This is a genomic window from Lysinibacillus sp. ZYM-1 (assembly GCF_001308875.1).
Taxonomy (GTDB): domain Bacteria; phylum Bacillota; class Bacilli; order Bacillales_A; family Planococcaceae; genus Lysinibacillus.
The window spans coordinates 1-44,697 of sequence record NZ_KQ465137.1; the positions used below are offsets into that span (position 1 = coordinate 1).

Annotated in this window: 45 protein-coding genes and 1 other RNA gene; 23 read left to right on the forward strand and 23 right to left on the reverse strand. The window is 36.0% G+C overall.

Features of this window, described 5'->3' with window-relative positions; all coding sequences use genetic code 11:
• Positions 1-65: 65 nt before the first annotated feature.
• The 5 genes from AO843_RS19575 to AO843_RS19595 all read right to left on the reverse strand — a co-directional run bounded on the left by AO843_RS19575 (position 66) and on the right by AO843_RS19595 (position 5,555).
• Entirely contained in the window at positions 66-773 is a 708-nt protein-coding gene (locus AO843_RS19575) for an ABC transporter permease (protein WP_054612754.1), read from the reverse strand.
• Positions 770-1,618, reverse strand: a complete 849-nt coding sequence (locus AO843_RS19580; RefSeq protein ID WP_054612755.1) for an ABC transporter ATP-binding protein — start codon at positions 1,616-1,618, stop codon at positions 770-772. The genes AO843_RS19575 and AO843_RS19580 overlap by 4 nt, the downstream gene beginning before the upstream one ends.
• Before the next feature lie 146 nt (positions 1,619-1,764).
• Positions 1,765-2,721 (reverse strand): LytTR family transcriptional regulator DNA-binding domain-containing protein, encoded by a 957-nt coding sequence (locus tag AO843_RS19585; protein WP_054612756.1) that lies wholly within the window; start codon positions 2,719-2,721, stop codon positions 1,765-1,767.
• A 12-nt stretch (positions 2,722-2,733) separates the two neighbouring features.
• Complete coding sequence (locus AO843_RS19590) at positions 2,734-3,348, reverse strand: dienelactone hydrolase family protein (protein WP_082389544.1); 615 nt, start codon at positions 3,346-3,348, stop codon at positions 2,734-2,736.
• 95 nt (positions 3,349-3,443) lie between these two features.
• Positions 3,444-5,555, reverse strand: a complete 2,112-nt coding sequence (locus AO843_RS19595; RefSeq protein ID WP_054612758.1) for a choice-of-anchor I family protein — start codon at positions 5,553-5,555, stop codon at positions 3,444-3,446.
• A gap of 269 nt (positions 5,556-5,824) precedes the next feature.
• Here AO843_RS19595 and AO843_RS19600 point away from each other — a divergent pair, with 269 nt between their 5' ends.
• The 4 genes from AO843_RS19600 (at position 5,825) to AO843_RS19615 (ending at position 10,177) form a co-directional block, all read left to right on the forward strand.
• Complete coding sequence (locus AO843_RS19600; protein ID WP_054612759.1) at positions 5,825-6,871, forward strand: NAD(P)/FAD-dependent oxidoreductase; 1,047 nt, start codon at positions 5,825-5,827, stop codon at positions 6,869-6,871.
• A gap of 113 nt (positions 6,872-6,984) precedes the next feature.
• Positions 6,985-7,761, forward strand: coding sequence for a helix-turn-helix domain-containing protein (locus AO843_RS19605; RefSeq protein ID WP_156313998.1), 777 nt, complete (start codon positions 6,985-6,987; stop codon positions 7,759-7,761).
• 105 nt (positions 7,762-7,866) lie between these two features.
• Entirely contained in the window at positions 7,867-9,381 is a 1,515-nt protein-coding gene (locus AO843_RS19610) for a DEAD/DEAH box helicase (RefSeq protein WP_054612761.1), read from the forward strand.
• A 16-nt stretch (positions 9,382-9,397) separates the two neighbouring features.
• Positions 9,398-10,177, forward strand: coding sequence for a YqhG family protein (locus tag AO843_RS19615; protein WP_054612762.1), 780 nt, complete (start codon positions 9,398-9,400; stop codon positions 10,175-10,177).
• A gap of 34 nt (positions 10,178-10,211) precedes the next feature.
• On the opposite strand, the gene AO843_RS19620 is transcribed toward AO843_RS19615, so the two are convergent.
• Both AO843_RS19620 and AO843_RS19625 read right to left on the reverse strand, forming a co-directional pair.
• The gene (locus AO843_RS19620; protein ID WP_054612763.1) at positions 10,212-10,532 is read right to left on the reverse strand and encodes an ArsR/SmtB family transcription factor; all 321 of its coding nucleotides are present in this window, start codon (positions 10,530-10,532) and stop codon (positions 10,212-10,214) included.
• On the reverse strand, positions 10,532-10,954 hold the full coding sequence (locus AO843_RS19625; protein ID WP_054612764.1) for an SRPBCC family protein: 423 nt from the start codon (positions 10,952-10,954) through the stop codon (positions 10,532-10,534). Before AO843_RS19625 ends, AO843_RS19620 begins: the two co-directional genes overlap by 1 nt.
• A 165-nt stretch (positions 10,955-11,119) precedes the next feature.
• On the opposite strand from AO843_RS19625, the gene AO843_RS19630 reads away from it, so the two are divergent.
• The 6 genes from AO843_RS19630 to ytxJ all read left to right on the forward strand — a co-directional run bounded on the left by AO843_RS19630 (position 11,120) and on the right by ytxJ (position 15,366).
• Positions 11,120-11,758: a LysE family translocator gene (locus AO843_RS19630; RefSeq protein ID WP_054612765.1), complete on the forward strand. Its 639-nt coding sequence runs from the start codon at positions 11,120-11,122 to the stop codon at positions 11,756-11,758.
• A 359-nt stretch (positions 11,759-12,117) separates the two neighbouring features.
• Positions 12,118-13,002, forward strand: coding sequence for a LysR family transcriptional regulator (locus tag AO843_RS19635; protein ID WP_054612766.1), 885 nt, complete (start codon positions 12,118-12,120; stop codon positions 13,000-13,002).
• Between the two features lie 107 nt (positions 13,003-13,109).
• The gene (locus AO843_RS19640) at positions 13,110-13,817 is read left to right on the forward strand and encodes a CoA transferase subunit A (RefSeq protein ID WP_054612767.1); all 708 of its coding nucleotides are present in this window, start codon (positions 13,110-13,112) and stop codon (positions 13,815-13,817) included.
• A complete protein-coding gene (locus AO843_RS19645; protein ID WP_054612768.1) occupies positions 13,817-14,458 on the forward strand; it encodes a 3-oxoacid CoA-transferase subunit B in 642 nt (213 codons plus the stop codon). The genes AO843_RS19640 and AO843_RS19645 overlap by 1 nt, the downstream gene beginning before the upstream one ends.
• A 69-nt stretch (positions 14,459-14,527) precedes the next feature.
• Positions 14,528-14,941: a VOC family protein gene (locus tag AO843_RS19650; RefSeq protein WP_054612769.1), complete on the forward strand. Its 414-nt coding sequence runs from the start codon at positions 14,528-14,530 to the stop codon at positions 14,939-14,941.
• Between the two features lie 95 nt (positions 14,942-15,036).
• Positions 15,037-15,366 (forward strand): bacillithiol system redox-active protein YtxJ, encoded by a 330-nt coding sequence (ytxJ, locus tag AO843_RS19655; protein WP_054612770.1) that lies wholly within the window; start codon positions 15,037-15,039, stop codon positions 15,364-15,366.
• Between the two features lie 56 nt (positions 15,367-15,422).
• Here ytxJ and AO843_RS19660 read toward each other — a convergent pair whose 3' ends face one another.
• Together AO843_RS19660 and ssrS are read right to left on the reverse strand one after the other, a co-directional pair.
• On the reverse strand, positions 15,423-15,884 hold the full coding sequence (locus tag AO843_RS19660) for a hypothetical protein (protein ID WP_231630209.1): 462 nt from the start codon (positions 15,882-15,884) through the stop codon (positions 15,423-15,425).
• A 312-nt stretch (positions 15,885-16,196) separates the two neighbouring features.
• Positions 16,197-16,389: non-coding RNA, 6S RNA (gene ssrS, locus AO843_RS24225), on the reverse strand.
• 247 nt (positions 16,390-16,636) lie between these two features.
• Between ssrS and AO843_RS19665 the strand changes: the two genes are divergently transcribed.
• On the forward strand, positions 16,637-16,975 hold the full coding sequence (locus AO843_RS19665) for a zinc ribbon domain-containing protein YjdM (protein WP_054612772.1): 339 nt from the start codon (positions 16,637-16,639) through the stop codon (positions 16,973-16,975).
• A 127-nt stretch (positions 16,976-17,102) separates the two neighbouring features.
• On the opposite strand, the gene AO843_RS19670 is transcribed toward AO843_RS19665, so the two are convergent.
• Positions 17,103-17,630, reverse strand: a complete 528-nt coding sequence (locus AO843_RS19670) for a zf-HC2 domain-containing protein (RefSeq protein ID WP_054612773.1) — start codon at positions 17,628-17,630, stop codon at positions 17,103-17,105.
• A gap of 102 nt (positions 17,631-17,732) precedes the next feature.
• On the reverse strand, positions 17,733-18,371 hold the full coding sequence (locus AO843_RS19675; RefSeq protein WP_082389545.1) for a YfbR-like 5'-deoxynucleotidase: 639 nt from the start codon (positions 18,369-18,371) through the stop codon (positions 17,733-17,735).
• 172 nt (positions 18,372-18,543) lie between these two features.
• Here AO843_RS19675 and AO843_RS19680 point away from each other — a divergent pair, with 172 nt between their 5' ends.
• A complete protein-coding gene (locus tag AO843_RS19680; RefSeq protein ID WP_054612774.1) occupies positions 18,544-18,984 on the forward strand; it encodes a DUF2269 family protein in 441 nt (146 codons plus the stop codon).
• A 48-nt stretch (positions 18,985-19,032) separates the two neighbouring features.
• Here the strand turns inward: AO843_RS19680 and AO843_RS19685 are convergent, their stop codons facing one another.
• The 4 genes from AO843_RS19685 to AO843_RS19700 form a co-directional block, all read right to left on the reverse strand.
• On the reverse strand, positions 19,033-20,874 hold the full coding sequence (locus AO843_RS19685) for an FtsX-like permease family protein (RefSeq protein WP_054612775.1): 1,842 nt from the start codon (positions 20,872-20,874) through the stop codon (positions 19,033-19,035).
• Entirely contained in the window at positions 20,864-21,625 is a 762-nt protein-coding gene (locus AO843_RS19690; RefSeq protein WP_054612776.1) for an ABC transporter ATP-binding protein, read from the reverse strand. The genes AO843_RS19685 and AO843_RS19690 overlap by 11 nt, the downstream gene beginning before the upstream one ends.
• Positions 21,626-21,728: 103 nt before the next feature.
• Entirely contained in the window at positions 21,729-22,715 is a 987-nt protein-coding gene (locus AO843_RS19695; RefSeq protein WP_054612777.1) for a sensor histidine kinase, read from the reverse strand.
• On the reverse strand, positions 22,712-23,401 hold the full coding sequence (locus AO843_RS19700) for a response regulator transcription factor (RefSeq protein WP_054612778.1): 690 nt from the start codon (positions 23,399-23,401) through the stop codon (positions 22,712-22,714). The genes AO843_RS19695 and AO843_RS19700 overlap by 4 nt, the downstream gene beginning before the upstream one ends.
• Positions 23,402-23,767: 366 nt before the next feature.
• Between AO843_RS19700 and AO843_RS19705 the strand changes: the two genes are divergently transcribed.
• The gene (locus AO843_RS19705; RefSeq protein WP_054612779.1) at positions 23,768-24,787 is read left to right on the forward strand and encodes a GGDEF domain-containing protein; all 1,020 of its coding nucleotides are present in this window, start codon (positions 23,768-23,770) and stop codon (positions 24,785-24,787) included.
• Between the two features lie 11 nt (positions 24,788-24,798).
• Here the strand turns inward: AO843_RS19705 and AO843_RS19710 are convergent, their stop codons facing one another.
• Positions 24,799-25,971, reverse strand: coding sequence for a response regulator (locus AO843_RS19710; RefSeq protein ID WP_054612780.1), 1,173 nt, complete (start codon positions 25,969-25,971; stop codon positions 24,799-24,801).
• A gap of 496 nt (positions 25,972-26,467) precedes the next feature.
• Between AO843_RS19710 and AO843_RS19720 the strand changes: the two genes are divergently transcribed.
• The 5 genes from AO843_RS19720 (at position 26,468) to nhaC (ending at position 31,277) form a co-directional block, all read left to right on the forward strand.
• Positions 26,468-27,223: a 3D domain-containing protein gene (locus AO843_RS19720; protein ID WP_054612781.1), complete on the forward strand. Its 756-nt coding sequence runs from the start codon at positions 26,468-26,470 to the stop codon at positions 27,221-27,223.
• 123 nt (positions 27,224-27,346) lie between these two features.
• On the forward strand, positions 27,347-27,898 hold the full coding sequence (locus tag AO843_RS19725; RefSeq protein ID WP_054612782.1) for a superoxide dismutase family protein: 552 nt from the start codon (positions 27,347-27,349) through the stop codon (positions 27,896-27,898).
• Positions 27,899-28,099: 201 nt separating this feature from the next.
• Positions 28,100-28,243, forward strand: a complete 144-nt coding sequence (locus AO843_RS24930) for a hypothetical protein (protein ID WP_197278964.1) — start codon at positions 28,100-28,102, stop codon at positions 28,241-28,243.
• 194 nt (positions 28,244-28,437) lie between these two features.
• Positions 28,438-29,547: an amidohydrolase gene (locus tag AO843_RS19730; protein ID WP_054612783.1), complete on the forward strand. Its 1,110-nt coding sequence runs from the start codon at positions 28,438-28,440 to the stop codon at positions 29,545-29,547.
• Between the two features lie 281 nt (positions 29,548-29,828).
• The gene (nhaC, locus tag AO843_RS19735) at positions 29,829-31,277 is read left to right on the forward strand and encodes a Na+/H+ antiporter NhaC (RefSeq protein WP_054612784.1); all 1,449 of its coding nucleotides are present in this window, start codon (positions 29,829-29,831) and stop codon (positions 31,275-31,277) included.
• 57 nt (positions 31,278-31,334) lie between these two features.
• Here the strand turns inward: nhaC and AO843_RS19740 are convergent, their stop codons facing one another.
• Entirely contained in the window at positions 31,335-32,576 is a 1,242-nt protein-coding gene (locus AO843_RS19740; RefSeq protein ID WP_054612785.1) for a hypothetical protein, read from the reverse strand.
• A gap of 80 nt (positions 32,577-32,656) precedes the next feature.
• Here AO843_RS19740 and AO843_RS19745 point away from each other — a divergent pair, with 80 nt between their 5' ends.
• Complete coding sequence (locus AO843_RS19745; RefSeq protein WP_054612786.1) at positions 32,657-33,769, forward strand: mandelate racemase/muconate lactonizing enzyme family protein; 1,113 nt, start codon at positions 32,657-32,659, stop codon at positions 33,767-33,769.
• A gap of 11 nt (positions 33,770-33,780) precedes the next feature.
• Entirely contained in the window at positions 33,781-34,461 is a 681-nt protein-coding gene (locus AO843_RS19750; RefSeq protein ID WP_054612787.1) for a hypothetical protein, read from the forward strand.
• 60 nt (positions 34,462-34,521) lie between these two features.
• Here the strand turns inward: AO843_RS19750 and AO843_RS19755 are convergent, their stop codons facing one another.
• The gene (locus tag AO843_RS19755) at positions 34,522-35,232 is read right to left on the reverse strand and encodes a hypothetical protein (RefSeq protein ID WP_054612788.1); all 711 of its coding nucleotides are present in this window, start codon (positions 35,230-35,232) and stop codon (positions 34,522-34,524) included.
• A gap of 119 nt (positions 35,233-35,351) precedes the next feature.
• On the opposite strand from AO843_RS19755, the gene AO843_RS19760 reads away from it, so the two are divergent.
• The gene (locus tag AO843_RS19760; protein ID WP_054612789.1) at positions 35,352-35,783 is read left to right on the forward strand and encodes a DUF4395 domain-containing protein; all 432 of its coding nucleotides are present in this window, start codon (positions 35,352-35,354) and stop codon (positions 35,781-35,783) included.
• 313 nt (positions 35,784-36,096) lie between these two features.
• Here the strand turns inward: AO843_RS19760 and AO843_RS19765 are convergent, their stop codons facing one another.
• The 3 genes from AO843_RS19765 to AO843_RS19775 form a co-directional block, all read right to left on the reverse strand.
• Positions 36,097-37,059 carry a DMT family transporter gene (locus AO843_RS19765; protein ID WP_054612790.1) on the reverse strand — a complete coding sequence of 321 codons (963 nt, stop codon included), beginning with the start codon at positions 37,057-37,059 and terminating at the stop codon, positions 36,097-36,099.
• Positions 37,060-37,220: 161 nt separating this feature from the next.
• Entirely contained in the window at positions 37,221-38,450 is a 1,230-nt protein-coding gene (gene pepT, locus AO843_RS19770; protein WP_054612791.1) for a peptidase T, read from the reverse strand.
• Between the two features lie 29 nt (positions 38,451-38,479).
• Positions 38,480-39,130 carry a lysoplasmalogenase gene (locus AO843_RS19775; RefSeq protein WP_054612792.1) on the reverse strand — a complete coding sequence of 217 codons (651 nt, stop codon included), beginning with the start codon at positions 39,128-39,130 and terminating at the stop codon, positions 38,480-38,482.
• Positions 39,131-39,583: 453 nt separating this feature from the next.
• On the opposite strand from AO843_RS19775, the gene AO843_RS19780 reads away from it, so the two are divergent.
• Complete coding sequence (locus tag AO843_RS19780) at positions 39,584-41,263, forward strand: hypothetical protein (protein ID WP_054612793.1); 1,680 nt, start codon at positions 39,584-39,586, stop codon at positions 41,261-41,263.
• Positions 41,264-41,307: 44 nt separating this feature from the next.
• Here AO843_RS19780 and AO843_RS19785 read toward each other — a convergent pair whose 3' ends face one another.
• Positions 41,308-41,736: a hypothetical protein gene (locus AO843_RS19785; RefSeq protein ID WP_054612794.1), complete on the reverse strand. Its 429-nt coding sequence runs from the start codon at positions 41,734-41,736 to the stop codon at positions 41,308-41,310.
• A gap of 210 nt (positions 41,737-41,946) precedes the next feature.
• Positions 41,947-42,678 carry a class II chromate reductase ChrR gene (gene chrR, locus AO843_RS19790; RefSeq protein ID WP_054612795.1) on the reverse strand — a complete coding sequence of 244 codons (732 nt, stop codon included), beginning with the start codon at positions 42,676-42,678 and terminating at the stop codon, positions 41,947-41,949.
• Positions 42,679-43,045: 367 nt separating this feature from the next.
• Between chrR and AO843_RS19795 the strand changes: the two genes are divergently transcribed.
• The gene (locus AO843_RS19795) at positions 43,046-44,566 is read left to right on the forward strand and encodes a succinate CoA transferase (protein ID WP_054612796.1); all 1,521 of its coding nucleotides are present in this window, start codon (positions 43,046-43,048) and stop codon (positions 44,564-44,566) included.
• Positions 44,567-44,697: the final 131 nt, after the last annotated feature.

Below are 44,697 nucleotides of genomic sequence, written 5' to 3' on the forward strand. Positions count from 1 at the left end.
ATACATTACCCTAAATTCAATTGAAGATGCTTTTTTGTTTTGTCTAACCCGAAGGGGTCAGTTCACTAATCGACCATTCTTTTTTTATAGATAATTGCTGCGAAAAACCAAGAAAGAAGAGACCAGACAATAATTGTAATCACAGGAATGATCACATCTGTTATCGAATATTTACCTTCTAAAGCTTCCGCTAACAGTAATAATTGTGAGCTTGGTAACCACTCCGCAATCTTTAAGATTGGGTAAGTAGAAGCTAAAGTTGCAGCAAGTGGACCAAGGGAGAAGATAATGATAACTGGTAAAACAATTATTGAACCTTCCATAATTGACTTGGCAAATAATCCACATATTGTTCCAAGTGCAATATAGAATACGGCAGAAAGAATTAATACAATAGCTAAAATGAGAACATTAGATGGATTATATCCAACAAGAAAAATAGACATCGCTACTACGATAATTGTCACGATAAGAACAAATAAACTTTTACCAATAAGAATATCTCCTAGTGAGGCAGGGGAAAGCATAAGGCTGCGTAATGTATTTTTTTCTTTCTCCTCCGCAATCAAGCAGCATTGTATGTAGGTCGTTACCATTGAAAATGTAATATTTATTGGTAGGAAATAGGCGTTCATTGAAGATGCACCAGATTGGTTGTATAAAAATGCGAAAATTAGCGGAAAAAGTACCATCGTTGATACGGCATAGTTACGTGAAAATTCCTTATAATCTTTCATTAATATAGCTTGAATTCGTGTCATTGAAATATTCATACTAAATCACTCCCTGTTATTTGCATAAAAATATCACCTAATGTTGGCTCGTTTGTATGGATTCGAGTAACATCGTTGGCTTGCATCCATCGATACAGCTTTTCGGCATCCTGCGCACCGTTTTGGATAATTTCCTGTGTACCATTTTTAAGCTCAACAGTCATAGAATCTGTGCCAAATTCTTGCTTCAAATCGTTTGGTGCACCAATTGCACGAATCTTTCCTTTATGCAGAAACGCAACTTGGTCACAAAGTATTTCTGCCTCGCTCATATCATGTGTTGTTAAAAATATCGTTGTACCCAAGTCATTTAATTTTCGTAAACCGTTATAAATATGTTCTGTATTTACAGGATCAAGCGCAGAAGTAGGCTCATCTAAAAATAATAATTCGGGCTTATGCATAATAGCTCGAGCAAGGGTAACACGTTGAATCATTCCCTTTGAAAGCTGACTAATCTTTTTTTTGCGATCGGCATATAGGTTTACAAAATCAAGTGCTTCTTTTACGGCAGAGATGGGTAGGTCATATAACTTACTATAGAGTAATAAATTCTCCTCGATTGATAATCTAGTATACAAACCACTATTATCTGTTAAAATCCCAAAGCGTTTACGATTTTGACTTTGTTTCATATCAGCTGCTGGTTGCCCAAATAATAGAACATTTCCATCAGTTTTATCAGTTTGTGCAGTTAATATTTTAATAGTGGTTGTCTTTCCAGAACCACTTGGACCAAGAAATCCAAATATTTCACCTTTTTGTATAGTGAAGGAAACATCTTGTAATGCGGTTTCTTTATTAAACGTTTTTTTCAAATGCTGTACTTCAATTACTGCGTTCATGTGTAAGCCTCCTGTTTGTTGTTGATGTCTACACTATAAACAACTAGTGAAAGGTAAACAGTAAAAAACGGATGAAAGGCGGAAAAGTGAACCTAAATGGAACGATATTGAAGATGACAGGAGTCGATTATTTCCTGGGAAATCTACTAAATTCCGAGTATTTCCTTTAAATCTGCCAACTTATTTTTCGACAAGGGGACAACCGTTTTATCTGTGCTGTTGAGTGCAAGGCTATAGCTATTACGTGTCCATGTAATGATTTCTCGAACCTTTTGTAAGTTAACAATGTATGAACGGTGGCTTCTAAAAAAGCCGAATGCTGTCAATTTTTGCTCGAGCTCATTAAGCGATAGTGTACAAGGATATGCTTCATTTGCAACATATACAGAAACGACACCTTCAACACTTTCAATATAATCAATTTCTGGCGGATTAAATAAAATAATCTTGTCATTTTTTTTTGTTGGAATCTTATCAAGACGAATCGGGGTATTTCCAAGTTGTGGAGGTGTTTGCTCTTGATCTTCCTCTTTAACATCTAAGGCATGTAAGCCAGCCCCATCTAGTCTATGTATAACAGTACTCGAAATTATTAAGTCTTCTAGATTATTGGAAAGTACAATAATGCTCTTTTGCTTTTCGAGAAGTTTTTTTAGTATTTGGTGGACATTTTGTTTAGAAAATTCATCGATATTTTGAAATGGTTCTTCCAATACCAGAACAGTCACTTCTTGAAGGTATGTATTCAATAACTTTAATCGCTGTTTTTCACTAGAAGAAAGCTTACTAATTCTAGTGTTTTTTTGTTCGGTTAGACTAAATAGCTTTAATAAATTCTCTGTCTCGTCAGTTGTACGCTTGAAAAGCTTTAAACAAAACCGGATATACTCACGAACAGTGAGTCGCTCATAGAGAACATTTTCGCGAAAATGCGTAAATGTATCTTCTTGTTTCATAAACCATTGCATTAAAGTATGTATTTTAGAAACATCTGTGTAGATGCCAAGAATCATGCCAGGTTGTAGAGAAAGATGAATGCTTGGATAAATTACGTTACCTCCCTCTATATATGGATCAACCAGAATATCTATATTTTGTTCCATTGTTCGTTCCTCCTAAAGTTGTTCTGCTCGTAAAAAATTTACGATATCAGCGTGTGCTTGAAAGTAGCTATCTGGGCAAAAATTCCAATTAAGGGTATCCATAAAACCGTGATGACCTTGATATTGTTTAACCTGAACATTTGAAATACGTTCAAGTGCCTTCTTTAGTGCACTAACATCAAAACTACTTTCATGACTAGGTAAAATTATCAAAGTTGGACACGATGGTCGGACATCTAGGAATTGGCGAATGCGTGAGCCATAAACACAAATGACTCGATGTAAGGGGAGTGTTGATAATCTCCAGGCTAGTGTTGCACCTACACTATATCCAATCAGCACTACCTCATCATATGTTTCACATGCTTCTAGTAGTTTTTGTGATAGTATCTCAAGAGGTGCATCGAAGCCGACTGTACGTAAAAAAAAATCATAAGCTTGTTGTTCCTGTTTATAGGGAAAGGATTTTCCTTCTGGATAGAGCGAAATATACGAAACGGAAGTGTGCTCATCACAGTAGGTTTGGGCCTGTTCTTTTATAAAGTGATTAACTCCATAAATTTCATGTAAAATCAATATTTTTCTTTTCATGACGACCTCTTTTGGCTTTTTCCAATAGTGTATCAAAAAGTAACGTTTACGTATATTTTAGGAATTTTTGGATTGAGATTTATTTTATTAGAATATTAAAAGCTGTCCGACGAATCGAACAGCTTTGCGTATTATTTTTGGATCAATAATTTATGGAGTATAGATGCTGTAGCAGCGCGAGATAATGTGCTTTGGGGTTGGAACATGTGCTGTTCGTTGCCTGTGAAAATTCCTGCTTGCTGTAAAATATAAATGGCTTCCTTTGCAGGAGAAGAAATGGCAGCATCATCTTTGAATAATTGTTGAGGTTGATGTTTTGGCAATTCCATTTCTGTTAGTCTTGTAAATTGATATAAAATTATGGCAGCATCCTCTCTTGTAATAGGCTCATGAGGGTTAAACATTCCATTTGTTGAATCTACAAGTTTCTTTTCATAAGCCCAAGCAACAGCATCCTCAAAATAATCACCCGTTTTTACATCTGAAAAGGGGGCTTTTGATGTTGGGCTAATTTTCTGTGCCCGACTAAGAACCGTAATAAATTGTGCTCTCGTCAGTTGTGCGTTTGGATTAAATTGATCTTTAGTTACACCATTAAATAAATGATTATTAGTTAGTTCCTCAATGGCTGCTTGCGCCCAATGACCTTGTATATCTGAAAATAACTTTTTATTTTGATTGCCAACTGTAAAAGCAGTAACAGTACCGCTAACCTCGTGTGCAGCAAGTAATGTTGGAAGCCCTGTAGTACTAGCGGAAGCAGGCACAAATGCTAAACCTTCTGGTGATACATCTTCCTTGATGTCTTCACTAAAATCCCGTTTATTTATATATTGAATGAATGATGGAGCATAAGGATTTGTAATATCATACATCATGATGCCACCAACTCGTTCTATACCGATAAAGGCATAAATACGATCACCAATTTGGCCGATTTTTACATCCTCAGGCTCAGGCCCTTTTTTACCACTGCGATTATCAAGCTTTGTATTATTATTGGAAGCATTGAAGTATTCAGGTAATGACTCAGCAATGATTTTTTCAAAATCACTACCGCTATCGAAGACTTGTGTCATTGTATCTGCTTCATAGATAGAGAAAGATCGACCTCCAAAGCTATACATCTTTTCTGGTTGTAAACCATCGTAGTCAGATGTATCAAAAAGAACAACTTCATTTCCTTTTAATTCTGTTTCGAGTTCGTTTAAGTAGCCATTCCAATCACGCGAATCGCCTTCATTTGCTGTCACTAAATAGGTTTTACCGTTTACTTCATAGCTAGAAATTCCATCAGGCATATAGATGCCGAAAAGGTCTTCAGGAATAATGCCAATTTTTTTATCTTTCATGAAATCAAGAGCATTTTCTTCCTTACTATGATCCTTAAAACCTAGTGATTGAACATTTATCCATTTACCGGATGTAAGATCTAGCGTAGCGATTGCATTTGCTTCCTGTAAGGTCACATAGGCTGTATCGCTTTTACGATTAACAGCAATATACTCTGGTTCGAAATCTACAGAAGGATTTGTTTTTTTCTTTAAGATTACACCTTTCGCTACAAGCTCCTCACGACGAGAGTCTAAAGCATTAAAAGTAATGGTTTTTGCTTTTGCTTTTGTAATATCAGTTGGTAGTTCAATGATACTGACGCTACCTTCCGGATCAACGGCTTTTTCATAACCCTCGCGAGGTTCTCCTTCATTTGCAACTAGTACCTTTTTTCCGTCAGGTGTAAAGGTGGTCATATCAGGCTGTTTACCAGCTTCAACAACATGAAGAATTTTACCATTGTAATCTAAAAATACAGCTAGTCCATTGTCATTATAGTTCGCTGCTTGAACAGCGGCAGCTATGATATCGGAATCAGTGTTAATACTTATACTTGTCACGTCCCCATAGGAGAAGTTTGGGTAGATTTCTTTTAATGCTTTTTCTAGATATATTGTTTTCTCTGCCTTTATAGCAGAATAGGAAGAGCTTTTTGGTAAAGGGACAACTTCAATTTGTTTAGTCGTTCCATTGATCACATAATACTTGTGATTATCTGCATTGTAGGCAACAATTTCTGTTGCGCCTCCATCTTCATTTTTCACGCCAGAATCATATCGAGAGGAGACATTTATAGTAAGCTCAGGTGGTAATTTTTCTGCAGCATAGGATTGATTTCCTCCCACTAAAAAGGTAGTCGCAGCTAGTGAGCAACCGGCAGCTATTGCCGCTAATTTTTGATATTTCATAGATGTAAAACCTCCAATTAAAGTTAGTTTAATCGTACATGTTCAATGTAAAGCCCATATAAAGATTAATTAAAGAGTAATAAGAATTGACATAATAGTTCTGAAAAGGGGATTTTACTTGATAATGATTATCATTATCGTATAATGGAGTAGGAAGTATTAAGCAATTTTTTGTATGACGAAAGGTACACAGTGAGGGGTGTAGTAAAGCTGATGCTACAGCCCGATTGTTGAGATAGGGAATAACATAATGAAAGGTGTGTTAAATATTGTTTGAACAAGAATTGTATGATGTAACGATCATTGGTGGAGGACCAGCAGGTTTATATTCTAGCTTTTACTGTGGTTTAAGGGAAATGAAGACTAAGTTAATCGAATCACAGCCACAGCTTGGTGGTAAAATCCACGTTTACCCGGAGAAAATGATTTGGGATGTTGGGGGCGTTACGCCGATATCGGGAGGTCAACTGATCAAACAGTTAGTGGAGCAAGCATTAACATTCAATCCGTCTATTTATACAAATGAAAAGGTACTATCAATTGCCAAAAATGAAGAGGGAATTTTCGTCATTACAGCCGAGTCTGGAAATATTCATTATTCAAAGACGGTCATTGTTGCTATTGGTGGGGGTATCCTTAATCCTCAAAAAATTGAGATTGAGGGCGCTGAACGCTTTGAGGTATCTAATTTAAACTACACCATCAAATCCTATGAAAAATTCAAAAATAAAGCAGTCATTATTTCTGGCGGCGGTAATACAGCTGTAGACTGGGCATTAGAGCTAATGGAAGTGGCATCAAAAGTATACTTAACCTATCGAAAGGATAAATTGTCTGCACATGAGGCTCAAATTACGGAGCTTACGAATAGCACCATTGAATGTCATTATAATTCTGAAATTACGAAATTGATTGCAGACGACCAAGCAGGGATTAAAGCGATTGCCTTAACGAATTATGAAACAGGTACTGTAAAGGAAATATCTATCGATGAAGTTGTCATCAGCCATGGTTATGTACGTGATAAGGAACTACTAGATAGTAGTCCACTAGCAATTGAACGTAAAAACGATTATTTCATTGCTGGTTCTATAAATAGCGAATCATCCATCCCTGGTCTTTATGCGGCAGGAGATATTTTGCACCATGATGGCAAAATCCATTTAATTGCTGCAACTTTCCATGATGCACTACATGCAGTGAATAGTGCAAAGAAGTATATTCAGCCTGATGCTTCTGAGGGCGGTATTGTTTCCTCACATAATGATATTTTCAAGAAACGTAATCGCAAGCTATTACAGGAAAGTTTAAAATGATCGATCTTAGGAGCACTAATGCACGTTAGGTGTTCCTTTCTTTTTGTTTTAAAACGTATAAAGGAAGGGAGGCATTCAGCATAGATACACAAGAAATCATAGAACTCTATACATTGGCACCGTTAACATTTATACATAGTATTACTGACCAGATTTCTTCTGAAATGATCGCTAAGAATGCCAAGACAATGGCAAATGCAGCTGGACTTATTTTCCCAATCAATGGTATGGGTGACGTTAAAATTATAAATACTAATTATCGCTTAAAGAAAGGACGAATAATCCATGTAGGTCCGAACTTTCCGATACAATGCATTGCAACAAATGATACCCAATTTGAATATGCTGTGATTTACTTTCAACTATCCGATGGAGAACACGAAAAATCCGCTCTTTATCAAAGTCATTTTGCCTTACAATTAGCAGAACACATGAAATTAATGAACATGGTACAGCAATTAATCGAATTGAATAACAAGGGCAGTCATTTATCATTCCTGCAATCCAAAGCTCTCTTTCTAAATATACTAGAGGAAATTATTTTATTGATGAAGGTGAAAGACGATCCTATAAAAGAAAACATAGCGTTAATTCTGACGTATATACAAGAAAACTTTACAAAGAATATTACTGTTAGCGATATAGCTCTTCGATTTAATTGGGAACGTAGAAAATTTAGCTATGTATTTGAAAAAAGAATGGGTATAAGTCCTAATGTCTATTTAACAGATTTACGTATTCAAAAATCGAAGATGCTATTGAGGTCATCTGATTTTTCCATAAAAGAAATTGCTAAGCGCGTAGGCTACACAGATTATTTTTATTTTAGTCGCGTATTTAAAAAAGTGACAGGTTTATCACCGAGCAACTTCCGTAAACATATGAATTAACAAACACCTGATGCGAAAATAACATGCATTGGGTGTTTTTCGTATAGAAAGAACATAGCTTTTTCTTTTTTGGACAACCTAAGTAAGAAATAATGACATGGGGTGATGATCATGAAAATAGAAAGGTCGTCAGAATGGCAAGAAGGTTTTATCAGTCGCGTAAATCATCTTGAAAAATGGCATAGCTGGTCCTTATATAAGATGAACTATGATATTGTAAAAATGAAATTAATCCCTGATTTTACAGGACTACAGGCTACAAATTATTTACCAAATTTAAAGCCTCTTGCGCATCAGCTAGATGCAGCTGAAACAGTCATTGAACGCATGAATGGTAAAGCCATACTCGCCGATGAAGTAGGTCTTGGTAAAACGATTGAAGCGGGCTTGATTTTAAAGGAATATCTTTTACGAGGTCTTGTAAAAAGGGCGTTAATATTAGCACCAGCCTCTCTTATCAATCAGTGGATCGAAGAGTTAAATATAAAATTTCATATACCTGCTATTGCTTATAAAAAAAATTGTCCGATAGAGCGCTATGATGTATTGATCATGAGTATGGATACGGCAAAAAAGAGTCCACATAGGGAGCGTATTTATGAGCAGGATTACGACATGATTATTATTGATGAGGCCCATAAATTAAAAAATAATAAAACACAAATTTATGAGTTTGTACAAGGACTCAAGAAAAAGTTTTGCTTATTACTAACAGCCACTCCTATACAAAATGATGTTTTCGAATTGTATTATTTAATCTCCTTATTAAAACCAGGACATCTAGGGAACTATGATACCTTCCAATCAGCTTTTTCAGCAAGTAAGCATCATTTAGAGCATAATGATTATTTGAAAGAATTGGTAAATCAGGTGATGGTGAGGAATCGGAGAGAAGATACAGGTATCGAATGGACAAATCGTTGCGTTCAAATTGTGCCGATTACATTTACGGCGGAGGAAAGAGAAGTTTACGATATGATAGGATCCCTTGAAAATACAGGGTCATTTGCATTAATTACCTTACAAAAGGAAATGTGTAGTAGCAAGGAAGCCACAGCATTAACGCTAACAAATATGCTAGATGAGCATGGACAATCACAAGAAATTGAAGCCATTTTAGCAAAATTAATGACCTTAGAAGTGAATTCTAAGGCAGAAAAGGCGCTTGAAATCGTTGAACAGGCGAAGGATAAGGTTATTATTTTTACAGAATATCGGGCTACTCAAATTTATTTACAATGGTACTTACATTCTAAAGGTATAACGAGTGTGCTGTTTAACGGTAAGTTTAATAAAAGTAAACGAGATTATATGAAGCACTTATTCAAAGAAAGGGCACAAGTACTCATCGCCACAGAGGCTGGTGGAGAGGGGATAAACCTTCAATTTTGTCATCATGTAATCAATTATGATTTACCATGGAATCCTATGAAGCTAGAGCAACGGATTGGACGTGTCCACCGTTTGGGACAAGAGCACGATGTTCACATATATAATCTTGCTATTGAAAATACCATTGAAGAAAAAATCTTAGCGTTACTTCATACAAAAATTGATGTGTTTGAGAAAGTCGTTGGCGATTTAGATGCTATTTTAACAAACTTTAAAGAATCAGTATGAGGTAAGGAGAGAAGCTATGTATCCGCAGCAAGTTCATCAGTATTTAAAGGGATTTTTCGCCGAAAATGAATGCCCTATTATAGGAGAAGAGAATCATTCTTTGACAGTACAGTTAACGGTAGATATTGATAAAAGGATCATGAATAGACCATTTTATTGGCAATATGTAGAGGCTACTAATAGTGAACCAAACCCAGCTCAGGTGACCTTTATTACAGATCAAACAGCTATGGCTGGCAATTTGTTTGGTGAAGTTATTCATTATGGCTCCCCTCGGTTAAATCAGCTATTTCATGCGACAGGAGAACTAGGCGCCTATGTCCAACTGTTTGAAAAAGTTGATCATGCAATGGGGCAGGTTATCCTTACACCTTGGCTAGGTGTTAACTTTAAAGTCTCTTATTGCTGTGATCGGACAAAAGAAATGTTGTATTCATTCGGTATTAATTTATTAACTGGTGTCATCAAGGAGGATTTTCATGAATCTATTTATGCCTCAGATTTTGATACGGTACCAGCAGATAATGTATTTCATGTGCAATATATTATTAAGCCAGTACGTGCACTTGAAAGATTAAATGCAGCAGTGGAATCAATCATTGAACAGGATGATCATACATGGGCCATGGAAGCACAAAAAAGATGGCAACGAGATCAACGAGTCTTAGATTATTTTTATGAGGATGTAGAGGATAAGCCGGAATGTTATGAAATTGAAAGAAAAGCATTAGAGGAGCAATACGAATCCAAAATTAAAATTGATATTATTAATGGTGGATTATTTTATCTCTTTTAAATAAGGAGCTGTCCATAAAAAGACAGCTCCTTTTCTAATTGTCTTCAACAAGGTTTTGTAGCTGAGCCAATTTATTGTCCCAAAATAAATGAAAGTATTGGACCCAATCCTCAATTTCTTTTAAACGCTCACTATGCAAAGTATATATCTTTTCTCTACCCTTTTTCTGAGCAGAAACAAGCTCAGCCTGTTCTAATATTTTTAAATGCTTCACGACAGCTGTTCGACTTATCGCAAAATGCTCTGAAATATTAGAGATAGGTCTATCACTGGACGCAAGTAGTTTTAAAACATTTCTTCTTGTAGGATCTGCTATTGCTTGAAAAACATCATATTTAACTGCTTCTTGGATCATTAGGCTTCTGCAATTTCTTTTAATTTATGATGGATAATCATTGTCCAGCCTCCATCCATTTTTGTGCGAATGGCTTCAGTGGCAGCGTTTGCTTTTGGAATAATATGTGAAGCTTTCTTCCATCCACCGTGTGTTAATGTAAATTCTGTTTGTTCTCCGACTTCTTTTAGTTCAAAAGTAACGAACCAATCATCCTGATCCCATGCAAATCGTAGAAAATGCGGTGCATCTACACGTTCTACTTTACAGGGTGAAGGACCAAATGGTGATTGAATAGTGAATTCATGTCCTTCAATAGGCAGAAAATCATTGGGCATAAACCAAGAAGCAATTTTTTCAGCCGTTGCTACTGTGTCCCATACTTTTTCGATAGGTGCATTCAATGTAATTGTTTTGACAATATCCTGTAATTTTTCAGTCATGTTTAATTCTCCTTTGTAGATGACATATAACCATTAGGTGTTATGAATATATAACACCTAATGGTTATATGTCAATGTGAAAGAAAAAAATTAGTACCTTTCTGAAGGGCGATGCGTATGCTACAATTATTTTTATAATTTTCTGACAGGAAGTGAGGGAGAGCTATGGTGAACATCTCTGTTTTCTTAGTTATGTGCATTTTACTTATAATATTACCTGGTCCAGATACAGCAATCGCAACAAAAAACACCTTGACTGTAAATAGAAAAGGAGGCTTGCAGACTATCTTAGGTTCTTGCTGTGGTTTATTGATTCATACATGTGCAGCGGTAATTGGGCTTTCTGCCATTATTGTGAAATCAGCCTATATATTTGCCATTTTAAAGTATATTGGTGCCGTTTACTTATGTTATTTAGGTATCAAAACATTGTGGACATTACGTTCAATTCGCACACAATCACCCGTAGTGCAGGATGAAGTTAATATGGATCATAAATACTCCCACCAATCTTGCTTTAAGCAAGGGTTTCTCACAAATGTAACCAATCCGAAGGTTGCGGTGTTTTTCCTAACATTTCTTCCTCAATTTGTGGATGGAACGAGTGGAACATTTCTACCGTTTCTAGTAATGGGATTAATTTATACAGCTTTAACGGTGTTATGGTTTGTATTCTATGTATATCTGTTAGATCGCATTAGTGCATTTATGAAAAGGCCAGCTACTAAGGCAGTAGTTGAAGGTTTGACTGGTGCGGTGTTAATTGGTTTTGGCATTAAATTAGCATTGGAAAAGGCACACTAATGTAAAATACACCACTATTTTTAGACATAAAATCTAATCATAGTCGGTGTATTTTTATGGCTAAATAGATGATGAAACTAACACGTTGCAATACTTCAGTCAGAGAGGAAATCGAACCTTCTCATGACTAAATAGCTGTCTATTTGATTAGAAGTAGAAATGTTTTCATTCAAGAATCCCGTCCTTTTTTGCATCTCCTTCTTATAGTTTTACATGGAGATTTTAGCAAATAACAGCTATAGGATGCAGTTGTACTATTTTTTAGTAGAAGGATTAGCAGAGATGAAGCAGAATTTATTACTATAAGCGAACCTTTCTGAAATTTTCATAACAAAATAGAATAAATGAGGAAGATGTTTATGGAATTACGAGATTTAAAGGCATTTATGGCTGTTGTTGAACATGGTAGCTTTACGAAAGCTGCAAATGAATCATTTGTATCTCAGCCTTCATTAAGCAAAAGCATAAAAAAATTAGAAGATACATTGCACGTTGAATTATTGAACAGATCTACACGCAATGTAGAACTAACAGATGCAGGCAGTATCGTCTTTAAACAAGGACAAAAGATTATGCGTTCTGTTCAAGATTTGCACATTTTACTAGACGATTTATTAAATATAAAAACAGGTTCAATCAAGTTAGGGATTCCGCCTTTAATCGGTACATTATTTTTTCCGAAAATTGCTAGGGAATTTCATCAACAATATCCTGAAGTACATTTAGATCTTGTTGAACGAGGTGCGAAAATGGTGGGTACGTTAGTAGAAAACGGTGATGTTGACATGGGTATTGTCGTATTGCCCACGGATGAAAAGAAGTTTTCAGTTCAGCCATTTGTAGAGGATCAATTTTATGTATTTATGAATGAATTACACCCATTTGCTCAGTTCAACGAAATAGAATTGCAGGATTTAAAAAACGAAACCTTTATTATCTTTGCTGAGGAGTTTACTTTACATGATTATGTCATTAAATCTTGTAAAAGTGTTGGATTTTCACCAAATATAGGCTACAAAAGTTCACAATGGGATTTGATTGTTGAACTGGTATCTTCAAATTTAGGGGTGACGCTGCTACCATATTCCATTGCAGCTAAACAAACAAATAATAATGTCAAAATTATTCCTCTAGCTAATTTTGATATGCCATGGCGTTTGGGAATTATCACAAAGAAAAATACATATCAATCGTATGCCTTAAAGCAGTTACTTAAAACGATACGTAAGTATGAAGAGTGGTGATTTATTCCATTTTGGAATAAGTGATATTCGAATTAATTCCTTTACTTGTAAAATGTTAATGATGTAGAATTTTTCTTAATAAACGAGCAATTTTAGGGGGTTTCGAGATGAACGATGGGAAAGTATGGAATTCATTTGAAGAGGCAGTTGCTGATATTAAGGATGGGGATACGCTAGCGGTAGGAGGCTTTGGGTTATGTGGTATACCTGAAAAGTCTATTGCAGCGTTAGTACAAAAGGGTACAAACGATTTAACTGTTGTTAGTAATAACTGCGGTGTAGATGACTGGGGATTAGGCTTGCTATTAGCAAATAAGCAGATAAAAAAAATGGTTGCTTCCTATGTGGGCGAGAATAAAATTTTTGAGCAGCAATTTTTAAGTGGTGAGCTAGAGGTAGAGTTAACACCTCAAGGAACACTTGCTGAGCGTCTACGTGCAGGTGGAGCAGGAATCCCAGGTTTTTATACAGCTACAGGGGTTGGAACACCAATTGCTGAAGGCAAAGAAGTAAAGACTTTTGATGGGAAAGACTATATCTTAGAAGAAGGAATTGCTGCTGATTTTGCACTTGTTAAAGCATGGAAGGCAGATAAGCTAGGAAATTTAGTATACAGAAAAACTTCACGTAACTTTAATCCATTAGCTGCAATGGCAGGTAAAATTACCATTGCTGAGGTTGAAGAAATTGTAGAAGTTGGCGAGTTAGACCCAGATCATATCCATACACCAGGGGTTTTCATACAACGTGTTTTATTGGGTGGAAATTATGAGAAGCGTATCGAGCGTTTGACGGTGAAAAAGGGGGAAGCGTGATGGCTGATACAAGACAAAGAATCGTAAATAGAGCGGTAAAAGAAATCCAAAATGGCATGAATGTAAATTTAGGTATTGGCATTCCGACACTAGTTGCTAATGCTATTCCAGCTGATTATGAAGTACTTTTACAATCAGAGAACGGATTACTTGGTATTGGTCCTTATCCAGTTGAGGGAGATGTAGACCCCGATTTAATCAATGCTGGAAAGGAAACGGTAACGGCTATGCCAGGTGCTTCCTTCTTCGATAGTGCAGAATCATTTGCCATGATTCGTGGTGGCCATATTGACCTTGCCATTTTAGGTGGTATGGAAGTATCTGAGAACGGGGATCTTGCAAATTGGATGATTCCAGGGAAAATGGTCAAAGGCATGGGTGGCGCCATGGACCTTGTTGTAGGAGCGAAAAGAGTCATCGTTGTCATGGAGCATGTTAATAAAAATGGCGAATCCAAAATAAAAAAGCAATGCGAGCTTCCATTAACAGGTAAAGGCGTTGTACACCGATTAATTACAGACCTAGCTGTATTTGATTTTACTGAAAAAGGGATGCAGCTTATAGAATTAGCAGATGGTGTCACTTTAGAAGAAGTTAAAATGAAGACTGCAGCTTCATTTAGTGTAGCTTTAGTACAATAATTTAAGACCTAGGACTGTTCCCAGAGCTATTGTATCATCCTACAATAGTTTAAAAAGGGAGAATTCAAGATGGAACAACAATGGACAAATGAATTAGCTGTTGCACAGGTCAGAGTAGCGAGGCCAACAGATCAATTAAAGGAAATTGAACAATTTTATTGTGAGGGCATTGGATTAAAGAAAATAGGCTCTTTTTCAGGACATCGTGGCTACGATGGAATAATGATTGGTCTTCCGAATGCAAACTATCATTTGGAGTTTACAGAACATGTTGAAGGAAGTCCTTGTCCTGCTCCAAGTAAGGACAATCTTTTAGTACTCTATATTCCAAACATAGAAATGATTCGTAATATTGCCAAACGCCTGTTACATATGGGTTACCCTGAAGTGGAACCTGAAAATCCATATTGGAGACAGAAGGGTATCACCATTGAGGATCCTGACGGCTGGCGCATTGTATTAATGAATACAGAAGGCATTTAGATAAAGGAAAGAATACACGAGCTACGACTGTAGTCTCGTGTTTTTTTGAAACAATAAATACCCTATGTGGTATAATTCGCAAAGGGGGAATACAAATGCAACGAATAAGAACTTTAGACGGTTGGAGAGATATCCTAGAACAATCCTGCGAAAAACCTTGCCTTGTCTTAAAAATTAGCATGACATGTCTAAGTAGTATTTCGGCTTTAAAAGAGGTAAAGTTATTCGTAACAGAATTACCTAAATATCTTGTCATTGTGCAAAAGGAAAGAGAGGTTTCCGACGCTATAGCGCGTGATCTTCGGGTAAAACACGAATCACCCCAATTATTAATTTTGCGGGATGGTAAAGGAATTTGGCAAGCAACACACTACAAGATAAAACAGCCTCTTTTAGCGGAGGGACTAAAGCAGTATGTAAGATGAAGAATATAAAAAAGATACCCCGATATACTTTGTGGGGTATCTATCGTTTTAAATGATTAATCCTCTAAAGCTTCACCTTCATGATAGTTGGTAGCAGTTGATTCAATATCAACCTGTAGATAATTGGCCCAATCTACTTTATGATAATCCTCTTCACTAAAATAAATATTCAATACCTCTGTCATCGTTTTATCTCCATCAGGCTCAGTGAGCGGAGCATACCAGGTAATAGCGGGTGTCTTCACACCTTTCAGCTTCGACAATTCAGCAAAAATTTTAGTGGAATCTTTTAGCATCTGACTTTTCGAACCCTCTGTCACATCCGTGTCTTGAATCGATATCGTAACAACACCTTTGGATTCTTCAACAGTGAATTCATTCTTAACAATTGCTCCTACAATATCTTCAACGGAAGTATTTTGATCTACCGCTACTTCTTTGGGATCCTCATTCTTGCCGCAAGCTGTTAATAGTAGTGAAGCAAATACCATGAGATAAATTAACTTTTTCAATATCATAACCTCCCTTGTTACTCCATATATGCGCAAAATGGAAGGGAATTATACAGAAAAGAAAAAGATTGTATGCAATTTTTTAAACTTAGATTTCAAAACGTAAAATAAAGAACTAAATTTTAAAGGAGATGGTCATGTCCTCTTGAGGAACTTATAAGGAATAGGGTGAATTTTCAAGTTAAAGATACAAAAGGAACTTATTATTTTAGAATATAACAATTAATGAAACTTGGGGGAGATTTGGTATTAAAATTGTTTTAGCATAAAAAAGCACCTCAACCAAGTTGGTTAAGGTGCTGTATAGGTAATGTAATGTAAAAAGCCGCGTATGCCGTAGTTATTATAGAAAGTTTTAAACCACCACTCCTCAAAGTGGGTGTTCGCAGAAGTTTTCCTGCTTATCCTCATGCACCGAAGTGTGAGACCCGTCATTCCAACTCCAATAATAAAACTCCCTTTTACAGCTTAAAGGTTAAAACTTAATATTATACGAACAATGCAGCCTTTATGGATATAATAAAGCATGATCGACAAACATGCAAGTAAGATGATTGCTTGAAATAAGTCAATGGACAGGTGTTCCAGATCATGCAATACGTAACTAGAAATGCACGAAGAAAAGTTTTAGAGCTTCATACTATTTTCACAAATACGAACGATAAATACGAACAACCTTTGCTTATTATGGTTGACTATGTAAAGATAAGAGCATATAGAGGATTTATCTAGCAAAAAAGTAAAGGGAGGAAGCGGAAATGGCAGCTTATCCAAATTGTCCGAAATGTAATTCGGAATACACATATGAGGATGGAACAAACTATGTGTGTCCAGAATGTGCGCATGAGTGGAGCATGGATGCAACTGAACAAGAATCAGATGCACTTATTGTAAAAGATGCAAATGGTAACCTATTAGCTGATGGTGATTCAGTTACGGTTATTAAGGATCTAAAGGTAAAGGGGAGTTCTTCCACTTTAAAAATAGGAACGAAGGTAAAAAGTATTCGTCTTGTAGAAGGTGACCACAATATTGACTGTAAAATTGATGGCTTTGGCGCTATGAAATTAAAGTCAGAATTCGTGAAAAAAGCATAAAATCAAATAAAAAGGAGTCGACAGAGGAAAGTTTCCAGATAGATGTTTGAATACTTCTTAAAATCGACTCTTTTATTTTTTAATTTAAAAAAAGGAGTTGTCTCAAATATTTGAGACAACTCCTTTTTCATGACTTAATGAAAACCCATCGTAAACTGCGTAATAGAATGGCAAAGGCTGCACCCAATAGGGCAAAAATTGTATGTAAAAGAGCGATGTAGCCAGCCCCCATCACAAGTGCTCCCAATTCTGTAAAGGAGTAGTTAGTAATATAGAGCTCATTATTAAGGTTGTTGATGATGGCCCAAACGAATACAGGCACAGAGCTAATGATAAAAACAATCCAGATGTTTTTATAAAAAAGGTAAGAGAGACAACCGAAAATGGCATACGAGATGACAAAGCCCAATTGATTGCCAAGTAAAGATGAGTTAATGGCAAACATAAAAGAAAGTACAATAAATATAATATGAAAAAAAGATAACGTTTTTTTCATGGGTATGTATTCCTTTAGAACTTGCTTTGAACTAGCGAGCTGCTGACAGTGTGAACAATTTGCTAAATGTTGTTCAACAAATAGTATTGTCGGTGCTTGGAGCATTTGTTTCTTATATAGGGGTAATAAATCTTCTACAATCGGGCATTCTTCTGACAAAACTCTCCCTCCAATCAATCACCCTCCATTATACGATTTTTTAGAGCAAATAAAAAAAGCCTTCCTGAATTTTTCATTCGGAAAACTTGTACATGCACCTGACTATTTGGCTGTAAGTACTTCATTTGTTAATGCTTGAATGTCAATATGAGTTTTTTCCTTTACTGCATCTTTTAAAATTTCAGTGCGGAAATATTGGACGGTTGCCTCAAGTGGAATCGCTAAAAGCTTAGATAGAGCATTTTGATACATATAGACAAATTCTTTATCAGTATTGCCACGCTTTAATTCTGCAAAAGCTTCGTAAAATTGATCTAGTTTATCCGAAAATTCAAGTAGTCGCCCTTCTATTGTACTATCCTTGCCTTCTTTCATGCGCTCAAAGAAAATTGCCTGAAATTCTTCTGGAATCTCATTAATAATAAACTTTTCCATCATCTTTTCTTCCACATGTGCTAGCATTTGCTTCAGCTCTGGACTAGCATGTTTTACTGGTGTTTTAATGTCACCAATAAAAACTTCAGCAAAGTCATGATTGATCGTTTTTTCATATAAAGATTTCCAATCAACCTTTACGCCATTCATTTCTTCTAATGTAGCGAAGAACATCGCATATTGTGATACTTTCCAAGAATGGGCTGCTACATTATGTTCTTCAAATTTGAAACGCCCAGGGCAACGAATAATTCGTTCTAAATCATTGAGGCTTGTAAAAAATTGATGAATTCCTATGAAAATCACTCCTTTATGTTCTATAAGTGCATGTTACTATAAACAATACCCTCTTTGTGAGGTTTTCAAACAATTTAACAATGATTCAATCTGTGTTTACAAAGGATTCACAATTGCCGAATAAGCAGACAGAGGTTGAATGCTATAATGTAGGGGACTGATGAAAAGGGGAGTACACATCATGTTTTCCATTTATACGCTTCTTCTTTATATACATATTTTAAGTGCTGTTCTTTCGATTGGGCCATTGTTCGTTGTGTTAACGATTGTAAAAAAAATGCGTACAGCTTCTAATGATGAAATGCCACCATATATAGAAACTTTTAAAGGTGCTATTGCCATTGTCAAACATTCTGGGCATGTGCTTGTAGTATCGGGTATTCTGCTAATGTGGCATGCGGGTTACCGCTGGAGTACTTCGTGGATTGTACTGACTTTCCTCGTGATGTTTGCATCCATTGTATTTTTAGCAAGAGCTTTTAAACCAACATTACGTACTTTTAATACACCTGTTTATAATCAACAACAATTTGTTTCTCTGTTAAAGCGCAAAACCTGGATGTACATTTTGCTATTGCTCATCATGCTGTGGCTAATGGTTGCAAAGCCAATTATTTGGTGAAAAATTTTTTTGTTTTTGAAAAATCGCACCCCAAGGAGTGCGATTTTTTTAACTTACCAAACGTTTGAAATAGCTTTTTCGTATAAATAAATAACTGATGAGGAACAGAACAAAGAAGCAACAAGAGCTGGCTATTGAAACTTGTAAAAATGCTGTAGAAACCATTGTACGTATAGCTAATAATGTAGTAAATAATAGCAAAATTGCTATAGCGAACGGTACAAATATAAGAATCGCCAATTCTTTTGTAATAACGGAGGCTAATTCTTTTTTTGAGAGTCCCAGCTTACGAATGCCTATATATTTTTCTTTTTCCTGCAATAACGTTGTTTGTAAATAGAAGTAAAGTATACTCATGGCTGCGCTTAAGAAAATTAAACTTAACATAGAGCCAATGAAGAACATAACGCTTTTAATAAACATTTCTGTGACATATAAATCAATTTTGGATGTTACGTATCGTTCTCCAGGTAAGGATGGAATGTCATTGGTAATTGTATTTGCCAACTCGGTATGTGCTGTCCAATTGTCTAACTCGTAGATAAAGGTTTTATAAATAGGGTAGTCAATCGACTGATAAATTTGATCAGGCACAATGAAATAAGTTTGCTGGAACCCAGTAGAAAGCAGGTTTTGTTCGTTAATTTTAGCTAGTTTGAGTGACTTAATATAACGGTCACTAGCATTGTTGGTTATCGGTGCTACACCTTGATTCCCTGCAACGGCAATAAATTCATTTTCGCTAAGACTGATTTCCTGTTGCTGTAACAGGTTATAATCAGATAATGCCATATAACTGAGGCGCTGATCCTCATTTGATTTAAATTCAATGAAATATTTGTTAGCTTTTACTGCTGCTAGCTTCGATTGAAGATAGTCTAAATCTGCCTTTACCATACTGTCTTCAGCATTTGGATCCGCAATATACTGGAAGCTATATGGATAATTTTCTTCACTATCCTTTTTCACATTGTAATAAGAGCTAAACAAAATGCTTGTACATAGAAAAACGCCACTTAATAAAATTGTGATTAGAAATAGCATATTTGCATGAGATTTCATTTTTGCATTTAAATTTGACGCTAAAAGCATATTTGTATGGCGAAAATAGGCAGATGATTTCTCGAACATTTTCAAAAACAGTCGTAATCCTTGAGCAATGACTAAATAAATCGTACAAAGGATGCTAACAAAAAATAAAAAATAAAAGAGAACACCTAGGGACGCTACAATGGCATGCTCGATTTTTAGTAAATATGCTAAAAAGGCTGTCATCATACTGCTCGTAGCTAATAAAACGTAGTGTGGTCGAATCGATTTTTCGATAACGGTATCACTTTTTAAGAGCTGTATGGAGGCTTCTTTATTAATAAATGTAGTGACAACTTTGGAAATCACTATAAATAAGATTAGAAACAAACCAATGGTTAAACTGATGGCTTCTAGAGGCATATACATACTAAACGTTTCTGCTTTTAAAACAACTTTGGCTCCCATTAAGAAAAGGGGAGTAATGACAAGCCCAAGAACAATAGCTGCCATAATCGCCAACATTCCGATTAACAGGTTTTCACGGAATACCAGCTTTCTAACTTGCTTCATGGAAGCCCCTGTAATCATAAAAATACCAAGAGTTTTTGTCTTTTTACGTAAAAAGGCCTTAATCGAATAGGTAATGTAAATAAACGAAAATAAATAAACAAGCAAACTGGCCAACATCAATGAAATGCCAAGTGTTGAGTCTGGATCTAAGCTTTTTAAGCTGGGATGAAAGACGATTACTGAGAATAGAAAGAAAATAATAATGGAAAACATACTGCTTAGAAAGTAAGACACATATGTCCATTTATCTCGTAGGATATTTTGGATAACGATATGGTTAAAGCTCATGATGCCCACCACCTAAAAAAGCAAGCGTGTCCATAATTTCTTGATAAAATTGCTTACGATTGTTGCCTTGATGTATTTCGTTATATAATTTGCCATCCTTTATAAATATAATACGATTGGCAAAGCTTGCTACATAAGGATCATGTGTCACCATGAGAATTGCAGTTTGTAGTTCTTGATTGATGGAGGTAAATAAGTTCATCACATCATTGACAGCTTTTGAATCCAGATTCCCAGTAGGTTCATCTGCTAACAATAAACTAGGTTCATGGATAACTGCACGAGCGATAGCTACCCGTTGCTTTTGTCCACCTGAAATTTCATAAATACGTTTAGGTAATAGCTCCTCAATATCAAGAAATTGCACGACATGCTTTAAACGTTGGAGCATTTTAGTGCTAGGTAAGCTATCTAATGTCAGCGGCAATAAAATATTTTCTTTTACCGTCAAGGTATGAACAAGATTAAAATCTTGAAAAACAAAGCCTAATTCAGAACGTCTAAACTTTGCAAGTTCCTCGTCATTTAAAACATAGGGATTTCTATTGTTAATAACAATATTCCCAGCAGTGGGGCGATCAATAGTGGATACACTATTTAAAAATGTTGTTTTGCCACTTCCAGAAGGCCCCATGACCGCTACAAACTCCTGTTGCTTTAACTGAAAATCAATGCCATTTAATGCCTTGTAGGTAACTTCTCCGATAAATTCTTTTTGCAAATTGGTCACTTGAAGAATGATGCTTCCCAACTCGGAACAACTCCTTTAAATTGTTTTAATAGCTTTAGTATAGAAAAGGAGCGATCAATAACCTATTTCGCTTGATGACATGAATATGACAAAGTTGTCATATTCATTTTTTTAGACTGTTTGAAAAATTGATGGAAAACGTAGTGATATGGTCCGAGGAATCTAAGGTGAAGGGATGGCCTAATACAGATAAAATCTTCTTCACTAAAAATAAGCCTATGCCTGTTGCTTCTCCATTTGTTCGTCCCTTTACTCCCGTATAAAATAAATCAAAGACACGTGAAATTTCGTTCGGAGGGATCGTTTCTCCATGATTTTCCAATCTTAAAGTATCGTTGTCATAATGGACATAGATAGTACTTGTTGCATCACTGTATTTGACGGCATTATTTAATATCTGATAAAGGACAATTCTTAACCATTTTCGATCGGAATAAATAATTTGGTTTTCAGCGAGCATCAATTTTGGGAAAACTTCTTTTGAAATAAAGTAATCTTTCAAATCATTAACAACTTCTTTTACAAGCCCTTTTAAAACAATGGGTTCAATTTTTAAATCAGCTACTAAATTTGAGCTACGTTCATACGTTAATAGTTGATTGAGTGTAAACGTCAGCTTATCACACTCTTTACTGACTGTTTGCCATTGCTGTAATTCATCAAAAGTTTTGTTGGGCGTTGATTGTGTGATTAATTGAATAACAGATAACGGTGTTTTCATTTGATGTGCAAAATGTGATAGTACAAGCTGTTTTTCCTGTGCTTGCTCCTCTAATCGTTGTTGTTGTGTTAAAAATAAATACTGCATTTGTCTCAGTTTTTCGCTATAGGCTTGTTCAATTGATGCTTGTGGCTCATACAGATGAAGTTCGTCATCTGTTAGTTCATTTTTTTCTAAGTGAGCATAGAGTCGTCTTCGTCTATAAAAGCGGCCTATTAGCCAGAGGATAAACAGAAAGCTGACTAGAAAGATAAAATAGAAATAATGTGATGATAAATCATCCAATGCTTGAATCATCCAAGGTAAGAGTAGAAAGCTTATACTATAAAGAATAATAATGCTTAGATGATCTCGAAAAAACAGCCTCATTTTTCTTCCTCCACTAGTTGATAACCAAGACCTCGAATGGTTTTGATCTCAAGCTGAGAATGGATAGCTTCCAATTTTCTACGTAGTCGACCAATATTCACAGATAATGTGTTTTCTTCAACAAAAGTTTCATCATCCCAAATAGCACTTAATAGTTGTTGGCGAGCCACAACATTTGGATAGGCTTCGAATAATAATTTACTGAGTTGCATTTCTTTTAATGTTAGCAGGCTTTCGTTGCTTTCTGTTTGGAGACGGACCGTATCTGGATTTAATGTAGTATTGGCTATTGTAATGGTATTTGTGTCTGGGGAAGCATACTCACCATATGCACGCCGAAGTAATCCATTTATTTTTGCCATAAATACATCTAGCGAAAATGGTTTTGTAATAAAGTCGTCAGCACCATTTTCAATACCGTATACTTGATCGATATCATTCACTCTAGCTGAGACAATGATGATTGGGCAAGTTGACAACTGACGGATTTTCCGTGACCAAAAGTATCCATCAAAGGTAGGGAGATTGATATCCATAATGACTAGATGTGGTTGGATAGTATTAAATTCTTCTACGATGTGCTGAAACTGTTGGACGGTATGGCATTCAAACTGATATTTTGTTAAATGTTCGACAATCAGTGAAGCTATATTTGCATCGTCCTCTATTATGTATATCTTGTACATATCTATCGACCCTTCCTTCGTCCTTTACTTTATAATGTACCCTGATTCCATAAATCTATAGAAGAATTGTACCTTGAAACATGAAAGAAGAGCCACCACAAACTTGCTGAAGATACTTCGAGATACGTATTAAATTAGATCTAAAGGATTATAAAAGAATACTTTAAGTCTGTATAAAAAGAACTAATTAGTATCTATACTTTCTTTGAACATAACCACTTTTCTGAATAAAGTAAAAAGTACCTAGCTGTTAAGTTTTCTTTAAGAAGTATGACGTATGATGATTGAATAAATATATTAAAGTTTGAGTTGAAACATAGATAAGATTTAACGAAAAAATCATCTCAATGGGAGAATTGATCTATTGTGGGTAAATTCAAGTTAAAGTTATCGTTTCTTATTGTTAGTATGACGATAATGGTTGTACTCGCGACAGCTAGTGTAAGCATTTGGAGTAGCTATCAAAATTTTAATGAAATTTTGGTGGAAAATAAACAAGTTATGCAAGATACATATGTAAAGGAAGTTACAGCAATTACGGAAGGTTATCTAAAGGGTTCGATGAAAGAAGATGATGCATTAGAACCTTATATGGAGCAGGTAGTTGAAACTTCACTTGATGAAAGGGTTGTTCCTTTTAGCCTGTTTTTTACGAAAACCATCGTCCCTATCATTTTAATCATAGCTGTAGTTTTGGTGCTCGCTATATGGTTAGCATTAAAAATAGCACGGCCTCTAAATGAACTTTCAAAAATGATAGAAGCTGGAGAAGACGGGCAGGGGAAGGAAAATATTGCTGATTGGTATCATGAAGCAAAGTTGTTGAAAAAAAATGTACAAAATATGATGATTTGCGCAGAAAGTAAAATTACTGATTTAACTGATCAATTGAATTTAGACTCATTAACAGGTATTCCTAATCGCAGAAGAATGGATCAAACTCTACATGAATTAATTATTAATAAAGTTCCGCATGCTATCATCTTAATTGATTTAGATGATTTTAAAAGTATAAATGATACCTATGGTCATACTGTAGGGGATGAAGTATTAAAAGCTTTTGCTAATCATATGCAGAACAGTATGGAGGAACAAAGTACGTGCTTCAGATATGGTGGAGAAGAGTTTATGATTATTTTGCCTTTAAGAAGTATAGATGAAGCGGTAGAGCTGGCAGAAAATTTGCGGGTTAAACAAGCCTTACAAGAAACTGCGTGTGGTAGACCCGTTACAATGTCTGCTGGAATTACTGCTTTTACACCAAACGTTCAGAGTCCAAATCAATTGATAGAAATTGCAGATCATGCTTTGTATAAAGCTAAACAATCAGGAAGAAATTGTTTATGTGTGGTAAGGAATATGAGACAAATGATTATTAAATCTTGAGTGAAAGCATGCTATCGTTCTGCATTAGCATGCTTTTTATGTCCTAATCCTTTTTCTTCTTCTTGTAAAATTGCTTGGAAAAGATTTGTTGTTTCCTGAGTAGGTAAAACATTTAATTCAGACAATAGAGTACTTTTAAAAGAGTGGTAAATCTTTATAGCCTCTGCTCGGTTCCCAATGTTAGTATAGTGCTTGATTAATTGCTGGGTAGTTTGATCGGAATATGGGTTTAACTCTACAGCTAAAAGTAACGAACGTTCTTGGTTTTTGACATCCTGTACTTGTGAGTAATAATGGGCTAATTCATTCAGTAACTGAGTAAACAATTTGTTCATTAAATTTGCTTTACTGGTAGTCCATGGATAGGTCAACGTAGCCATGAATTCTCCGCGATAATTTTGAAGGAGCTTTTCAGCCCTTTCAATATCCAATCTTCCGGTTTCTGCCTTTTTATTCAAAATTATCTCCAGGTCGTGGGCGTCACATTGAATATGGTCTAGTTTTAAAATATAGCACCCGTTCCTATATTCGATCACATCTAAAAAGCCATATGTTGAAAGGGATGTGCGAAGGTATGAAACGGTAGTATGAAGTTGAACCCTTGCCTTTTTAAAATCGGTATTACTCCAAAGCATATCGATGATAGTGTCACGAGGTACAGGGATATTGAGATGTAAGAACAGTAATGCAAACAATTCTTTCGTTTTTATAGTTCGCCAATGAAGAGGTTTTCCTTCATGGGAAACAACAAATTCTCCGAAGCATTTTATTTCGAGCAACGGTTCTGAATGAGGTAGTGCTGCTAACGATGTTATTTTTGGCTGGAAGAGTTCTTCAATTCTAAGAATAGTCATCGTTAGGCGAGATTTTGAAACAGGTTTTAAAAGGTAATCAAGAGACTGAAGTTCAAAGGCTTGAACAGCATAGTCTCGATAAGCAGTGACAAAAACAATACAGATGCTTTTACTCCATGATTTTAATAATTCCGCAATATCTATTCCGTTCATACCTGGCATTTCAACATCAAGAAATGCTACTTGAAAGTCCAAGTTGGGTCCCTCACTAAGGAGATCTTTTACAGTTGTAAAAGTTTTAATGACCTCAATACTATCAAATTCCTCCAAATGTCTTTTCATATGAACAAGTGCTAAAGGCTCATCGTCCATCACTATCACCCGAATCACAATAAAAACACCACCTTTCATTCAGTCTAGAGGTTATTAGATTGGATATCTATCATAGCCACTCTGTAAGGTTGTGAAGGGGCTTGTTGCTGTTTAGCAATTCAATGGCAGCAGACGTATTTAGGTTCAATGCATTTTGCATCAAATTCAGTTGTACAGTTTGCTGATGCACCATCAACTGTGAAGACATTAGTGATTTAATTTCCATTTTCACATACCCTCTTTTTCTTCTTTTATTGTCCTTAAATAGCAATATCTAATATAAAGAATACTAGTCTAAGCATAGGTTTTTTTCCATCTAATTGGACAATTTACTAAAAAAATAAGCGAAATTGTATATTTTTCCGTTTTTATAGTAATAATTCCTAATATCAGGCAGACAGTCCTGAGTTATTAATTTGCAATCTTATTGTTGCTTGCATACTAGAATATTTGACTCTAGCGTGCTAACAGCAGACTTGCAAAAAATAATAAAATATTGGAGGTATTACTAAACATGAAGAAGAAAGCATTAGCTTTAGCAGTAACGTTGGCCGTAGGTTTGAGTCTATATGCCAGTCCTTCCTCTGCGAAAGACAATTCAGGCAATATACTATGGACACTTCCTCAAATCTATAATTTAACTGTTGGAGAGTTCCAACAATTCGCGGAAATGGATTCGATTTGGTTTTATCCAGAGCAAGACTTAGTGAAGGACACGTCAAAAATAGAAGAAGCATCGAAAGATGAATATGTCATCAAAGGTGGTGACACATTATTTTCAATTGCTCGTAAAAACGATTTAACAGTAGACGAATTAAAAGCATGGAACAACCTTGCTACAGATTTAATTTTAGCGGGTGAATCTTTGGCTATAAAAGCTTCAGCAGCTAAACCAAAACCTAACACTTCTGAAAGAGTTGCTACAAAGGCTTCTTCAACAGCAAAAACGAAGCCTGTTAGCACCCCTACAAATGGATCTGGTAGAACTTTAACAATGCGAGCTACTGCCTATACAGCCTATTGTGAAGGATGCTCCGGAATTACAGCGAATGGAACAGATATCCGATCTAATCCAAACTTAAAAGTAATTGCCGTAGATCCTCGTGTAATACCGCTTGGTTCAAGGGTTTGGGTGGAAGGATATGGTGAAGCAATCGCAGCCGATACGGGAGGGGCCATTAAGGGCAATAAAATTGATGTCTTTATTCCTACCGAGGGACAAGCAATGCAATGGGGTGTCAAAACAGTAACTGTCAAAATTTTAGATTAAGTAATGAAGGGATTTCTCATTTGAGAGATCCCTTTTGTTCTTTTAACAAACTGACTAAAATTAATGAGAAATGCATAAGTATCGACTAACTTGGAGACCATCTGAAATAGAGGAGGTATTTTTATGAAAAAAATAAGCTTAATTAGCCTTTCTTTATTAGTTTTTGTAGGTGGTTGTAGTTTTTTTGATAAGAAAGAAGAAAAAGTACAAGTAAATGCGATATCCCCCTTAACAGCTACTGCAAAAGTAGTAGGAGCAAATAATGAAAGTTATGGGAATGCGTATTTACAGGAAGAAGATAATGGCGTTATGATGACGCTGGCATTATCAGATCTACCACCAGGTACACATGGAATTCATATTCATGAAGTAGGTAAGTGTGAACCCCCTAAATTTGAATCAGCTGGTGCACACTTTAATCCAACCAAGAAAGAGCATGGTAAGTTAAATCCAAAAGGGTATCATTTAGGAGATTTACCAAATTTAGAGGTTGGTGAGGATGGTAATGTGGATCTGAGTTTTTTAGCAGAAGGGCTAACTTTAAAAAAAGGTGAACCAAATTCATTGTTAGACAGTGATGGTAGTTCAATTGTCATCCATGAATCTGCTGATGATTATAAAACTGATCCTGCAGGTAATTCAGGTGCAAGAATTGCTTGTGGAGTTATTCAATAGAAGAAATATGTAGAAAACTGTGTCCGATCATCATTGGATGCAGTTTTTTTGAGTTGGAATTAGCAGGAACGTAAAAAATGATCTAAAGATGAGATTGATTTTATATTTATAATGCATAATAAGTATAATTTATTGCATTTTACCGAAATTCTATTGTATAATTCTTTTATCAGAAAATTCGGTTAAATAGGAGGCGATATGATGGGTAAACTGTTAAACTCAAAATTTGAAACGTACTTAATGGATCAGGAATTTGACCTTAAGGAAGAGGAAGATAAAAATGAAGAGCAGTTGGCAATGGTGCAATATGAGCAATATCCAGAAGGATTTTTTACAAGCTTATAATGAATATTTGATGGGCTATGTTGAAAGGGATAACAACTTTTGACATAGCCCATTGCTTTGTTTCATAGCCAATTCTTTAGAAGCATACAAATTTATTACGCTCTTTTTCACTTCAATAGGTCTTAATGCATATATACTTTTATAAAATAGATTCATGTATAATGAGAAACAAAAATGCGTATAGAGGTGTCATTATGTCAAAAGCTATAACATTAGAAGAAACTATGTATCAATGGTTTGACCATTTTCACAAATATCCTGAAGTGAGTTGGAAGGAATTCGAGACAACAAAAAAAATAGCATCAATATTAGACGAACTAAACATTTCTTATCGCTTACTGGGCGATGTACCTGGATTAATTGCAGAAATTGGAGCAGGGGAAGAAATTGTTGCGGTGCGTGCTGATATTGATGCATTATGGCAAGAAGTTGATGGGAAATGGCAGGCGAATCATTCTTGTGGTCATGATGCTAATATGACAATGGTGCTTGGGGCATTATTACTACTTAAAGATCGACCATTGCAACATCGTGTCCGTTTCATTTTCCAACCTGCCGAAGAACTAGGGAATGGTGCGTGTGCTGCTTTTGATCGTGGTGCTGTTGATGGGGTATCGCATTTATTCGGTGTACATTTAAGACCTATCGAAGAACTACCACTCGGCAAGGTTTCGCCAGCTATTCATCATGGTGCTGCTTATTTTTTAGAGGGAGCCATTCAGGGAATTGATGCACATGGGGCGAGACCACACCAAGGTAAAAATGCCATTGATGTTATTATGGCTGTCCAACAAATGTTGAACAGTATTCATCTATCACCATTTGAACCCCATTCTGCAAAGTTAACTAAAATTTTAGCAGATGGCGGTAGTACAAATATTATTCCAGGTAATGCTAGTTTCTCAATGGATATTCGAGCACAGCATAATCAGCAACTCGAATTCCTTCGTAGCAAAATTGAATCCGGTTTAAAATCAATTCAACAGCAATTTGATATAGACATGGATTGGAAGTGGATTGATTTCACACCAGGCGCAGAAGTTTCGTCAGTTGCTGCAAAAATGGCGAAGGATGCAATTATTGAAACGTTGGGCGAAGAACATTTAGCGGATGAAATAATGACACCAGGTAGTGACGATTTCCATTTCTATACAGTGAAATCGCCAGAATTAAAAGCGGCAATGATTGGAATCGGGGCAAACTTAACACCAGGGTTACATCATCCTAAAATGACATTTGATCGCAGTGCCTTAATTGATGCTGCCAAAGTACTTGCCTGCGTATTAGAAAAAAAACCTGAATAAAAAAATATTTTTTTTAGCTATATGAAAAATGTAATAATTTTTTCATATAGCTTTTTTTGCATGAACATTTCCTGAAATGTATGGATATTCAAGGGTTTTCAGAGCTTTTTATTGCTACTTGAAAGCGTTTTATTGCCCTAAAACAAAGGGATTTGCTAGAGAAGCATAATTTTTTTGCGTTGACTTTTAATTTTTTGAATATTAAGCTAAAAAACGTAAAAAATTATTTGCGTCTTTGAAAAACCGAAAAGGGATTTGGTGCAAAAAAAGGGGATGGAAAAATGAAAAAGGATATTAATGCGGGCTGGGCACTACTAACTTTTGCAGTTATGATTATTACTATGTTGATTACAGTAGTTGTTTTAGAGCAAAGTCCTCACGTACCTCTTCTTGTCGGCACAACTGTAGCAGCAATTGTTGCCAAAATGCATGGATACAAATGGTCAGAAATTGAAGAAATGATGTATAAGGGGATACGTTTAGCATTACCTGCCATTGTCATTATTATTTTAGTAGGTTTGACAATTGGGGCATGGATTGGCGGCGGAGTCGTAGCAACGATGATTTTCTATGGCTTAAAGTTAATATCTCCAGCGTGGTTTTTAGTGACAATTATGCTGTTATGTTCAATCGTGTCATTAGCTATTGGTAGTTCATGGTCAACGATGGCGACTATTGGTGTCGCAGGTATGGGCATTGGTTTAAGTATGGGTATTCCAGCGGCTATGATTGCTGGTGCGGTTATTTCAGGTTCATACTTTGGTGATAAAATGTCCCCACTATCAGATACAACGAATCTAGCGGCGGGTTTAACAGGTACAGATTTATTTGATCATATTAAGCATATGCTTTATACAACGATTCCAGCGTTGATTATTTCACTTGTTGTTTTCGGAATTATGGGTAGAAAGTTTGCAGATGTTTCAATGCAATCAGAAGAAATTTTAACAACGTTAAAAGTGATGGAAGAAAGCTTTGTCATTTCTCCTTTACTTTTACTTGTCCCAGTGGGCGTTATTGTTTTAGTAGCTAAAAAAATACCGGCAATTCCAGCTTTAATTATTGGGATTGTATCAGGTTTCTTACTACAAATTTTTGTGCAAGGTGGTTCGGCTGCAAGTGCTGTACAAGCATTACAAGCTGGCTTTGAAATCTCGACAGGTAATCACATGGTGGATGATTTATTTAATCGTGGTGGTTTAGATTCAATGATGAATACGGTTTCAATGACCATTGTAGCGATGACATTTGGTGGTATTTTAGAGTATTCAGGGATGTTAAAAGCTCTTATGAATGTAATTGTGAAGTTTGCTAAATCTACAGGAAGTCTTATTGCTTCAACAATTGCAGCCTGTGTAACAACAAACGCAACATGTTCTGAACAATACATTTCAATTGTAGTCCCTTCACGTATGTTTGCAGGTGTCTATCAACAACGAGGCTTACATTCTAAAAATTTATCTCGTGCGTTAGAAGATGGGGGAACATTAACATCTGTTTTCTTCCCATGGAATACTTGTGGTGTGTTTATTTTAGCGACATTGGGTGTAGGCGCTATGGAGTATGCACCATATGCCATTCTTAATTTTATGGTTCCTATTATTTCTATTATTTATGGATATATTGGATTTGCCATTGTTAAATTAACACCTGAAGAAATGGCAGAAGCAGAGAAGCGTAAAAAAGAACAAGAAGTAGAAAACACTGATAACATGGTAATGGTTGATTAATGATATGAATTCTCGTAGATGCTTGTACATTTACGAGAATTCCTTTTATACAGTTGTTTAATAGGTTGCGAAATTCAATTCATAAATGGTGCGGGGTCGACCTTGTTGATGGGTCATTTCTTCGCCAACTACTTTTGCATAACCTTGATCTACTAATTTCTTGATAATACGCTCAGTTGTACGTCTAGTAACTTGTAGATATTCGGAAAGATTCTGTGATGTAAATTGTGCTGTTTGCCGTTCGTGACTAAAATTAATTATTTTAGAAATATTTAATGGACTTAAGCTTGTGAGTTTGGCCATTTGTAATACATAAGGATCGTCTGTTTTTAAAGATAACTTCGCTTCTGAATTTGGAAAAGGACCTAATAGGTTTTTATGTTCATCCAGAATATAAATTTCACAAGGTTTAGAAAAGGTTAAAGCATGCTGAGCATTTTGGGTGGCTTCTAAAATGGAGTGACCATATCCAAATGCTAATTTAAAAGGTATTTCAATTTGTTGGATTAGCTCTTCTAAAGTCTCCTTTTCGAGCGCGTTCTGTAAATGACCAGCAGTTGTGTAGAGCTCAAAGGTATGCGATGAAATTTGTTTATAGGTTGAAAAGGTAGCCTTCACAATTTGATTTAAAATAGTTGAGTCGATGGAAGAATCATTAGGGATTTCTAAAAAACCAACTACGGCTTTAAATGATTCGGATTTCGATAAGAGTGATTTTGATTTAGTTTCTTCGAGACATTGAATAATAGAATTCGTGGCATCTATCATGCGCATTGCGGGTATTAGACGTGCTTGTAATTCATCATAAACACTGTGAATACTTGTAATCACAAAATCAATGTTCTTGGCATTCCATAAAGCAATGTGACGTCTTAAAATATTTTCAGTAGGTTCTGTAATGGATATATGTTGAACATGTGGCTTTTGACCACCATATTCAATTTCTGCTAAAACATTGTCTACAAATGATGGGTTCATTACATCAATAGAAATTCTGTTGATTGGTACAGCATGTTTCGCTACTAGTGATAAGAGTGTCGTAGAGATAGTTGTTTCATCTTGTTTAATATAATTCCAAGGAATTGGTATTACCGGAAGAAAAGATTGGGCATATAAAAAGGGTAATGTCCCTCCGAACAAAAGTGCATCGCAAGGTTTAATTTGCTTCACTAAAGTAGGCGCCTCAGAGGGGTGACTGTAAAGATAAAATTCTAATTGAATATTGTCTATATTTTGTGCGATACTAATAATACGCTTCATAAATGCTTTAGAACAAATAATCGCTATTTTGGTAGACATGGGCATCGTTCCTTTTCTATTTTTTTAAACATTTAGCGACGTATTAGCGACATCTATGACGACAAAGGAGACTGATTATTGTGAAAATCCAACAAGTAGAAATTTATGCTATACATTTACCGCTAATTGATCCATTTATCATTAGTTATGCTACATATGATACAATGCCTTCTATTATTTTAAAAGTAACAACTGATACTGGTATCGTTGGGTATGGAGAAGCGGTTCCTGATGAACATGTTACTGGTGAAACTTGGGAAAGTACGTATGCTGTTCTTCAACATCAACTTGTACCCGCTGTTATTGGAGAAGATCCAATGGCTTTTGAAAAACTGCACGATAAAATGAATACGATTGTGAAAGATGTACCTGCAGCAAAAGCAGCTATTGATATTGCTTGCTTCGATATCGCCGGGAAAGCATTAGGAGTTCCGGTATATCAGCTTTTAGGTGGGCGTTATCATGAAAAGTTCCCAATTACACATGTTTTAAGTATTGGAACACCTGAAGCAATGGCAGAAGAGGCTGAGAAACGAGTAGAGATGGGTTACCGTTCATTTAAAATGAAGGTAGGTACAGAGGTAACTCGAGATGTTGCTCGTATTAAAGCAGTAAGAGAGCGAGTAGGTGAAGATATCGCCATCCGAGTAGATGTCAATCAAGGGTGGGGAAATGCTGCGACTACTTTACAGGGCTTACGTGCGATGAAAGATTTAAATATTGACTGGTTAGAGCAACCTGTTGATAGTGAAGATATTGATGGGATGGTAGAGATTAAGTCGAAATCAGATGTGGCTCTAATGATTGATGAAGGCCTTCGTGGCGTACGTGAAATGCGTGAAATCATCGCCAAGCGTGCTGCAGATAAAGTAAATATAAAATTAATGAAGTGTGGAGGCATCTATCCAGCTATGAAGCTGGCGGTTATGGCAGAGATGGCAGGTATTGAATGTCAAGTCGGGTCTATGGTAGAGTCTTCTGTTGGATCTGCAGCAGGCTTCCATGTAGCATTTTCTAAAAAAATCATGACAAGTGTAGAATTGACAGGCCCGCTGAAGTTCTCTAAAGATGTGGGCAACCTCCAGTATGATGTTCCTTTTATCTGTTTAAATGAACAGCCTGGGCTAGGTGTTGATGTGGATGAAGTTGTCATCAAGGAATTATGTAAGTTCTCAACTGTTGTAACAGCCTAAGGAGGCGACACATGGAAAAAATTTATGAAGGTATGCTTGGTAAGGAATCATACTTTGTCACAAAGCTAACACTTCGACATTTACAACAAATAGAGGAGTTGCAGGTGGAGGTTTATGAAGCTTTAGCAGACCAAAGCATCTTACAGCCATTGAGCACAGAGGAATTTGAATATATTCTAAATGGTCATGGTATGATGATAGGCGCCTATGTAGAAGATGAGTTGATTGCCTTTCGTGCCCTATTAAATCCTCCTTTTGATGAGGAACATCTTGGTTATGACTGTGGAATTCCAGAGAACGAATTTAATCGAGTTTTATATCAAGAGATATCGAATGTTTCACCAAAATATCGTGGCTACAGCCTACAGAAAACATTAGCTACAGTGGTTATGAGTAACATCGATTTAGGAAAATACGATTACGTATGTTCAACAGTCAAGCCGTATAATATTCCGAGCTTAAAAGATAAGTTTTCACAAGACCTCGTTATTAAAGGATTAAAAATTAAATATGTAGATAAACTACGTTATATTTTCTATAAAGACCTACGTCAAAAGCTCCCTTTATTTACAGAAAAACAAGTCATCACAATGGGGGATACAGCAGCTCAACAACATCTTTTAAAACAAGGTTATCTTGGTACGTCTATGTATGAAGAAAATAATGATTGGTTTGTTGTATACCAAAAATAAAACCTAAAAAGCCTTACCCTTCACATTCAACTGTGGAAGGTAAGGCTTTTTTAAGTGCTATTAATTCTTCATTGGACAAAAGCCACACGCCATTAATCCAGGTATATCTTTCGAAAAACAACAAGATTTTCGAACAGGAACATTTACTAAATTAGTCGGACTTAGACCACCTGTATATTGTGCCCACCAAGATTTATTGGAGAAGCGTGCCCATGTTATAGGATCCTCCAAGATCTCTATATCCTCCATAGCTTGATCAGCTAAGCCAGGATTTGAGAGTAGAATATGATAATGCCATAGCAAATAGCCAAAGAAATTTTCCCAAATAGTAAGAGGGGAGATTGATGTTACTTTTCGAAGCTGTTGAACAATCACATGACCATCATATAGGATTTTTTCAATGACAGCTTGACGTTCGGCCTCCTCAACATACCGCCAATCATTTGGATTAACAAACATCGCGACAGTAAAGCTGTTGAATTCCTTGGCAGCATCAAATCGTAACTCAATCGGCTTACCATCCCACACCTCGTCATAAGCACAGAGCATATAAAGTTGCATAGCAAAAAACATCCCATAGCGGCGGGCAAAGTGAGAGATAGCGGCAGTTTCCGTAGCAGCATCTGTGATACCCATCATGAGATTTAAAAAATCAGGATGGTAAAAGTCTTTATGTATATCAGCTAAAGTAAATAACGTTCGTTTTGGTTCAGTTGTATAAATACTATAGGAGTTTAATTGTTGAACTTGATCCATCGTTAAAGCTGGCATGATGATCCCCTTTTCTTAAGAGCTTTCGTTAATTCAATTATAAAGTAATCATTTTTGCTTCACAAATGGTATGTCATATAGTAAAATACATTAAACATATAAGAAAGGTGGGTTTTAGATTGTCATTGCCTCATGCAATTCCAAGGCCACTGGTACGACTTAATCAATGGACGATTCTTTTAAGTGTGATCTTTACATGGATAACAGGGATCGTGTGGATATTAGCTATTCCATTGGCTGCAAATTTATTGGGTGTTTTATGTAACTATAACCCCATTATTCGTTCTGGGAAGCTGTTTCTCAAAAAAGCTCCATCTGCCTATATACCGGAAGATGCACAGCAGCAAAAATTTAATGCCAGCATTGCTAGCTTTTGTTTGACTGGTGGTCTGTTAAGCTATTTATTAAATTGGCATGTAGTTGGCCATATCTTTACGGTAATGGTAGCATTAGCTTCTTCCATTGCTATAGCAGGTTTCTGTATAGGTTGTTTTTTACATTTTCAACTGAAGCAATGGCAGTACCGCCGCTCGTTAAAAAAATCTTTTTAAAAAATTATTAGATTATTGTTGACAATTTAATTGATAATGATTATCATTATCGTATAAAGATTATTCCTCCACTACAATACAGTGTAGAGAGGATGAACTTTAGCTACTTTTCTCCAGAAGTTTGCTAGTTCATGATTACGCTCCTAAAACCCCCCTCATTTTTTGGGAACGTGAAAATCTCAGACGGCTCATTCTATTATAGAATGAAGTCGTCTTTTTTTAGATAAGCCTAATTAACTCGAAAATGCCATCTGTAGGGGTATTTATTATCTAGATACAGCCAAGAAAAAACAGCCCATTAAAAAATGAGCTGTTATGAAGAAGGCGTTTGTTGAACAGCACTTTTCTTCCCGAGAATCATTGTATAATAACTATGCAGTAGCATTCCGACAATAATGACGCCTAGACCTGCCAGGGCAATCGAGTTAGGGAATGGAATACCTAATAATATAACCTCACCAATAATGACAAAAAGAATTTCTGTTGATTGGGTAGCTTCAACAGCAGCTAATTTGCCTTGATGATCTCTTACACGATCTGTTGCAATGAAAAATAAAATAGTTGCTATGACGCCTGAACTAATACCAACAAGTAATGATTGGAGTAACTGGCTTGTTGAAGGGAGTCCGACTGTGAAAAGGGCATAAATAGCCATGATAATCCATGCTGGCATCGAAGCAATCGTCATACCAAGAACACGTTGGAAGGTATCAATACGTCCTCCACAGACGTCCATCATTTTACGATTACCGAGAGGATAGGCAAATGCAGCGACGATGACAGGCAAGATCCCAAGCATTAAACTTTTAAATGAAACCGATTGTGCCTGAGGTATTTGGATTAGTAAAATACCTACTAATATGACACATGAGATTAGAAGCGAAATGAAGGGTATTTTTTGACGTACTTTTTTGCCAGCAATAACTGTCATAAAGAGTGGAGCTAATAATACGCCAGCAACAATGGTAAATTGCCAAGTGCCAGAAACCAACCAGCCTGGGCCAAATGCAGCGGCATAGGTTAACGGTGCATAGAATAAAACAAATCCTACAAAGCTCCAAAGAAGCCAAGCTGTAGGCTGTGCTTTTATCTCATTAGATAATTGTGAAAAGCCTTTGCGATAAAACACAATGATAAGCAAAAAGGGTAGCATGAAAAAATAGCGTAATGATGCGCTCCATAGCCAGCTACCACCTTGCATTTCCATGGCATGATTTAAAATAAATGTTACAGCAAAGAAAAGGGAAGCTACTATGCCTATAGCAATTTCTTTCATAAGAATCACCTCAATTTGAGTTCATAGCTCAAATCCTTTATGTAATTTGAATATTCAGTAATTAATGCAGAAAAAATGACGAAGAAAGGAAAGAACCTTTCTTCGTTACTGGCGTCCAGCATTTCAAGTTCACTTGAAAAACTTCATTGATACAAGGTAAACTATTTTGCCTGTTGTTCAAATAGCTGAACGATTTCAATAATGACTTGTGTTGCCTTCTCCATTGTTTCAGCAGATACATATTCAAATTTACCATGCATATTTTCGCCACCAGCAAAAATGTTTGGCGTTGGTAAGCCCATATAAGATAATTGTGAGCCGTCAGTACCACCACGTATAGGTAGGGTAATTGGTGCAATATCTAATTTTTCCATTGCCATCCGAGCGATGTCAACGATTTCTTTTACAGGTTCGATTTTTTCACCCATATTATAGTATTGATCTTCAATAGTAATGCTTAAGGCATTCTCACCAAATTGTGCTTGAATTTTAGCTGCAGCATCTTGCATTAATTGTTTCTTCGCTTCGAATTTTTGACGATCATGGTCACGAACGATATAAGATAGCTCCGTATGCTCGATAGCCCCTTTAAAGCCCATTAAATGAATGAAACCTTCATAACCTTCAGTCTTTTCAGGAACTGCATCTACGGGCATTTCATTTTGGAAGGCAATAGCCATTGTGATGGCATTAACCATTTTATTTTTAGCAGATCCAGGATGAACGCTTGTTCCTTTTGTTATTACCTTTACTCCAGCAGCATTGAAGCTTTCGTATTGTAGCTCACCTAGTGGTCCGCCATCCATTGTATAGGCATAGTCTGCTCCAAATGCAGCCACATCAAATTTATGTGGGCCACGGCCGATTTCTTCATCCGGCGTAAATGCTACACGTAGTTTACCATGCTTAATACTTGGGTTTTGAATAAGGTACTCCATAGCTGTTATAATTTCAGCAATACCAGCCTTATCATCAGCTCCTAATAATGTAGTGCCATCAGTTGTAATAAGTGTTTGACCAATGTAATTTTCAAGTTCAGGGAAATCAGTTGGTGACATGACTAAGTTTTCATTTAACTGAATATCTCCCCCATCGTAATTATCTAAGCGCTGTGGGTTTACATTTGTACCTGTAAAATCTGTAGTTGTATCCACATGTGCTAAAAAGCCAATAGTTGGAATGTATTTATCTGTATTTGCTTCTAATGTGGCAAATAAATAGCCATTTTCATCTAATGTAATGTCTGTTAAGCCTACAGCGGCAAGTTCATCTTTCAAAATATGTAACAGATCAAATTGCTTTGGTGTAGAAGGAGTAGTTTCGCTTGTGAAGTCTGATTGTGTATCAATTTTTGCATAGCGTATTAATCGCTCAATTACTTGTTCTTTCATAAGTATGGCCTCCTAATGTGTATGTGTAATTATTGTAACACTTTACTTCGGATTTCGGAATATTGAAGAATACTTAAAGCAATTAGTAATTGTGCGCTATAGTAAGTCAACATAATTACCTCATGTGAAAAAGCTAATGGCATCACAAACTTATTAATTGCTAAATAGGAATCCGAAGCAATAAATAACAAAGCCCCAATTGTAGCAAATTTAGATCCTGTTTTAATTGCTGTCCATCCCATCGTTAAAATGACCGAAATATAAGCAATCACTGCAATAGCTAGGATTGTTTCACCAGTTTTAAAGACGGACCCTGCGATCCAAATAGCCATTCCTGCTCCGTAAAGTAATAAGAAAATTTTGGCCCACGTTGGTACTTGTCGTTCGTTTGCAGTAGAGAAGGCAAAAATATAAAAGATATGACCGATAAGAAAACTAGTCAACCCAATTAAAAACCATTGCAATGTGTAGTCGCCAATCATACAAAAAACAAGACCTGTGATAATCAACAGTTGATATTTTTTTATATGTACGGGTTTCTGAATGGCAGCTAAAATGATCAACAACAACATTGGGATGACTTTAAAGATTAGTTTTAAACTTTCTGCAATTTGGGAAAAGAGAAAAATGTAATAAAGACCAAATAAAATGATGAATGCTATTAATAACTTTTTAAACAATTTTTTCAGCTCCTTTTCTATTGAAATTCTTTCTTTATGATAGAATTCCTTTATTCCTTTTCTAAAAAGGGAATTGCATCTTGATGAAGCAAATATTTTTTATGAATCGTCCGGTGCTGAAGATTTCACATCTATAGGTGACGTGCTGATTACTTAATGGACAATTCATTTAGTGGGTGTCCAAACACTCGCTGAAATAGGGGAACATCGCCAAAGAAGTGTCACGTCCTGTGGCAATGTCGGTGTGACCAACATCATCTGCCCCAAAACCTCTGGGAGATGTCACGGATTTTGAAGTGAAGCTTTTCAAGAAAGGTATGAAAAAATCTGATTCAATTACGCCGGGACACAATTGATAGAGAGCGTGTCTTTTTAATATACCTTATGTATGAAACTTTTTTAGTATGTAACCGTAAATAAGAAGACAGAAAGCTTTAAGAGAGGATGAACCTAATGACTAAGCTACTGATAGCTTCTGCAGTCATTGCAATAATCGCGAGTGTGTTAGTAACACCGCTTATTACCAAGAAGCGAGAAGATGGAAAATCTAGAAAGGTGATTGGATACTTTTTTATCGGTGTCTTTGTGCTCGGGTTTTTAGCAACAGGAATCACTTTATATGTAACGAAAATTGACGTCAATTGGCTTGTTTTCTGGCCTGCTATTATTTTATTAACGTTAATTGGTGCAATGCTTGCAAGTGGCATTGAACGAAAAATAAAGGGTGTTTTATTTTTAGCTAGTTTAGGTGTAGCAGTCTATGTTCTGTCTGCACCATTATGGAATGCAAATGAAAAATTTAAGTCTTCAGAAATGAAGGAAGAGGTGGAGCTAAAGCCATTCGATGAAACACAGACACCTGCAAGTGTTCCGCCGAAATTTGCTCGCAATAAAATGAAAAAGGCTTTCGGACAAGTGCCGAATACTAGCTACTATGAATTAGGACGTTTACAGATTCAAAAAGTAAAGGGCGAATATGTTTATATTGCACCAGTTGAATTTTCTGGATTCTTTAAATGGATGAATGGTGATACAACGCCTGGTTACTTTATTATGAGTGCTACAGATTCAGCAGATAATCCTAAATTCGTAAAAGAGGAAATGAAATATGTTCCTTCAGCCTATTTAAATGCTAATTTAGAACGTCATATTCGTTTACAACATCCATTCCTTATATTTTACGGAGATGTACAACTTGAAGTAGATGATGAAGGTAAGCCTTATTACATTCGCTCATATGGAGAATTTATTTCCGGCCGTAATGGCTTTGATGTGAAAGGTATTGTCTTGGTTGATGCACTTACAGGAAAATCGGAAGTTGTTAAGCTTGGTGACATACCTGAATTTATTGATGGTGCTGTTTCACCAGAGACAGTAAGTTTACAGAATAGTTATTTTGGTAATTATGTTCATGGTTTTTGGAACAGTATGTTTGGTAAAAAAGATGTAAAGATTCCTTCGGATGAAGGAACTGAATCGAATGTCAGTCCTATTTTCGATGAAAAAGGGGATATGTATTACTTCACAGATTTTACAAGTCCTAAAGAGGGCGTAGATTCCATGTTAGGCTACTCATTAACGAATGCACGAACAGGAGAAGCAACTTATTACACAGGAAATCAAGATTCAAGTTATATGGATTCACAAGGGAATTTGCAAATTATCGAAAAGAAATTTATTGAGAAAAAATGGGCTGGCGAAATGCCTGTACTATATAACTTTTATGGGGAAGCTAGCTGGCTGACAGCAGTGCTGGATTCAAACGGATTTTTACAAAACTATTTCATCGTTTCTGCAGCCAACCCTGAAATTTCTGTTTATGCTACCACTCCAAGAGAAGCGCTGAAACTATATAAAACAGCTTTAAGTCGTGGAGGAAATACGGTCGATGGAAGTTCGAATGCAGAGGAGAAACAAGCTAGCGGGAAAGTAGTACGAGTATACAAAGAACGTCTAGGAGATTTTACGACTATCTCATTCTTATTAAACAATGGTGATAATTACTTAGTAAGTGCCGAAACAGAACCTTTAGCCATTTATTTACAAGAAGGTGATGAGGTTATTCTCAAATATGGTGATACAGGAGAGCAATTCTTACCAGTCCGATCTCTTATTATTAAAGGGTTACAATAAAAAAGTAAAAAAGACGATCTTGTTCTAAATCAAGGTCGTCTTTTTTATGTTTCTTGGTTTTGAATATAGCTAATCATTTTTTCTCGATGGTTTATAAAAAGTGTATTTGCATGATCATTTAATGTGAAAATATCTTGTAAGTACCCTTGTAGCAATCTTTCCTCGTATGCAAAAGCTTGGTTGTCCTCATTTTCTAAAATATAGGATAGTAGTAAAGCGTGTAAGACCAACACTTCTAAATTTTGAGTATTAGTAATAAATTTTAAATTGAGAATAGAAGTATGGGCAACAAACTGATTGACATAGTCTATCGCATATTTATAAAAGGCTAAATCATTAGTTGGTGGTTCAAGTCGTTTTCTTAGCTGGGTGCAAGCATTATTCAGTTCTTCTATTTTTAAAAATAAACCTCTTACACTTCTCTTATGTTGTTGTTCTAAGGTGCGAGCAAGATGCTTATTGATATAGGACATTGCTTGTATAACTCCTTTCGTAAAAACATAATCATTTATTAATATGAATGGAATTGCTGGAAAATGGAAGAGTCTTTTCGTTTAATTTGTAGCTGTATTCAAAAGATATATCGAGACAAAATAACTAAACTTAATACAAATAGGTAAATAAATTATGAAAAAAATGGGGTTATTATCATTCGATAGTAACCCCGTTTTTACGGAAATGAATTATTTCCAATTAAATCCTTTAGTAGCTAAAAACTCTTTTATATGAGGACGACGTTGTTCAATTAAAAAATCAGCCATTTGTTTTGTCCAATTATCAATTTTTCTGTTGGATGATCGATTATTATAATACATTTCCATTGTTTCATTATATGCTGGTAAAAGTTCCTGATACTTTTCGGCATTGTATTCATTTTCATGTAATACGGCAGACACAGGTAAGCGTGGTTTTACGTCATTACGGCGAGTTGGTACGCCAATCGTTAGTCCGAATAATGGAAAAACGTAATCTGGTAAATTAAATAATTCACTTATTTCTGAAGGTTTATTGCGTACACCTCCAATATAGCAAATGCCATATCCCATTGATTCTGCTGCAATAACAAAGTTTTGTGCAAACAATGATACATCTGCTACCCCAACAAGGACATTTTCGGCTGAATCAGCTAGGATGTCTACTCCTTCTAATTTACCAGCGGTTTGCAGGCGCTTGAAATCGACGCAAAAAACAAATGCACCGCCGGAAGTTTCATATTGACGAGGGTTACCAGAGAGTAAGCCTAATTTTTCTTTTTTGTCTGCATTTGTTACCCATATAACACTATATGCCTGCACAAAATGTGAGGTTGCAGCCATTTGCGCTGTTGCGATTAATTCTTCAATAACTTCTTTTGAAATCGGTTTGCCATCATAGATCCGTACTGAGGAATGGTTTCGTAATAATTCTTTAACCATTTGCATACTCTCCTTTGTGTCTTAAATATATCAAGAGCATAGCACGCTTTCTAATCAAAATCGAATGAAGAGGGATATATAGTTATATTTAAATAGTTTAAAAATGTAGAAATTATCTCGTAAAGTAAAATATTTCATTTGATATAGATTAAATATTCTAAATAGTATAAAATTATGGAAGCGACTGTTTATTTGGTTGTGCTACCAAAAATTAGATTATCTTTATGTAGAAGAGGAATAGGGATAGCTCTTGTAACTAAAGATAAAGCCTCTTGCAGATGTTGTTTCACCAGAGGTAATTTGATGACAGAGATAATGAAACCAAATACTAGTTGAACAAAAATAAATTGGGATGGAGGAATAGGGAATGGAAGAAAAGTTAGCGAAAAAGCTTCGTCATGAGCAATTGCGGAGTAAGGTTGTAACAGCAGAAGAAGCAGCATCTTGGATTAAAGATGGTATGGTATTAGGGATGAGCGGATTCACTCGTGCTGGTGATGTAAAAGTCGTACCACTTGCACTTGTAGAGAAAGCTAAAAAAGAGAGTTTCCAAGTGGATGTATATACAGGTGCATCTCTTGGTCCTGAGGTTGACCAATACTTAGCGGAAGCTGGTGTTATTCGCAAGCGCGGACCTTTCCAAGCAGATGCTGGTATTCGTAATAAAATTAATAGCGGTGATATCACATTTGTGGATGCACATTTGTCTCATAATGCGGAGCTGGTACGCCAAGGCATTATAGGACCTATTGATTTTGCGATTATTGAAGCGGCAGCTATTACTGAAGACGGTTTATTAATTCCTACAACTTCAGTTGGTAACTCTCCAATTTTTGTGCAAGAGGCAGATCAAGTCATCATTGAATTAAACGTAGCACAACTTGATGCATTAGAAGGAGTACATGATATTTTCGTTCCTGCACAACAAGGGAAGCGTGACCCAATTCCATTACAAAATATATCCGATCGTCTCGGTACAATTGGTATTCCATTAGATTTGGATAAAGTTAAAGGTATCGTAGTTTCTGATATTTTAGATGCGCCATCAACGATCGTACCTGCTGATGAGGAAACAGATATTATGGCTAATCACCTATTAAATTTCCTGCGTGAAGAGATTAAAGTTGGCCGTTTAACAACAAGCTTGCGTCCTATCCAATCTGGGGTTGGATCAGTGGCGAACGCGGTATTACTAGGCTTTAAGGATTCTGAGTTTGAGAACTTAGAAGTATTCTCAGAAGTACTTCAAGATGCAGTATTTGAATTAATGGATGCAGGAAAAGTGAATTTTGCCTCTGCTACGTCCATTACCCTCTCTGAACAAGTAGGAAACCGTGTTTATGGGAATTTCGAAAAGTATGCGGATAAATTAGTATTGCGTCCACAAGAAATCTCTAACCAACCAGAAATCATTCGCCGACTCGGATTAATTTCAGTGAATACAGCATTAGAAGTTGATATTTACGGAAATGTTAATTCTACGCATGTTTCGGGTACCAAAATGATGAATGGAATCGGGGGGTCTGGTGACTTTGCCCGTAATGCACGTTTAGGTATTTTTGTAACTAAATCCTATGCAAAGGGTGGTAACATTTCGAGCATTGTCCCAATGGTATCGCATGTGGATCATACAGAGCATGATGTTGATGTTATCGTAACAGAACAGGGAGTAGCTGATTTACGCGGACTTGCTCCAAAAGAACGAGTAGGGCTAATTATTGATCATTGTGCACACCCAGATTATCGTGAGCAGCTTTGGCAATATTTTAATGATGCCAATGAAGCAACTGGGGGACATCATACGCCACACGACCTCGAAAAAGCGTTATCATGGCATGTCCATTACGCAAAAAGTGGCACAATGAAAGACCCAGCTTTATCAAAATAATAGATTTCTATCAAAAAGGCCTTGAAGGACAGGGCACTGACTGTCGTTTTTGAGACAGTAAGAAAACACCTTTTAAACAGCCAATTGTCGGTATTTAACGGGCGACTGGTTGTTTAGTTTCGTTTGAATAC

What these genes read in the sequence shown, in the direction of transcription:
- AO843_RS19685 (WP_054612775.1), bottom strand. Translation starts at nt 20,874, where the DNA reads ATGAGCTTTAACCATATCGTTATCCAAAATATCCTACGAGATAAATGG.
- AO843_RS19640 (WP_054612767.1), top strand. Translation starts at nt 13,110, where the DNA reads ATGAACGATGGGAAAGTATGGAATTCATTTGAAGAGGCAGTTGCTGAT.
- AO843_RS19785 (WP_054612794.1), bottom strand. Translation starts at nt 41,736, where the DNA reads ATGTCCTATATCAATAAGCATCTTGCTCGCACCTTAGAACAACAACAT.
- AO843_RS19595 (WP_054612758.1), bottom strand. Translation starts at nt 5,555, where the DNA reads ATGAAATATCAAAAATTAGCGGCAATAGCTGCCGGTTGCTCACTAGCT.
- AO843_RS19625 (WP_054612764.1), bottom strand. Translation starts at nt 10,954, where the DNA reads ATGACTGAAAAATTACAGGATATTGTCAAAACAATTACATTGAATGCA.
- AO843_RS19730 (WP_054612783.1), top strand. Translation starts at nt 28,438, where the DNA reads ATGTCAAAAGCTATAACATTAGAAGAAACTATGTATCAATGGTTTGAC.
- ytxJ (WP_054612770.1), top strand. Translation starts at nt 15,037, where the DNA reads ATGCAACGAATAAGAACTTTAGACGGTTGGAGAGATATCCTAGAACAA.
- AO843_RS19575 (WP_054612754.1), bottom strand. Translation starts at nt 773, where the DNA reads ATGAATATTTCAATGACACGAATTCAAGCTATATTAATGAAAGATTAT.
- AO843_RS19755 (WP_054612788.1), bottom strand. Translation starts at nt 35,232, where the DNA reads ATGCCAGCTTTAACGATGGATCAAGTTCAACAATTAAACTCCTATAGT.
- AO843_RS19665 (WP_054612772.1), top strand. Translation starts at nt 16,637, where the DNA reads ATGGCAGCTTATCCAAATTGTCCGAAATGTAATTCGGAATACACATAT.
- AO843_RS19630 (WP_054612765.1), top strand. Translation starts at nt 11,120, where the DNA reads ATGGTGAACATCTCTGTTTTCTTAGTTATGTGCATTTTACTTATAATA.
- AO843_RS19765 (WP_054612790.1), bottom strand. Translation starts at nt 37,059, where the DNA reads ATGAAAGAAATTGCTATAGGCATAGTAGCTTCCCTTTTCTTTGCTGTA.
- AO843_RS19725 (WP_054612782.1), top strand. Translation starts at nt 27,347, where the DNA reads ATGAAAAAAATAAGCTTAATTAGCCTTTCTTTATTAGTTTTTGTAGGT.
- AO843_RS19635 (WP_054612766.1), top strand. Translation starts at nt 12,118, where the DNA reads ATGGAATTACGAGATTTAAAGGCATTTATGGCTGTTGTTGAACATGGT.
- chrR (WP_054612795.1), bottom strand. Translation starts at nt 42,678, where the DNA reads ATGGTTAAAGAATTATTACGAAACCATTCCTCAGTACGGATCTATGAT.
- AO843_RS19780 (WP_054612793.1), top strand. Translation starts at nt 39,584, where the DNA reads ATGACTAAGCTACTGATAGCTTCTGCAGTCATTGCAATAATCGCGAGT.
- AO843_RS19580 (WP_054612755.1), bottom strand. Translation starts at nt 1,618, where the DNA reads ATGAACGCAGTAATTGAAGTACAGCATTTGAAAAAAACGTTTAATAAA.
- AO843_RS19585 (WP_054612756.1), bottom strand. Translation starts at nt 2,721, where the DNA reads ATGGAACAAAATATAGATATTCTGGTTGATCCATATATAGAGGGAGGT.
- AO843_RS19700 (WP_054612778.1), bottom strand. Translation starts at nt 23,401, where the DNA reads ATGTACAAGATATACATAATAGAGGACGATGCAAATATAGCTTCACTG.
- AO843_RS19660 (WP_231630209.1), bottom strand. Translation starts at nt 15,884, where the DNA reads ATGATATTGAAAAAGTTAATTTATCTCATGGTATTTGCTTCACTACTA.
- AO843_RS19680 (WP_054612774.1), top strand. Translation starts at nt 18,544, where the DNA reads ATGTTTTCCATTTATACGCTTCTTCTTTATATACATATTTTAAGTGCT.
- AO843_RS19695 (WP_054612777.1), bottom strand. Translation starts at nt 22,715, where the DNA reads ATGAGGCTGTTTTTTCGAGATCATCTAAGCATTATTATTCTTTATAGT.
- AO843_RS19720 (WP_054612781.1), top strand. Translation starts at nt 26,468, where the DNA reads ATGAAGAAGAAAGCATTAGCTTTAGCAGTAACGTTGGCCGTAGGTTTG.
- AO843_RS19750 (WP_054612787.1), top strand. Translation starts at nt 33,781, where the DNA reads ATGGAAAAAATTTATGAAGGTATGCTTGGTAAGGAATCATACTTTGTC.
- nhaC (WP_054612784.1), top strand. Translation starts at nt 29,829, where the DNA reads ATGAAAAAGGATATTAATGCGGGCTGGGCACTACTAACTTTTGCAGTT.
- AO843_RS19645 (WP_054612768.1), top strand. Translation starts at nt 13,817, where the DNA reads ATGGCTGATACAAGACAAAGAATCGTAAATAGAGCGGTAAAAGAAATC.
- pepT (WP_054612791.1), bottom strand. Translation starts at nt 38,450, where the DNA reads ATGAAAGAACAAGTAATTGAGCGATTAATACGCTATGCAAAAATTGAT.
- AO843_RS19795 (WP_054612796.1), top strand. Translation starts at nt 43,046, where the DNA reads ATGGAAGAAAAGTTAGCGAAAAAGCTTCGTCATGAGCAATTGCGGAGT.
- AO843_RS24930 (WP_197278964.1), top strand. Translation starts at nt 28,100, where the DNA reads ATGGGTAAACTGTTAAACTCAAAATTTGAAACGTACTTAATGGATCAG.
- AO843_RS19650 (WP_054612769.1), top strand. Translation starts at nt 14,528, where the DNA reads ATGGAACAACAATGGACAAATGAATTAGCTGTTGCACAGGTCAGAGTA.
- AO843_RS19610 (WP_054612761.1), top strand. Translation starts at nt 7,867, where the DNA reads ATGATCATGAAAATAGAAAGGTCGTCAGAATGGCAAGAAGGTTTTATC.
- AO843_RS19615 (WP_054612762.1), top strand. Translation starts at nt 9,398, where the DNA reads ATGTATCCGCAGCAAGTTCATCAGTATTTAAAGGGATTTTTCGCCGAA.
- AO843_RS19740 (WP_054612785.1), bottom strand. Translation starts at nt 32,576, where the DNA reads ATGTCTACCAAAATAGCGATTATTTGTTCTAAAGCATTTATGAAGCGT.
- AO843_RS19620 (WP_054612763.1), bottom strand. Translation starts at nt 10,532, where the DNA reads ATGATCCAAGAAGCAGTTAAATATGATGTTTTTCAAGCAATAGCAGAT.